Genomic DNA, 56,712 nt, shown 5'->3' with positions numbered 1-56,712 from the left:
GCACCGCGCCCAAGCCCGGGCCCGGTCCGCGGACACCGCCGAGCGGCGCCCACGGGCCCGGGACCCGCGGCCTCAGGGACCCGCGCCTCAGGGAACCGGGTTGTTGGCGATGGGCTCGCTGTCCACCCGCAGGCCGCTGGTGTGGGTCAGCGCCATCTCCAGCAGCGGGTAGATCTCGAAGACCCGGCCCATGTCGAGCGCGGTCAGGACGCGTTCGGCGATGGGCGAGGGCTCGGCGAGCACCGTGTGCCGCTCCTGTGCCCACAGGATCCTGGCCACGGAGACCAGGGCGCGCACGCCGCTCGCGTCGAAGAACTCCAGCCCGGACATGTCCACCACCAGACAGTCGCACCGTGAGTCGTACGCCGCTCGCAGGAGCCGATCGCGCATCCGGTCGGCCGTGGCGAGGTCGACCTCGCCGTGGACGGGTACCACGGTGACACCTGTACAGGGGGAACGCTCCTCGGCAGAGAACCGGGCATCGCGTGCCACTCGGGACCACCTCTCACCGGACGTAACCTGTCCACTACGCAACCGCGTACGAGATCGTAACCTCTCCAGGGAGGTTCCGGGGAGGCTTTCGGTGCGAAAACCGCGCGAAATCTCGCCGTACACCGACATCGCGTTCGTGGCCGCCCGCCCGGGCCGTACCCCTGGCGGTCACCACTCCTCTCGGACACTCGGATCCGCCCCTCGCCCCCGCACCGTGCGTAGCGTCCCGGTGTGCGGTAGAAGCAGTAGGGCACCGTGCGCTCCCGTCCGCCACGGGCGGGAGACTGGTCCCGCAGGGACGCCGACCGATCGAAGGGAGGGAGCGGTGGCCGCATCCCGGCCGCGCCAGGGGCGCGCGCCGCTGGACGCACCGCCGCGCACCCCATGACCGACACCGCAGACACCCAGCCCGGCTGGTTCTCCTCCGAGGAACTGGAGAACATCCGCGGCCGCATGCCGGTGCTCTACGTCCAGGCCGTGCCCGTGCGGGTGGACGAAACCGGGGAGGCGACCCATTTCGGCCTGTTGATGCGGGCCGCGCCCGACGGCAGCTTCAACCGGTCCGTGGTCTCCGGGAGGGTGCTCTACCACGAGCGTGTGCGCGACGCCCTCCTGCGGCACCTGGAGAAGGACCTGGGGCCGGTGGCGCTGCCGCGCATCCCGACCGCCCCGCAGCCGTTCACGGTCGCGGAGTACTTCCCGACCCCCGGCGTCACGCCCTTCCACGACCCGCGCCAGCACGCGGTGGCGATGGCCTACATCGTGCCGGTCTCGGGTGACTGCCAGCCGCGCCAGGACGCCCTGGACCTGATCTGGTTCACGCCGGAGGAGGCGGCCAGTCCGAAGGTGATCGAGGAGATGACCGGCGGCCAGGGCGTGCTGCTGCGTCAGGCCCTGGCCCACGTGGGCCACGCGCCCTGAACCCCGTAGGGCTCGGGGCGGGGCCCGCGGGAGAGCGCGGGCCCCGCCCCGGCCCCGGACCGCCGCAGCATTGACGAACCAGCCCGGCCGCGGGCGCGTCCAGGCCGTGGGATGCCGCGCAGCACGAGCGGCCCCGCCCCGGCCGCGGCTCCCCTCATGGCCGTGGACGGTCACGGGACGAGCGACCCCACCTGGGCGTCCCGTTCCCGCAGGGGGCTCCCGCCGCGCGGGGCGCAGCGCGTAGGCTCGGGCGCATGTCCGACTCGCTCGTCGCCGAAGCCCTGCGGATCGCACGCCAGGCCGCGGCCCGCCCGGGGCGGCGCGCCGTCCTCGGCCTGACCGGCGCCCCGGGCGCGGGGAAGTCGACGCTCGCCCGCCACCTGGTCGCGCGGGTGAACGACCATCTGGGGGCGGGTACGGCCGGATACCTGCCGATGGACGGCTTCCACCTGTCGAACGCCCAACTCGACCGGCTGGACCGGCGCGACCGCAAGGGCGCGCCCGACACCTTCGACGCGCACGGCTACGTGGCGCTCGTCCGGCGCCTGCTCGCCGAGGCGGACCATCCCGTGTACGTCCCGGACTACGACCGCCGGCTGCACGAGCCGGTGGCCGCCCGGCACGTGGTGGATCCGCACACCGTGCTGGTGGTGACAGAGGGCAACTACCTCGCGAGCGACGACGAGCCCTGGCGGCGGCTTCGGGGGCTGTTCGAGCAGCTGTGGTACGTGGAGGCCGACGACCGGGTGCGCGAGGAGCGGCTGCGCCTGCGGCAGGTCTCGGGTGGGGCGAGCGAGGAGGCCGCCCGGGAGTGGGTCGAGCGCAGCGACCGCCCCAACGGCGAACTGGTCAAGCGGTTCCGGGACAACTGCACCCGTGTGGTGCGCCCGGGTGCCCTGGGCTCGGGCGACTCCGACACGGGAGCCCCCGACCCCGGCTGATCCAGGCATCCGGGACGTGCCCCTCGGTTCCCACGGGCACCGCCCCCGCTCCCACCGGCCGCGCCACGCCCGTCCCCTGCACCCGCTTGCGCCCCCGCCCGTCCCCCGCACCGGCTCCTGCCTCGTTTCTGGCCCTACCCCACCCCCTCGCCAACCGCGCGTTCACCGCCGTCCCCTGCACCCGGTCTCCTCCCGCTGTGGGCTTGCCTTCGGCTCCGCCCGCCCGTAGTTTGGTCATATGCCCAAGGCAAATGACCAAACCCCAACGTCCTCCGCGGAGCGGGGACGCTCCAGCCGCGCCAAGCTGCTGGCCGCGGCCGTCGAACTCATCCCGGAGGTGGGGTGGAACGCGGTCACCACACGACTCGTCGCCGCCCGCGCACAGGTGCGCCCCGGGCTCGTCCACTACCACTTCGACTCGCTGCCCGCCCTGCTGCGCGCCGCCGTGGTGACCGTCCTGGAGGAGGTCCTCTCCGACCCGCTCGCGGCCATGACCGCGATACCCGACCCGGCCGAGGGGGTGATGGCGGCTCTCCGGGAGATGGACGATTTCCAGGGCGACGACCCCGCCTCCGTCCTGGTCACCGAGGCCTACCTGGCCGCGACCCGCGACCCCGAGCTGCACGCGGTCATGGCGCGGATCGTGACCGAGACCCGCGACGCCATCACCGCGTGGCTGCGCGAGCACGGCACCCCGCAGCCGGAGGCCGCCGCCGAGCTGGTGTGCGCGTTCTTCGACGGCGTGGTCCTGCACCGGGCGCTGGGCCCGGTACCTCCCGCCGACGCCTACCTCGAACCCCTACGCCGCCTGCTCGCGGCGCCCGTACCCGAAGGAGACACCAGGTGAGAGCGATCATCATCGGCGGCGGCATCGCCGGTCTATCCACGGCGTGGTGGCTGCGCCGCGAAGGCTGGGACACCACCGTCGTCGAACGGGGTCCGGCCCCCTCCGCCTCCGTCGGCCTCGCGGCCGTGGACGCGCCGGAATCCGCCGACGGCACGCTGGACCGCGGCTACGTCATCGACTACTTCGGTCCCGGCTACGACACCCTGGAGCGGATGGGGCTGCGCGAGCGGGTGCACGAGTACGCGCTGGACCTGAACGCCGTGCGCTACCGCAGGGCCGACGGCCGCCACTCCGCGAGCATCGACGCGTCGGTGCCCGCGCGGCTCACCGGCGGTCGCTTCCTGACCCTGTTGCGCGGCGACCTGGAGGGCGTGCTGCGCGAGGCCCTGGGGCCCGGGGCCGACGTGCGGTACGGGACCGGGATCGCGGAGGCGCACCAGGACGACGGGGGCGTCACGGCGGTCCTCACCGATGGTTCGGCCGAGCGCGCCGACGTGCTCGTGGGAGCCGACGGGATCCATTCGAGCACGCGGCGGCTCGTCTTCGGGCCGGAGTCGCGCTACCGCCGCTATCTGGGGGCGCACGCCGCGGCCTACGTGTTCAGCGACCCGGAGCTGATGGACGTCCTGGCGAACGAGTTCCAGGTGGTGGAGGCCCCCGGCGTCCAGGCCGGGATGTACCGCCTGTCCGACACGACCGGGGCCGCGTTCCTGTGCCACCTGTCCCCGGACGGCTCGCTGCCGGAGGATCCGCGCGCACGGCTGCGGGAGGTCCACGGGCACCTGGGGTGGCTGGTGCCCCGCCTGCTGGCGGCCTGCCCGCCCCGGCCGTACTACGACGAGGTCGAGCAGATCATCATGCCGGGCTGGTCCGACGCGCGCGTGGTCCTGGTCGGGGACGCGTGCCAGGCGGTCTCGCTCATGGCCGGGCAGGGGGCGAGCATGGCGGTGGCCGCCGCCGAGGTCCTGGCCCAGGAGCTGGGCCGGGTGGGCCCGGGGGGACGGGCGGTACGCACGGGGGCGGGCTCGGGAGGGCCGGGCGGTGGGGCCCCGAACGCCGGAGTCGCGAACGCCGGAGTCGCGAACGCCGGAGTCGCGAACGGCGGGATCGCGGGAGGCGGGGCCTCCGGAAACGGGGCCGCCACCGAGGAGATCGCGGCGGCGCTGCGGCGCTACGAGAGCCGGGTCAAGCCGGTCATCGACGCCAAGCAGAAGGCGGGCCGCACCCTGGCGCGGTGGTTCGTACCGGCCACCCCCGCCCGCCTGTTCGTCCGCCGTCAGGCCCTGCGGCTGTCGTCGACACCGCTGGCCGAGCGCGTCATGCGCCCCTTCCTGGCGTCGCCGCGGGACACCCCTCTGGAGGCTCCCGCGGAGGGCTCGCGCCGCTGAACAGCACCCGCCCGGGCACGCTCCCGGCGCAGGTGCCGCCGCGCCACCCCGCGGACCAGGCGCAGGTACGCCGCGGCCTGGCCGCCGGTGCGCGCGTTGTCGTAGGCCGCGGCCACGATGTACTCCTTGACGAGGGCGGCCGGGCGTCCGGTGAGCACGAACGGGCGCGGGCTGTCGTCGGCACGCGCGAACTGGACGAGGGCGTCGCGTCGGCCCAGGCTCACGCACTGGCCCAGGTACCCGAACGGAGCGGTGTCGGGTGTGCGCCCGGTGAGGCCGCCGAGGACGGTCTCGGCGGCGTTCCAACCCATCGGCAGACCCATCGCGCAGGACATGCGCAGGGGCTCGCCCGCGGCGCCCGCGGTGCGGGCGGCATCGCCCGCGACGAGCACGTCGGGGTGCGAGACCGAGCGCTGGGAGGCGTCGACCACCGCGCGCCCGTCGTCGTCGACGGCCAGCCCGATCGCGGCGGGCAGACCGGAGGGGCTGAACCCGCCGTTCCACACCACGAGGTCGGCCGGAAGGCGTCCGCCGTCGGCCAAGACCAGGCCCCGGGCATCGACCGCGTCCACGCGCGCGCGTTCGCGCACGGCGACGCCGAGCCGGTGCAGCACGCGGCGCACGTGGGCCCGCCCGCGCGCACCCGCACTCGGGACGATCTCGCCGCCGGTGACGAGTTCGACGGCGATGCCGGGGTGGGACTCGGCGATCTCCGTGGCGGCTTCGACGCCGGTGAGTCCGCCGCCGACCACCGCCACGCGCTCGGGCCGGTCGGCGGCGATCCGCTCGGCGACGGTGCGCGCGCCCTCCAGGTCGGCGATGGCCAGGGCGTGGTCGTCGGCGCCGGGGACGCCTCCGGCGCGGGCCGAGCTGCCCAGGGAGAGGATGAGCGAGTCGTAGCCGAGCGTGCGCGGCCCCTGCCCACCGCGCACGGTGACCGAGCGGGCGTCGGGGTCCACGTCCTCGACCACGCCGACCACCAGGCCGATGCCGGTGCCGTCCAGGGCGTCGGCCAGGGAGTGCACGCCGACGTCCTGGCCCGCGGCGACCTGGTGCAGGCGGACGCGTTCGACGAAGTCCGGTGTGGCGTTGACGAGCGTGACGGTGACGTCGGCGCGCTCGCGCCGGGCGAGGCCGTGGGCGCGGCGGGCGGCCGCGAGGCCGGAGTAGCCGGCCCCGAGGACGAGAAGTCGGTGGGTCATGGGAATCCTGGTCCCTTCCGGGTGGCGGCGGCCCTCGTGGCCGCCCTTCGCACCACAGGACGAGACGGGCCGAGCCGGTCGTGACACGGCCGGCGGGTGAAGCGCCTCACACCGTGCCGATGGGCCGGGGCCCGCGAGAGCCCCGCCGCGCCGGAATCGCCGTTCCCGTGGGCCGATCGGACGAAAGGCCACGATCACCCCGGATGTCCATTTTCTGAGACAGACATCCCACATGGTGCACAACCGGGCTAGGATCCTGCCAGCCATCAAGTCCCGAGCTGGGAAGAAGAACGCCTATGACCGCGCAGGACGTCGCCTCGGCCGCGCCGGAACCCGATCGGCCGCGCGCCGAACCGGCGGAGCCGCCGACCAACCCCAAGCGCAAGGTCCTCACGGCGAGCCTCGTGGGCACGTCCATCGAGTTCTACGACTTCTACATCTACGCCACCGCCGCGGTCCTGGTCTTCCCGCTCCTGTTCTTCCCCGAGGGCGACGCGATGGCCGCGCGGCTGCAGTCGCTGGCCACGTTCGCGATCGCGTTCGTCGCACGGCCGGTCGGCTCGTGGGTCTTCGGCCACTTCGGTGACCGCGTCGGACGCAAGGCCACTCTGGTGGCCTCCCTCCTGACGATGGGGATCGCGACGGTGGGCATCGGCCTGCTGCCCACCTACGCCCAGGTGGGAGTCGTCGCGCCGGTGCTGCTGGCGGTGTGCCGGTTCGGGCAGGGGCTGGGACTGGGCGGCGAGTGGGGCGGTGCCGCGCTGCTGGCCACGGAGAACGCCCCGCCCGCCAAGCGCGCGTTCTACGGCACGTTCCCGCAGCTGGGCGCACCGATCGGCTTCTTCCTCGCCAACGGGGTGTTCCTGACGATCACCCAGACGATGAGCGAGGAGACCTTCCTGGCCTGGGGATGGCGGGTGCCGTTCCTGCTCTCGACGCTCCTCATCGCGATCGGCCTGTGGGTGCGCCTGACGCTGCACGAGACACCGGCCTTCGCCAAGGTGGTCGCCTCGGGCGAGCGGGTCAAGACCCCGATCGTGGCGGTCTTCCGTACCAGCGGGGTCGCCGTCGTTCTGGGCACGCTGATCATGCTCGCCACGTACGTGCTCTTCTACCTGATGACCGTGTTCTCGCTGGGATTCGGCACCGACCCCGAGGGCGGTCTGGGCTACGACCGGTCGCAGTTCCTGGTGTTCCTGCTCGTCGGCGTGCTGTTCTTCGCGCTGTTCACGCCGATCTCCGGCCTGATCGCCGACCGCTTCGGCCGCCGCCCCACGCTCATCACGGTGACCGTCGCCATCATCGTGTTCGGCTTCGCCATGGGTCCGCTGCTGGGCAGCGGGAGCACGGTCGGCGTGCTGGCCTTCCTCATCATCGGGTTGTCGCTGATGGGCCTGACCTTCGGCCCGATGGCCGCCCAGCTGCCGGAGCTCTTCCCGACCAACGTGCGCTACACGGGCGCGTCGGTGGCGTACAACGTCGCGGGCCTGCTGGGGGCGTCGTTCGCTCCCTACATCGCGACGTGGCTGGCCGGCCGGTTCGGTCTGAACTGGGTCGGCGGCTACCTGGTGCTGGTCGGCGCGATCACGCTGGTGGCGCTGCTGCTCAGCCGTGAGACCAAGGACGACTCCCTGGACGCGATCCCGTCACGGGCCGCATGATAGGAGAAACACCCCCTGCGGGAGGGCCCCGTCGGACGCGTCCGGCGGGGCCCTCCCGATGCGGGGCACCGGCGCGCTCGGGTCAGCGCGCGGCCGTCGCCACCAGCGCGGCCCACTCGACGGCCGAGAAGGACAGGTGACCGGCGTTCCGGTTCTGCGTGTCACGCACATCGGCACCGGCCCCGTGCTCACGCGCCTCCAGGCACTGGCCGCCGGTCTCGCTGTACGAACTCTTGTGCCAACCGTTGGCCACTAGATCATCTCCTTCAGCATCCGAACCGACTGGTCCACCGGCAGCGCCGCGCCCATGGCACGCTTGACCAGTTCGGAAAGCCGCTCGAACCCGTTGGGCTCGCCATCGTCTTCGTGCATGACGATACCGGTGTTCATGTCGCTCGAAGCCGCCCGGGATCCGTCGAAAAGCCGCACCATGAACAGCGGAGCGATGACGCCCACCAGGAGGGAACCCTCCGGAACGATGTGCACGCGGACCTTTCCGCCTTCGAGGAGCGAGAGCAGGTGTTCCGCCTGCTCAACCCGGATCTCCTCGGCCACACACGTCAGCGCTGTTTGCGGAAAGACCGCCGTCACATCGGGATCGTTCTTTCGGCGAAGCCTGTCATATCGCTGGCACCTGGCCGCGACCAGGCGGGAGATCTCCTCCCCCGTCATGAGCGGTTGCCCGTGCCGGAAGACGAAGCGCGCATAACTCTCCGACTGCAACAAACCGTTGACGAGCCCGGGACTGATCGACTCGATGAGTGTTGCTTCCTCCTGGAGGCGTTGCAGATCCTGCATCCACGGAGGCAGTGTGCCGCCCGCCGTATCCCGCTGCCACGTCTGAATGAGCCGGCCCTCGGCGCCCAGGACCCGGTCCAGGGTCTCCACATGCCCTCGTCTGGGAGCGACCTCGCCTTTCTCCCAGCGGCAGCACGCGGAGGGGGACACCCTCGCTCGGGAGGCGAGTTGCCGCTGCGACAATCCGGACAAAGTCCGCAGTTTGGTGAGGTGCTGGGGAAAGCGTTGCGCCATGATGAAAAGCGTAATCCGAACTTGAGTTGCGCACCCTTGCTTTGGGGATAGATGCTCGTTCCTCGCGCAATGGTGGGAGCGCGTCGGATGCTGGCTCCATGGACGAACGAGAAATCCGATTCCTGGAAGAGACCCACCCGGACATGTACTTCACCAACGGAGAGGCGGCGGCCGTCATCGGCGTCTGCCCGTCGACGCTGCGGACGTGGGCACGCGGCGGACGCCTCGACGACGTGAAGTCCTTCCGCAGCAAGTACGGCTGGCGCTATTTCCGGGCAGGGGACGTCTTCGCCCTTCGGGACGACCGAAAGGCGGCCGGGCGGCCACCCGGACACGGATTCGCGTAGAGTGCACGAGCGTGACCCCACCCGACTTCCTGACCCGGGCGCGCACGTTCTACGACGCCCTCGCCGCCGACTACACCGACCGGCTCCGTGACGCGCTCGACGCGATGCCGGTGGACCGGGCGATGCTGGGAGTGTTCGCCGAGCACGTCCGCGCGTCGGACGCGGGGCCCGTCGCCGACCTGGGGTGCGGATCCGGCCGCGTGACGGCGTACCTGCGCGACCTGGGCCTGCCGGTGTTCGGTGTCGACCTGTCCCCGACGATGGTGGAGCTGGCCCGGCGGGACCATCCCGGCCTGCGCTTCGAGGTGGGCTCGATCCTGGACCTGGACCTGCCCGACGGCTCGGTGGGCGGCGCCCTGGCCTACTACTCGATCATCCACATGCCGCCGGAACGCCTGCCCGAGGCGTTCGCGGAGTTCCACCGGGTGCTGGCCCCGGGCGGACACCTGATGCTCGCCTTCCAGGTCGGGGACGAACCCCGGTACGTCGACCGGCCGCTGGGCCATGAGGTCTCCCTCGACTTCCAGCGGCTCCGGCCGGACCACGTCGCCGCACTGCTCACGACCGCCGGATTCTCCGTGCGCGTCCGGGCGGTCCGCGAGCCCGAGCCGGACGAGCACGTGCCCCAGGCCTTCCTCCTGGCCCGCCGCACGTGACCGGAACCGGCCATCTCCGGGTCGACCGCACCTCGCAGCGGCCTTCCCTGAGACGGCCGGACCGAGGCGACCGCGTGGACCCGTCCGGCCCCGCGCCGTAGGCTCGGGACGCCCCTGTCGCCCCCACCGGAAAGCCCCCCGTGTACGACGTCGCCCTGAAGCTGGGCGTGGCCGTGGTCAAGGCCGCGTGCGGAATGTGGATCGGCAACCCGATCGCCCAGAGTGCCACCACGACGGTGGTCGACCTCGTTCAGCAGAAGGTGACCGGCAGGCGCGACCAGCGCAGGCTGGAACGCCGGTTCGCCGAGATCGAGGAGAGCATCGCCGACCGGATCGTGTCCTACCTCGACCACGAGTTCCGCGGACTGCCGGAGAACGAGCGCGAGGCCGCCGTCCTCGCCGTCGCCGACGCCTTCGAGCGAGCCGGGCTCACCGACCGCACGCTGTTCGAGCAGGATCTGGACCCGCTGTACCTGGAGCGGTACATCCGCGACCGGAATCCGCACGCCACGCGCGATCTCAGCGGCGCGGCTGTCGCCCTCTACGACCGGGTCCTGCCCGAGTCCTGCGCCTACGTGCTGGCCACGGTGTCCACGCTGCCGAACTTGCAGACCGGGGCGTTCACCGAGCTGCTGCGCCGTGAGGCCCTCATCCTGGAGCACCTGGAGGAGGTCCTGGACCGGATCCCCCGGCGGCCGGAGGGACTGGACGAGGATCCCGAGGCGGCGTTCGAGACCGCCTACCGCCGCAAGGCGGCCGAGCGGTGGGACGTCCTGGAACTCTTCGGCACCGACGCCCACACCCGGCCGTACCGCCTGAGTGTCGCCTACCTGAGCCTGTGCGTCCGCGGCTGGCCGGAGCAGGGCTCGTCCGGCGGGCCGGACGAGCCAGGCGACCGCCAGGTGGAGCAGGTCCTAGCCACGCGATCGCGCACCTTCTTGCGCGGTCCGGCGGGCGCTGGCAAGACGACCCTGTTGCGGTGGGCCGCAGTCCGTGCCAGCCGCAGCGACTTCCCCGACGAGATGTCGGCATGGAACGGATTGATCCCGTTCCTCATCCCCCTCAGGCAGTACGTCGGTCAACGCCTCCCCGAACCCGAGGACTTCCTCAGGCAGACCGGTCGCCACCTCGCCTACCAGGCGCCCAGCGGATGGGTGACTAGTGTGCTCGCCGACGGCCGCGCAATCGTTCTGATAGACGGCATCGACGAGCTCCCGCCCGGCGAACGTGAGGACGCCCGGCGCTGGCTGCGCGACCTGCTCGCCGACTTTCCCGACTGCCGATACATCGTGACCACACGTCCTGGAGCCGCGAGCGAGACCTGGCTCGACGCGGACGGCTTCGCGAGCGCGGAACTCCAGTCCTTACGGGAAGGCGATGTCCGGGCATTCATCCACCACTGGCACGAGGCCGTACGCGGTGACATCGCGGATCAGGACGAACGCGACCGGCTGACCGGATTCGAGCATGAGCTGATCCAGAAGGTACTCAACCAGCGCCATTTGCGCGCGATCGCCTCCACTCCCCTGCTCTGTGCCCTGTTGTGCGCCCTGTACCGCGACCGGAACACATCGCTCCCCCGCGACCGTATGGAGGTCTACGAGGCGGCTCTGGCCATGTTGCTCAAGGACCGCGACCAGCAGCGCGGGATCGAGGGGATCGATCTCTCCCGCCGCGAGCTTGTACTTCTGCTCCAGGAGTTGGCGAAGTGGCTGATTCTCAACGGCAGTTCTGACGCCCCGATCCCAACTGTCCGACGCCAGGTCGCACGGTTGCTCGCCGCTATGCATGGGGTCAGGGAGGACCCGGAGGAGGTCTTCGCCCACCTGGTGGTACGCAGCGGCCTCCTCCAGTGCCCGACTGTAGACAGGGTGGGCTTCCTACACCGAACCTTCGAGGAGTACCTGGCCGCCAGAGCGCTGGTAGAGGAGGACAGCTTCCCATTGCTGATCCGTCACGCGCACGACGACCAGTGGCACGAAGTCGTGGTGATGGCCGCCGGGCACTGCACCCCTGCGCAGCGCGAGGAGCTGGTGACCGGGCTACTCGAGCGCTCCGGCCAGGTGAAGCGACACCGGGATCGGTTGCTCCTGGTGGCCTTCGCCTGTTTGGAGACGTCACCGGCGCTGTCTCAGGACCTCAGTGAGGATATCCGTGCACGTGTGCGGAGCATTCTGCCGCCTCGAACCAAGGACCACGTGCACGCGCTAAGCATGGTCGGGGAGTACGCGCTGCCCCTCCTGGCAACCGTCCCTCCGCAGAACGCGCGTCAGGCAGCGAAGTCCATCGAGGCCGCGAGCACGATCGGGGGACCCAGCGCGGTCCCAGTCATAGAGCGGGCGCTCGCCTTCGGCTCCGAGTCAGTCATGCTCGCAGCGCAAAGGGCTTGGTTGAATGAGCCGAGCGAGGAGCTGGCCCGGGTCCTCTTCCCCCGGTTCGAGGAACGCCGCCCGCACTACTACATTCCGGTCGCCGCCGACCGCGCAGGGTGGCAGGCCCGATACATGCCCGGGAACCGCAGGGCCTCTGTTGAGGGCGCCAATGGTGACGACCTGGATGGGCTGTCCGGGTTGACGGCCCTCACCTTCGTCGATCTGAGAAACCGCTCCGGCACGCAATGGCATGGCATCGACCTGGCGCCACTTGCCTCTCTGCCCTCACTCATCCAACTAGACATTGACGGCGACGCCTCGGCCGAGCGCATCGCACCGCTAGCCGCGTGCCCGATCACTTTTCTCGAGCTAAGCCACCCTGAACACACCCGCGACCTGACCTATGTCCGAGAGCTCGAGACGCTTCGGCATCTCTGTTTCACCCGTGCTCTACCGTCGATCCCACTCGGCGAGCTCGTACCGGACCGAGGACTGGAGTCCTTCGGTCTGAGGCGCGTACGGCTGCGGGATCTGCGGTATCTGGCCGGTGCACCTAACACCGTTCATTCGTTGGACGTGATGATGTGCCCAGCTCTCATGAGCTTTGCCGGACTGGAGAGCCAGACCGCTTCGCTCTCGAAGCTGAGCCTGCGGCAGTTCGACTCCCGTCACGCCTCGTTGGAGCCCCTTGCCTCCCTGGAATCGCTTAGCGCGCTGCGGGTCGACCGGTGGACGTGGGAACTCGTGGGCAACGCACACTGGATCACCCGCGTCCCACACCTGCGGAAGCTCTACTTGGACTTCGGTCTCCGTACGCCGGCCACGGTTCCCGACTGGGTCAGGGAACTCCCCTACCTTGTAGAGCTGTGTCTCGAGGCCGAGAATCCGCTCTCCCTCCAAGCGCTGGCCGGGGCGGAAAACCTCACCGTGCACGTTCGGCAGCGGACCAAGGTCCTCGGTGCCGACCGGCTCGGCACGGGCTCCTCCCTCCTGAGGGCACCGGGCAACAGCCTGCCGCCGTGGTGAGCACCACCCCCGGGGCCATTGGCCAATCCGGCGCGGCGCCATGTAGGTCGGCATCGTGGCATAGAAGACTTTCAGCGACCAGTCGGGGGCGAGATCGTGTTGGCTCTGGAAGAGTTCGGCGAGAAGCGAATGGTCGAAAGTGCCCCGAGCGACAGGCGACGCATGGTCACGAGCGATCAGTACCGCGTTCGCGCAAGGGGTTCCGGGGGCCTTTCGGCGGCCATGGATCGGTGGCGCGAGACGAGGGGGTGGAAGAGTCATAGGCTCGGGACAAGGAGTCGAGACACCTGCCGGAGATGAGCCCCCATGAGCCAGACGGGCGACGAGCCGTACGAACACGACGAGCGCTACCGGCTGTCCCTGCCCCGCGCCGGGCTGGACGACCTCCTGGACGAGGTCAGGGCGCGCATGTCCGACATCTACGCGACCCAGGACCGGATCCGCACGCTGTTGGAGGCGGTCGTCTCCATCGGTGAGGGCCTGCACCTGGACCCGCTGCTGCTGCGCATCACCGAGACCGCCGCCCGGCTGGTCAACGCCCGCTACGGCGCCCTGGGAGTGATCGGCGCCGACGGCGAACTCGCGCGGTTCATCCCGGTCGGGCTCCAGCCGCAGGAGATCGCCGCGATCGAGCACTGGCCCGAGGGCAAGGGCATCCTCGGCCTGCTCATCAAGGAGCCCCACGCCCTACGGCTGAGCGACGTACGCGACCACCCGGAGTCGCGCGGCTTCCCCGAGGGCCACCCGCCGATGCGCTCCTTCCTCGGTGTGCCCATCCGCATCCGCGACCAGGTGTTCGGCAACCTCTACATGACCGACAAGCGCGACGGCGCCCGGTTCACCGAGGACGACGAGCTGCTGCTGCGGGCCCTGGCCACCGCCGCGGGCACCGCCATCGAGAACGCACAACTGTACTCACAGTCACAGAGCCGGGAGACCTGGCTCGACGCCTCCGGGCAGATCACCACCCAGCTGCTCACCGGCGCGGCGCCCGAACAGGTACTGCGCCTGGTCGCCCGGCGGGCCCGCGTGATGGCGCACGCGGACCTCGCGGTGATAGCCATGCCCGGAGCCGAAGCCCGCACGCTCACCGTGCGGGTCTGGGACGGGGCCGAGGACGACGACGGCCGGGACTGGTCGAGTGTGGAGGGGGCCTCCCTGTCCTGCGCCGACGACACCCTGTTGGGGCGCGTCTACCTCGGCGGCGACCCAGTGATGACCGACGTCTCCGAGCCCGGGTTCCGGGAAGCCGAATTCCTGAGCGACCTGGGCGCCGGACCCGTCCTCGTGCTGCCGTTCGGGCCGCCCGAGGGCGCCCGGGGCATCCTGTTCCTGGCCCGCTCCCGGGACAGGGACGCCTTCCAGGAGACCTGGCTGGGGATGCTGTCCTCCTTCGCCGACCAGGCGGCCGTCGCCCTGGAGCTGGCGGAGACCCGGCTGGACTCCGAGCGCCTGACCGTGTTGGAGGACCGCGACCGCATCGCCCGCGACCTGCACGACACCGTCATCCAACGGCTCTACGCCACGGCCATCACGCTGATGGGCACCGTGCGGCGGATCGACGACCCCGGCACCGCCACGCGCGTGCAGAGCGCGGTCACCGAACTGGACGACACCATCCGCCAGATCCGCTCCACGATCTTCGCGCTGCAGAGCACCGGTTCGGACCCCTCATGGCTGCGCTCCCGGGTGCTGGACCTCGTCAACAGTGCCGGAGACATCCTCGGGTTCGCGCCGCGCCTGCTCACGCAGGGGCCCATCGACAACGAGGTCGACGAGACCGTCGGCGAGCACCTCGCGGCGGTCCTGCGTGAGCTGCTGTCCAACGTCGCCCGGCACTCCGGGGCGACCCGGGTGGACGTGGAACTGTCGGTCGGGGACGACCTGCGCCTGAGGGTCGTGGACGACGGGTGCGGCGTCCCCGACGGCGTCGACCGCAGCGGGCTGCGCAACGTCGAGTCCCGCGCCCGGGAACTGGGCGGGCGCCTCACCATCACCACGGCGGAGGAGCAGGGCACCACGGTCGAGTGGCGAGTCCCCTGCCGTGCCCCCGCGCCCGCCCCGCGACAGAAGGGCTGAACCGGGCCGCACGATGACCGGGCCGCACGCTAGCCGTGGGCCCGGTCCTCGCCCATGGACAGCCTGGTGGCGTAGGCGGCGGCCTGGGTGCGCCGCGCCATGCCGAGTTTGGCGAGCACGCGCGAGACGTAGTTCTTCACCGTCTTCTCGGCCAGGTACATCCTGGTGCCGATCTCCCGGTTGGTCAGGCCCTCCCCGATGAGTTCCAGGACGCGCCGCTCCTGCTCGGTGAGCTCGCTGAGGGGGTCCTGGCGTACGGCGTCCTCGCGCAGCCTGCGGAGCATCCGGGTCGTGGACTCGGGGTCGAGCAGGGAGCGGCCCTCGGCGACCGTGCGCACCGCGCCGACCAGGTCGGTGCCGTGGATCTGCTTGAGGATGTACCCCGACGCCCCGGCCATGACTGCGCCGTAGAGCGCCTCGTCGTCGGAGTAGGACGTCAGCATGAGAATGCGCGTCCGCGGCAGGAGCGAGCGGATCTCCCGGCACAGCGTGACGCCGTCGCCGTCGGGCAGGCGCACGTCCAGCACGACCACGTCCGGGGCGAGCGCCGGGATCCGGGCCCTGGCGCGTGCGGCGGTACCGGCCTCGCCCACCACCTCGATGTCGGCCTCGTCGGCCAGGAGGGAGCCCACACCGCGCCGCACCACCTCGTGGTCGTCCACGAGGAACACCCGGATCGTGCCGTCACCGCTCATGGGCTGACACCCTTTCGCCACCGCCACCACTGGAAGTCCGGATCCCCGGCCACCGCGGACGGGCGGGACCACGGCTCTAGGGGAACAGCCTAGCCACTGGGCCGGGCCGACGTCGTGAGCCGAACGTCCCGCCCTGTTTGAGCCGCAGGTCACCGGGGGTAGGCGAAGAGCGAGGACCTTCGCCGCGGTCGAACGGGACCAGCGGTCCGCGTCAGGGGCACGACCGACGGTGATGATCTGGACGGGCAGAGCAGTCGATCCGGCGAGTGACCATGGGGGCGCGTGATGACTTCTTCAGGCGGTACGGACGAGTCGGCACGGGGGCACGGGAACGTCATGGGGGCGCCTTCGCCCCCGGCTCCGCGCGGGTCCTCCTCCGAGGACCTGGCGGGCACCCGACAGCTGAGCGAGGACGCGGAACTGCTGGTGGGCGCGGACATCGCCGAGAGCACGGATTCGAGCTTCACCGTGCTGGAGCGGGAGACCTGCCTCAACCTGCTGTCCACGCGCGGTATCGGGCGGGTGGCCTTCACCATCGAGGGCGACGCCGCGCCCACGGTGCTGCCGGTGAACTACGCGCTGGTCAACGACACGATCGTGTTCCGGTCGAACCTGGCGGGGACCATCATGCGCCACGGACGCGGGTACGCCGCCTTCGAGGTGGACCACTTCGACCACGAGCACCTCGAGGGGTGGAGCGTGCTCGTCTCGGGACGGTGCCGGTGGATCCGCGACACCGGTGAGCTGAGCCGCATCCCGCAGGGGCGGCTCGCCAAGCCGTGGGCCGCGGGCACGCGCGACCAGGTGCTGAAGATCGTGCCGAGCCGGATCTCCGGACGGCGGATCGCCAGGTCCTGACCCGGGGTCGGCGCCCCGGGGACGGCCCACCGCGCCCCGGGTTCGGTTCGTCCCGGTTCGGGGTACCGCTTCCCTTATGGGAGCGCTGAGTCCGCGGAGCCGACGGTGCCCGCCCGGTGTCCGGGACGTCGCCGAACCCGTGACCGCCGCCCCGCGCGCGGTGGGTCGCTCCCGCCCGGCGAGCCGGCACACGATCGACCCCTCCCCCGTTCCGGGCCGCCCGTGCTGAGCCGTCGCGGCGCGCGGGTCCTGCTCGGCGCCGGTACGGCCGCGCTGGCCGCCCTCTTCACGGTCTCCGGTGCGCCCCTGGCCGGTCTGCCCACCGTCATCGCCTCCGCCCTGCCGCCCTCTGCCGCGCCCGGGAGCCCGTGGTCAACGGCTGTACCGGCGCGGTCGAGGGGGAGCGCCCCTACAGCTCCGTCAAGGTCTCCGCGACGGCGCTGGCCGTGGTCACCGCCATGCTCGCCGTGATCCTGTTCGCGCTCTGGGTCCTGTGAGGCTCATTCGGCGGGGCGGTGCAGGAGGAAGGCCCCGCCGTACAGGGGCTGGTCCCGGCGCTGGTGGTCGGTGGACACGAACTCGTCCAGGACCGCGACGATGCGGCGGTCGAGTTCGGCGACGTCGTCGTCGGACAGGTGCAGCGCGAAGCGCGCGAACGTGCGCACGGACTCGGGTCCGGCCTCGTCCAGCTCCTGCTGGAAGGCGCTGACCGGGGCGACGGCGCCGGTACCGGGGTCGGACTGGGACCCGTCCAGCCACCAGGACTCGCCCGTGGCGCGGTAGGGCTTCTCCAGCGCCCCGCCGGCGCCGGTGCGCACGGGCTCGGCCGCCAGCAGGCCCGCGGCCACGAGCTGCCGTACGTGGTACAGGACGGTGCCGGGAGCGGTGTCGAGGCGGTCGGCGAGTTCCCGGTTGGTCAGCTCGCGGTGCAGGCACAGGCGCAGGATGCGCACGCGCAGCGGGTGCGCCAGGGCCTTGGCCTCGCGGACCGTGGCCGGGCGCCGACGGCGCGGCCCCGGGGCGGCGGCGCCGTGCTCTTCGTCGTCGCTCATGGCCGCCAGCGTAACAACCATCGGGTTGGGACAGATCGATTGAGAAAACTCAATCGATCTGTCATTGTCGATCCATGGCCACTCCCTCCTCTCCCCCGTCCGATGACAGCCCCGGCACCGGAACGACCACGCCCCTGGGCGGCCGCTTCTGGCGGCTGTGGAGCGCCTCCGCGCTGTCCAACCTGGCCGACGGCGTGCTCAGGGTCGCGCTGCCGCTGGCCGCGCTGCGGTTCACCGACTCCCCGCCCCTGGTCGCGGGCGTGACCTTCGCGCTCACCGTTCCGTGGCTGCTGTTCGCCCTGCCCGCCGGAGCCCTGGCGGACCGGGTCGACCGGCGCTCGGCGATGCTGGGCGCCAACATCGCCCGCGGCCTCGCGCTCACCGTGCTGGCGCTGGTCCTGGCCTCGGGAACGGCGTCGATCTGGACGCTGTACGCGGCGGCCCTGTGCGTGGGCGTGGCCGAGACCGTCTACGACACGGCCTCGCAGTCGATCCTGCCGCAGGTGGTGCCGCGACGCCGGCTCTCGGCCGCCAACGGCCGCCTGCACGCCGTGGAGCTGACCGCGCAGCAGTTCGTCGGCCCGCCGCTGGGCGGCCTGCTGGTGGCGCTCGGCCTGGTCGCCGCGTTCGCCGCGCCCGCCGGGCTGTGGCTGGCGGCGCTGGGCGTGCTGGTGACCGTGGGCGGCCGCTACCGCGTCGAGCGGGCCGCGCCCGCGCCGCTGCGGTCCGACATCGCCGAGGGTCTGCGGTTCCTGTGGCGGGACCGCCTGCTGCGGACGCTCGCGGCCATGGTGGGCGTGTCCAACTTCGCGACCAACGCGGCGTTCGCCGTGCTGGTGCTGTACGCGGTCGGCCCGGACTCGGCCCTGGGCCTGACCGAGCCCGGCTACGGGCTGCTGATGACCGCCGCGGCCGCGGGCAGCCTGCTCGGCGCGCTGGGCGCCGACCGGGTCGAGCGCCTCCTCGGCCGGGCGCGGTCGCTGTGGCTGACCGTCCTGACCTTCGCCCTGCTGGTGGGCGCGCCCGCGCTGAGCACGAACCCGTTCGCGGTGGCGGCCTGTTTCCTGGTGGGCGGGGTCGGGATCGCGGTGTGGAACGTGATCACGGTGTCGCTGCGCCAGCGGACCACGCCCGACGCCCTGCTGGGCCGGGTCAACAGCGCCTACCGGCTGCTGGCCTGGGGCACCATGCCGCTGGGCGCGGCCGCGGGCGGGCTCCTCGCCCAGTTCGTGGGCGTGCGGGCGGTGTTCGCGGTGATGGCGCTGCTGGTCCTGACGCTGCTCGTACCGATGGCGCGGATCGACCGCGCGGCGCTGGGCTCCGGCGAAGCGGAGCACGGGGCCGGATAGTCGCGAGGCGGGGCCGGGGTCCGCACTTCGCCGGATGGCCCGGGGGCGGGCCCGTGGTGCGCGGCAGGGGCACGGGGACACCTCCGGTCCGGTGCCGGGCCCCGTGCGAAAACCGGTGGACGGACCCGCCCGCCCGGTCCGAGCATGGGGCCATGACGGACCTGTGGCCCTCGGGGCCGGATGAGACACCGCTGACGGGCGGCAACGTGGCCGCGGAGGTCGTCCGGGCGGGCGCGACGGTGCGCAAGCCCTGGCTGGGGTCCTCCCGGTCGGTGCTGGACCTGCTGCGGTACCTGGAGCGCCGGGGCTTCGAGTGCGCCCCGGCCGGGCTCGGCCGGGACGACCGCGGTCGGCAGGTGCTGGAGTACGTGCCCGGGAGGACGGCCGACCGGTCGGCGCCGATGACCGCGGCCGAGCTGGGCCGGGTCGGCGCGATGATCCGGCGCCTGCACGACCTGACCGCCGAGTACCGCCCGCCGGACGACGCCGCGTGGGAGGCGTGGCTGCGACCGCTGCGGGAGGAGGTCGTGTGCCACAACGATCTCGCGCCCTGGAACCTGGTGAGGGACGGGGACCACTGGGTCTTCGTGGACTGGGACGGCGCCGCCCCGGGCTCGCGGATGGAGGACCTGGGCTACGCCGCGCACGGATTCGTCCCCCTGCACGTCGGCGGGGACCCGCGGGCCGACGCCCGCCGCCTGCGCGCGCTGGCCGACGGGTACGGCTGCGACGGCGCCCAGCGACGGGAGCTGCCCGACGCGATCCTGTACCGGGTGCGCGGGATGTTCCGCACCCTGGAGGAGGGGGCGCGCACCGGCGCGCCGCCGTGGGCCCGGCTGCACGCGGAGGGCCACGCCGAGCACTGGGGCCCGGCGGCCGACTACGTCGAGCGGCACCGCGACGTGTGGCTGGCGGCCCTGACCGCCTCCCGAGACGCGGGCCGCGCGGGCGGGGCCGGACGCGGGCCCGTCAGGCCGGAAGCTCCCACACCAGGGCCGCGGAGATGGGATGGCCGCGGAAGCGTTCCCACCTGGGCTTGGCCGCGATCCAGTCGTCGTCCACGGTGGCCTCCGTCAGCTCCGCCAGCCGCCACCCGGCGGCCATCGCGGCGCGCACGTGGTCGCTGAGCAGGTGCACGTGGGTGGTGATGGCCACGTCCTCCCCGGATTCGTCGGTGAAGTGCGTGGGCATGCCCGAGACCATCATGAACTGCGGGTGGTAGGCGACCAGGGCGAAGGTCGCGCCCGGAGCGGCCAGGCGCCGGGCCTCGGCGTAGAGCGGGCCGAGGTCGGGCAGGTGCTCGTCGATGAGTGAGGCGATCACCAGGTCGTAGGCGGCCTCGGACAGGCCGCTCGCGCGCACGTCGCCCTGGGTGAGGGTGTCGTGCGCGCCGCGCCGCCCGGCCAGTTCGAGCATGCCCGCGCTCAGATCGACGCCGTCCACGTGCGCCACACCCCGTCCGCGCAGCCAGGCGCCCGTGCGCCCGGTGCCGCAGCCCAGGTCGGCGGCGCGCCGGACGGCCGCCCAGTCGGGGCGGGTGAGGCCGTCGAGCAGCGCGAGGTCCATGGCGTCCAGGACGGAGTCCTCGTAGGTGCTCGACCAGCCGTCGTAGCCGGTGGCCACGTCGACGGTGCGGTAGTGGCGGGTGTCGAAGTCCGCGAAGTTCGGCATGAGCGCGAGTATGGCGTGGTCAGGCCCGTGGACGCGAGTCGTTTTCGACCACCGTCCCCCGGTGACGACCCCGATCGCCGCCCGGGCGTCGAATCCCGATGCCGCGGCCCGAACGCCGCCCCTGGGGGTCGACCCGGTCGTCCGGCCGCCACCCATGGGCGGGACACCGCACACCAGGGCCGGAGACCGAACGCCGCTCCTGGCCGCCGTGTCCGCCCGGCGACCGGAAAATCCGTTGCCCGACCGTCGCTGGCCTTCTACGGTGGGCCGCATGTGCTGCTTCTGCGCGATCGAGGGCCGGGCTCTGACCTGGTCCCTGAGCGCCCCCGAACTCGTCGTCCGGCCCCGGTCCGCCTCCCTGGACCGATAGCCGACGCCCGAGGCCTCCGTTCGGCGCGTGTGCGCGCCCGGAGGCGTCGGTTCCGCCGCCCGCACCCCACGATGCCCGACCGCGCCACTCGCGCGCTCGGGCGCGGTTGCGCGCGGCTCCTCGCTCTGTGCTCCGGTCCAGGTCCCGCCTGTCCACCTTCCTCCAGGACGGGCCGCCCGGACCTCCCTCGGCGTGCGCACAGCGCCGCCCCGATCGCGGCGCCCGTCCCTGTCGGCCACCCCCGTGGCTGGAACGGACCGCACCGTGGCACGTACCGCACGCCCGCGACGCACCTCCGCCGGAGACACCCGGCGCCGCCTGTCCCAGAACTTCCTCACCGATCCCGCCGCCGCCCGCCGTGTGGTGCGCCTGGCCGGGATCGGACCCGGCGACCTGGTGGTCGAGGTCGGCACCGGCGAGGGCGCGATCACCCGCTTCCTCGTCCCCGCCGCCGGGCGGGTGATCGCCTACGAGCTCGACCCCCGCCTCGCCGACCGCCTGGCCGCGCGCCACCGCGACCGTCCGCTGCGGGTGGTGTGCGCCGACTTCACCCGGGCTCGCCCGCCCCGCGAGCCCTTCGCCGTGGTCGGCAACATCCCCTACGCCCGCACCGCCGGCATCGTGCGGTGGTGCCTGGCGGCCCCGGGCCTGACCCGGGCCACCCTGGTGACACAGCTGGAGTACGCGCGCAAGCGCGCCGGCGCCTACGGTCGTTGGAGCCGGTTGACCGTGCTGACCTGGCCGGAGTGGTCGTGGTCGCTGGCGGGGCGGATCGGCCGCGACCGGTTCCGGCCGGTGCCCCGTGTGGACGCGGGGATCCTCGTGCTCCACCGGCGCGCACGCCCCCTCGTGGCCCCGGAGCGCCGCGCCGCCTACCGCCGCCTGGTGGAGCTGGGCTTCGGCGGGGTCGGCGGATCGTTGGGCGCGTCGCTGCGCCGGGCGCACCCCGCCCGCCGGGTGGCGTCGGCGCTGCGTGCGGCGCGGGTCGCGCCGGACGCCCCCGTGGGGGCGGTCTCCCCCGACCAGTGGCTGACCGTCTTCCACGCGCTGGACGGGTGAGCGGAACGGCGGGCCGCCCGCTCACAGCCGCAGGACGGCGAAGCACTCCCCCGGCAGGTCGACCCTGGTGCCGCGGACCCGCGGGCGCCCGTTGGCGAACACGAGTTCGCGGGGCGGGGCGTCGAGTTCGATCTCGGCGTCGACCGGGTCCAGGTTGCAGACCACCCGCAGCCCGCCGCGGACCAGGACGAGCCGGCGGCCGTCCCCGCTCACCACGACCTCGAACCGGTCCAGGCGCGGGTCGGCCAGTTCGGGTTCGTCGCGGCGCAGGGCGATGAGGGAGCGGTAGGTCTCCAGGAGCAGGGCGTGGTGCTTGTGGTCGCGCTCGTCCCAGTCCAGGACGGCGGAGTCGCGGGTGGCGGGGTCCATCGGGTCGGGGATGTCCTCCTCGGCCCACCCCAGGGCGGCGAACTCGCGGCGGCGGCCCCGTCGCACCCCCTCCACCAGGTCGGCGTCAGTGAAGGAGGCGAAGAACGGCCAGGGGGTCGTGGCCCCCCACTCCTCCCCCATGAACAGCATCGGGGTGAAGGGCGAGCACAGGACCAGCGCCGCCCCGCACGCCAGCAGGGTGGGCGAGAGGTGCTCGCCCATGCGGTCGCCGCGCGCGCGGTTGCCGATCTGGTCGTGGTTGCTCAGGTAGCCGAGGAAGCGGTGGCCCGGGACGCGCGCCGTGTCCACGGGCGCGCCGTGGGTGCGGCGGCGGAAGGCGGAGTAGGTGCCCGCGTGCCAGAACGCGCGGGTCAGCGTGGTGGGCAGCGCCTCGGGGTCGGCGAAGTCGGCGTAGTAGCCGTGGGTCTCGCCGGTGAGCGCCACGTGCAGGGCGTGGTGGAGGTCGTCGGACCACTGCGCGGCCATGCCCAGGCCGCCCGCCTCGCGGGGCAGGACGGTGCGGGGGTCGTTGCGGTCGGACTCGGCGATCAGCGTCAGCGGTCGGCCCAGAGCGGTGGAGAGCGCGTCGACCTCGTCGGAGAGCGCGGCGAGCAGCGGTGTGGCCCGGTCGTCGCGCAGCGCGTGGACGGCGTCCAGGCGCAGGCCGTCCAGGTGGAAGTGCCGCAGCCAGTCCAGCGCGCCGTCCAGGACGTGGCGGCGCACGGGGTCGGAGTCGGGGCCGTCGAGGTTGAGCGAGGGCCCCCAGGCGTTCTCTCCGGAGAAGTAGGGGCCGAAGCGGGGCAGGTAGGCGCCGGAGGGTCCCAGGTGGTTGTACACGGCGTCGAGCAGGACGGCCAGGCCGCGCGCGTGGGCGGCGTCGACGAAGGCCTTGAGGGCGTCGGGGCCGCCGTAGGGCTCGTGCACGGCCGACCACAGCACGCCGTCGTAGCCCCAGCCGTGGGTGCCCTCGAAGGCGTTGAGCGGCAGGAGCTCGACGTGGGTGACGCCGAGGCCGACCAGGTGGTCCAGCCGTTCGGCGGCGGCCCACAGGGTTCCTTCGGAGGTGAAGGTGCCCACGTGCAGCTCGTAGACCACGCCGCCGGGCAGTGCGCGGCCGGTCCAGGCGGTGTCGGTCCAGGTGTGCGCGGCGTGGTCGTAGACGCGGCTGGCCGCGTGGACGCCCTGCGGCTGCCAGAGCGAGCGGGGGTCGGGCAGCGGCTTGGGGTCCTCGTCCAGGAGGTAGGCGTAGTCGGTCCCGGGTCCGGCGGTGTCGACGGTGGCGCGCCACCAGCCGTCGTCGCCGCGCCGCATGGGGTGGTCGGCGCCGTCCGCGCGCAGGGTGACGCGGGCGGTGTGGGGCGCCCAGACGGCGAAGTCGCCGTCCACCCCCCGTCCGGGCGTCGCGGCGGCCGTGGTGGAAAGGGTCTCCTGTTCGCTCACGGAGGGTGATCTACCCCGGCACGGAGGCCTTCACGCCGGGCCGCCGCGACCCGCGACCACACCCGCCGCGCGGTCAGCGGAGGCCCTGGCCCCGGTCGGAGGTCACCGCGAGCGTGACGGCCGCGGAGACGACCGTCATCGCGGCCCCGGCACGAGACCGCGGTCCGCGCGCGGCGGTGCCGCCCGGGCAGCGGTGGCGAAGCCGTGTGGCCGCGGGCTGCGTTGCACGCGGGGCGAGGGAGCCGGAAGGTGGACACGGGAACCCAGGGGGTGAGGGCGCCCGCGCGGGTCAGCGGGGCCGGTAGGTGTGCAGGCGGACCGAGGCGGTGACCGTGACGGGCTCGGGCAGCGCGGCGATCCGCTGGCGCAGGTCCGCGGGGGTGATGTGGCGGGCGCTGGGGCCCATCCCGACGACGGTGGCCGCGTCGTCGTGGGTGAGTTCCATGGCGAAGCGCAGCGGCCGGGCCCCCTCCGGGGTGACGTCGCCGTGCAGGGACTCGGCGAGGCGCTCGTCCTTGCGCGGGTCCACCTCCAACAGGCCCAGGGGCGTCCGGAGTTCGGCGAGGTGGTCGGTGTCGGGGGTGACGACGACCAGGAGGCCGTCCGGGCGCAGGACGCGCCCGAACTCGGCGGCGTTGCGGGGCGCGAACACGTTGAGCAGGGCGTCGACAGATCCGGTGCGCAGCGGCAGCGGCCGCCAGGTGTCGGCGGTGACGGCTCCGCCGCGCTCGTGGGCGCGGGCGGCCTTGCGGACGGCGAACTTGGACACGTCGAGGGTGAGCCCGACGGCGTCGGGCCGGGCGTCGAGCACCTGGGTGAGGTAGTGGCCGGTGCCTCCGCCGACGTCGGCGACCAGGGGCGCCGGGCCCGCCCCCGCGAGGGCCTCGGCCAGCGCACGGCCGAGGGGGTCGTAGTGGCCCGCGTCCTGGAAGCGCACGCGGTCGGCGACCATCTCCCTGCTGTCGCCGGTCCCCGGCGGCGTGGCGCCGGTGAGCAGTCCCGCGTAGCCCTCCCGGGCGATGTCGAAGGCGTGCCCCCGGTCGCAGGCCAGCCCGCGCGCCCCGCGGTCGAGCCCGTCGCCGCAGACCGGGCAGGCCAGGACCGCCGCGACACGGTCGGGCATGCGCAGTCGGGGGCCGGTGTGGTGTGTGGTGTTCTCTCGCGCCATGATCGCGCCCAGCGTAGCCGGGTCGGTGCGGATCCGGGTCACTCCCGGACCAGCACGCGCTCCCTCCGGGACCAGGACGGCTCACCCCGGCGACCGGCGCGGGTCCCGGTCACTCCGGACCGACACGACCCGACCCCCCGACCAGCGCGACACTCCCCACCAGCACGGCGCTCACTCCCCGACCGACCCGACCCCGGCCAGCACAGCACTCCCACGGGTCACTCCGCTACCAACACGACCCACCGCCCGACCAACGCGGGTCACTCCCGGACCAGCACGGCGCTCGCTCCCGACCGACCCCGGCCAGCGCAGCGCTCACACGGGTCACTTCGACCCAGCACGACCCACCGCCCGACCAACGCGGGTCACTCCCGGACCAGCACGGCCACCGGGTAGCGGTCGAGCAGGTCGGCGAGGTCGACCTGGGTGAGGCCGTCGGCGGTGGCCGGTGCCAGGGCGCGCCCGGTCAGCCGGTCGGTCCAGGCACCCGGGCCCGAGGGCAGGGCGAGTGACGTCTCCCCCCACCCGCCGCCCTCGGACAGCGCGATCGGCAGCCGGGTGGCGACTACCGCCACGTCGGGCCGGGCGGCGCCCCGCGAGGTGCGCGCGAAGGCCAGCGCGTGGCGGGCGGCCGTTCCGGTGGCACCGAGCGGCAGGTAGCCCTCCGGATCGAGGTCGCGGCGCACGCCCAGACAGGTGCGCACGAGGTGGAGCTTGGCGGCGCCGGTGGCGTCCACGGGCGGGCGCCATCCCGCCTCGATCCGTTCGAGCAGCGTGGTGCGGGCCGCCCAGTCGACGGGGCGGCGGTTGTCGGGGTCCACCAGGGACAGGTCCCACAGTTCGGTCCCCTGGTAGACGTCGGGGACGCCGGGGCCCAGCAGCTGGACGGCCTTCTGCCCCAGGGAGTTGCTCCACCCGGGCCGCAGCAACGACTCGGCCATCGCGGCCACCTCGGCGCGCAGGTCGGTGTCGGCCAGCACCTGGCCGGGCCAGTCCCGCACGCGCTCCTCGAAGCCGGTGTCGGGCTCGGTCCAGGAGGTGCCCAGACGCGCCTCCCGGGCCGCCTTGAGCAGGTACTCGGCGAGCCGGTCGGGGCCGATGGGCCAGGCGCCGACGAGGGTCTGCCACCCGAGCAGGTTGAGCGCGGGTTCGGGCAGGGGGCGGCGCTCGGTCCAGCGGCGGACGGCGTCGGCGAAGTCCTCGGCGACCTCGGACAGGGCGGCCAGCCGGGCCCGCACGTCCTCCGAGCGCTTGGTGTCGTGGGTGGACAGCGTGGTCATGGTGCGCGGGCGGGCCGCGGCGCGCCGGGCCGCGGCCGTGTGCAGGTCGGCGGGGTCCACGGCGAAGCGGCCGGGGTCGCCGCCGACCTCGTTGAGGGCGACGAAGCGGGTGGCGCGGTAGAACGCGGTGTTCTCCGTGCCCATGGCCACGACCATGCCGCTGGTCTGCTGGACGCGCCGCGCGGCCTCGCCCCGGGGGTCGGCGCGCACGCGGCGGTCGATGACCTCCAGGTCGAAGGCGAGGTCGGGCCTGCGGTCGATGGCGCGCCGCACGGCCCGCGTCCAGGCCTCGTCCTGTTCGGGCAGGTAGGAGCGGTAGACGTCGAAGGCGCACAGCAGTTCGGCGACGGCGTCCTCGCGCTGGCGGTCGGCCATGGCCGAGGGCCGCGGAGTGGTGGCGGGCGGCTGTGCGGGAAGCAGGGCGGCGATGCGGCGGACCTCGGCGCGCAGCAGTTCGGCCGCGGCCTGGTGGCGGGCGCGGTCGTCGGCGGCCCCGGTGTCGGTCTCGACCCCCTGCTCGCGGGCCAGCGCGGTCAGGGCGGGTTCGCCGCCGGGGTCGGTGAACGCCCCGCAGACCTCGCGCAGGGCGTCGTAGCCGGTGGTGCCCGCGACGGGCCAGGACGGGGGAAGGTCCTCCTCGGGGGCGAGGATCTTCTCCACCACGATCCACCCGGGGAAGCGCTCGGCGAGGCGGCGCAGGTAGCCGCCGGGGTCGGTGAGTCCGTCGACGTGGTCCACGCGCAGGCCGTCGAGCTGGCCGAGCCCGGCCCAGCGCAGGATCTCGGCGTGGGTGGCGTCGAACACACCCGGTTCCTCCACGCGGACGGCCGCCAGCTCGTTGACGTCGAAGAAGCGGCGGTAGGTCAGCTCGGAGTCCCCGCGCCGCCAGGACACCAGCCGGTAGTGCTGGCGCTCGTGCGCCCGCTGGGCGGGCGCGCCGGGCTCGTGGGTGCCGGGCGCGAGCGGGTAGCGCTTGTCGTGGTAGACCAGGCAGCCGTCGGTGACGGTGAGGTCGTCCAGCGCGGCCCGGCCGCCGTCGCCGTCGTCGGCCAGGACGGGCACCAGGATCGGCCCCCGGTCGAAGTCGATGTCGAAGCAGCGCGCGAAGACCGAGGCCCGGCCGTGTTCGAGGACGTCCCACCACCACGGGTTGGCGGCGGGCTGGGCCACCGACACGTGGTTGGGCACGATGTCGGCGACCACACCGAGTCCGAGCCCGTGCGCCTTGTCGGCCAGGGCCGCGCGGGCGGTGTCGCCGCCCAGGACGGGCGCGACCCGGGTGGGGTCGACCACGTCGTAGCCGTGCGAGGACCCGGGCGCCGCGGCGAGCACCGGGGAGAGGTAGACGGCCCCCACACCGAGCCGGTGCAGGTAGTCGAGCTGGTCAGTGGCGTCGGACAGGGTGAACCCGGGGCCCAGCTGGAGGCGGTAGGTTGACGTCGGAGCGGTGTCCGCGGACGTGTCGTCGGTGCTCTTCACGGAGGATCCGTGCCCGTCCCGCCCGCGTGTCATGCATGCCACCGCGGGGTCGGCCGATCCGGGGCGCGCGGGACCCGTGTCGGGGCCGCCGCACGCCAATGGTTAAATTCTCGGCGGTGTTCCATCACCTGCGGCGACGCGTCCCCGAGGGGCCGCGCGCGGTGAACACACTGGAGGACCACCGACACCGATGAAGGGGACAGATCCAGTCGTGCCGTCCAAGAAGCGTTCGCGCACCCAGACCCGAGCCCAGCGCACGCTCGGCGCCCACCGGGGTGCGGCCTCGGCCGCGCTGGCCGGCCTGCTGCTGGCGACCACCGCCTGCGGCAGCGACGACGCCGTGCCCGGTGCGCAGGAGCTGCCGGTACCCGACGACCTGGAGTGCTTCTCCGGCAGCCTGTCCGGCGCGGGGTCGAGTGCCCAGGAGAACGCGATGACCACCTGGATCGCGGGCTACCAGTCGGCGTGCGAGGACTCGCGCGTGTACTACGACTCGATCGGTTCGGGCGGCGGCCGCAGCCAGTTCATCGACGGCGCGGTCGACTTCGCCGGGACCGACGCGGCCTTCACCCCTGAGGAGAACTCCGACGCGACGGAGCGGTGCAACGGGTCGAACGTCCTCAACCTGCCCGCCTACGTCGTGGCGATCGCCGTGGTGTTCAACCTGGAGGGCATCGACTCGCTGAATTTGCGGCCGGACACGATCGCGAAGATCTTCGACCAGGAGATCACCCGCTGGGACGACCCGGAGATCGCCGAGACCAACCCGGACGCGGACCTGCCCGACATGCCGATCACCCCGGTCAACCGCGCCGACGACTCCGGGACCACGGAGAACTTCACGCGCTACCTGGCCGAGGCCGCGCCGGACGCCTGGCCGTACGAGCCGGGCGGAACGTGGCCGATCACACCGCGCGAGTCCGCGCAGGGCAACAGCGGCATCGCCGACACGGTCGGCCGGGCCGAGGGGGCGATCGGCTACGTGGAGATGTCCCACGTGCACGACATGTCCACGGTCGCGGTGGGTGTCGGCGGGGAGTTCGTGGAGATCTCCCCGGAGGCCGCGGCGCAGGTGGTCGCCGGCTCCCCCCGCCATGAGGACAACGCGAGCGAGTACGACCTGGCGCTGGCCCTGGACTACGGCACGACCGAGCCCGGCAGCTACCCGCTGGTGCTGGTGAGCTACGAGGCCGTGTGCAAGGAGTACGACGACGCCCGGATCACCGAGCGCGTCCAGGCCTTCATGCGGTACGTGGTCAGCCCCGAGGGCCAGGAGCTGGTCTCGGGGGAGACGGGTTCCACGCCGGTGAACGACACGCTGCGCGAGCAGCTGCTGGAGTCCATCGACTCCCTCGGCACGGCGGACTGACCCGCGTCGGGCAGGACGGCCGGGCCGGATCGCGGGCACCGGTGAGGTGAGGAGTGCGCCTCACCCGCGCGTTGCCGAGTGGTCGCACGGGTCGAGGCTCCCCGCGACACGGGGAGGCCCACTCCCTGGGCCCGGCGCCAGCCGGCGTGGGTCGGCGGACTCGTGGGCGCCCGGCGTCACGCCCGGGTGGGCCCGCGCCCCCGGCGGCGGGTGCGGTGCCACGCGGCGGCGAGCCAGTCGCGGAGGCGGCCCGGCCGCCCGTCGGCGGTCGCGCCCGCCCCGGACGCCGACCGCTCCGACCGCACCGGACGCCCCTGCCCGCTCGCCCGTCCGCCGCGCGCCTCCGTCGCTCCGGGCACCCCGGCCGCGCGCGGCGCCGCCGGACCGGTGTGCCGGGGCAGGGCGATCGCGGGCCCGCGCGCGGGCCCGTCCGGATCTGTGCGCGGGGGCGGCGGGACGGACCGGTACAGCGACAGGTCGGCCAGGGTCTCCTCCCCCGCGTGGATGCGGTAGCGCCCGTGCAGGGCGGCGACCACGTCGGCGATGTCCTCCCCGTCCTCGCGGACCCGCAGCGCCCGCGCCAGGGCCCTGGTACGCCACAGGCGCACTCCGGCGTCGTGCGAGGGCGAGGCCGCGGGGAAGAGTTCGGTGAGTCCGGTCCGGTGGCGCTCGGCGCTGGCCAGGAGCCGGGACAGGGCCACCTGGCCCAGCCCCCAGGCGACGGGCACCTGGAGCAGGAAGGGCGAGGGGAAGCCGGTGAGCGGGGCGGCCCCGGCGAAGGTGATCCGCGGCTCGCGCAGGTAGTTGGCCTGGACCAGGCGCAGATCCAGGTGCGGGCCGCCGGCCGCCGCGGGGCCGTACCCGGCGCCCTCCCAGTCGGCGACCAGGGTGAGCACCAGGTCGGTCTCGGCGCTGTCGAGCAGGCGGTCGACGCAGCCGCGGACGAGGTCGTAGGAGGCGCCCCGCACGTCCACCACGGCGTGCACGAGCGGGACGCGGCGCCGGTGCGCGGGGACCCGCTCGCGGTAGGCGTGCGGGTGGGGCATGAGTTCGGCCAGGACCTCGGTGCGGAAGCGCTCGGAGGGCAGGCGGGTGCGCGCGGTGGTGGCACGGCCGACGTGCCAGGCGGTCGCGGCGGGTTCGGGCAGCAGGACGGCGCCGGCCTGCCACAGGCGGTAGCCGAACTCGGTGTCCTGGCCCAGGTCCAGGTCGGGGTCCACGCCCCCGGCCGCCTCGTACAGGCTGCGGCGCAGCGCGGCGGCGGCGCCCATGTAGGCGTGGAAGCCCAGGTGGTCGGCGTCGCGCAGGTCCTCGCTGGTCGCGAGCAGGTGGGTGATCCACTCGTGGTGGCGTCCGGTGTCGAGCGCGTCGTGGAGCCGTCCGGCCCGGGCCAGGGACAGGACCTCGGCCGGATGGGACGGGCCGGTGTCGGCGAAGCGGACCCGGCCGAGGGTGACGCACTCGGCGTGGGTGTGCTGCCAGCGGGCCTGCGCCTCGACGAAGCCGGGGGCGGCGATCATGTCGGCGTCCATCCAGAGCAGGATGTCGCCGGTGCTGGCGTGGGCGCCGTAGGAGCGTCCGAACCCGGCGCCCCAGCCGCCGTCCGGGGCGGCCAGGATCCGGCAGTGCTCGGGGCGCAGGGCGGGCAGGCGCAGGGGCGGTGAGGAGTGGTCGTCCACGACCACGACCTCGATCAGGTCACCGGGGTAGGTCTGGGCGGCCAGGGAGGCCAGCGCGAGGTCGAGGCGGCGCTGGCCGCCGCGGGCCGGAATGACCACGCTGACCCGCATCTCCGGTGTCCAGTGCCCGGTCGCGGGCGGTGTCAGCGCACCCCAGTCGTTACGGAAGACGCGGGTCGGGACACGTTCGACCCGGCCTCGATGGGAGACACCATCGCACCCTACGTACTTATTCAGTGACACAGAGTCACTATAGCCCTGTTTGGCGGCCCCATGTGGCGCTGATCACCCCGGTGTCCCGTGTCGGCACGGACTCGGCGCGCAGAGGGGCACGCACACGAGGGACGCGCCGCGCTCCCCCTGGAGCACGACGCGTCCCTCCCGGCGACGGCGGGTCAGCGCCTGGCCCCGGCGTCGGACCTGAGCATCTTCACGCCCAGCCAGACCACACCGACGACGGCCGCGATCATGACGATCCACACCAGCAGTCCGATCACGATGGACAGGAGCCAGAACAGGACCAGCACCGCCGCGACGCCCATGGCGATCTTGATCAGGAGTCGTCCCATGCGCCGAAGGATACGCGGCGGGGGCGGCGCGGACCACCCCGGCGCCGGCCCCGTCCCGCGCTCCGCGAGCCCGCGGCCTGCGCCGACGGGGCCCGCACCGACGGGCCCGCACCGACCGCGCGGATCAGCCCACGCGCACCGCACCGGTGAAGACGCTGTCCCAGTAGGAGGCCAGGTCGACCTCCTCCAGCGGCTTGGCCGGGTTGGAGCCGTGGATCATCATCCCGTTGCCGGAGTAGATCCCCACGTGGCTGGGCGCCGACTCGCTGTAGAAGAACAGCAGGTCGCCCGGCTGCAGGTCGTCGCGTGAGACCGGCGTACCCGCGTTGACCTGGTCGTAGGTGGTACGCGGCAGGCTGACGCCGGCCTGGGCCCAGGCGGCCTGCACCAGGCCGGAGCAGTCGTAGGAGTCCGGGCCGGTGCCGCCCCACACGTAGGGCTTGCCGATCTGGGCGCGGGCGAAGTCCAGGACGGTCTGGACGTCCCCCGAGGCCGCGGCGGCCTCCGCGGTCTCCCCGGCTCCGCCGGTGGAGGCGGCGGGCTCCGGGGCGAGTTCGGCGACGAGCTCCTCCTGTTCCTCCAGCGCGGTCTCGCCCTCCTCCTGGGCCGACTCCGCGGTCTCCAGCGCCTCGGCGGCGGCGGCCTCGGCCTCCTCCGCCTGTTCCTTGAGCCCCTCGAAGCGCTCGACCGCCCCGACGTAGTCCTCCAGGACGACCTCCTGCCCCACGGACAGGAAGTCCAGGTCGGCGATGTTCTGCAGGGCGTCGTCGGGCGAGACGCCGAAGAGCACGCCGAAGGTGCTGTAGCTGGCGCCGACGTAGGCGGACTGGGCGATGGTGGCGGCCTGCCCGGACACGGCGTCCAGCTCCTCCTCGGCCGTCTCCAACTGGGCCTCGACCTCCTCGACCTCGGTCTCGGCCGCCGCGTGGTCCTCCTGGGCCTGGTTGTAGGCCTCGTTGAGTTCGGACAGCTCCTGCTGGAGCTCCTCGTAGCGCTCCTGGGCCTCCTCCTGGGTGGGCTCGGCCACGGCCAGGCCCGAGGACAGGACGATGGCGCCCAGGGTGGCGGTGCCGACCGTGGCGCCACGGCGCAGGGCACGCGAACGGGGTGTGCGAGTCACTGGACCGACTGCCTTCCTCCCACTCCCGTCTACCGGCGCAGGGCATCCCGAAGGCACACCTGTGGCAGGTGCGTGGGGATGTGTGGGAAGGGGGCCGGCGGCGGCGTGTGGACCACGGGGGGCGGGCCGGCTGTCTGCGACGGCCTCTGCTCCTGGGACAAGGACGGATGAGCAGAGTGCGACGGAGACCGGACGCCGTCACCCAGGTGGTGACAGATCGGGGCGTTCCGGTCTGGGGGAACACTAATTCATCCCCGACCCGAACGCGACCTTTTCGTTACCTTGCCTTGGGCAACCCCCTGACCTGCGCGTACCGTGCGGCCAGTCGGCATCGCCCGCCCCGCCGGAGAATCGGTCACGTCTTCTCCCCGATGGCGGCACGTCAAAACAAGGTCATGTCCGCTGTTTCTGTGACATGAACCACAGAACCGGGAGGTGCGGGCCGGGATCGCTCGGACCCCGGCCCGGCGGCTCACAGGTGGCGGCCCCACCACTCCAGAACGGCCTCGAACCTGGCCACCCGGTGGCTGGGCAGACCCGAGCGCGACATCTCGTGCCCCTCCCCCGGGAACAGCAGCATCTCCGTGTCCTGCCCGCGCGTGCGCAACGCCACGAACAGCCGCTGCGCCTGCTCCACCGGGCACCGCCAGTCCTGTTCGGAGTGGATGATCAGGAACGGCAGGTCGATCCGGTCGGCGTAGGTCAGCGGGCTCTCCCTGGCCCACGCCTCCGGCGGACCGTAGAGCGGGCCGGGGAAGAACGCGCCGATGTCGGAGGAGCCGTGGAAGCTGTCCAGGGCGTTGACGGCGCGCTCACTGATGGCCGCACGGAACCGCTCACCGTGGTGGGCGGCGATCCACGTCGTCATGAAACCGCCGTGCGAGCCGCCCATGACGCCCACGCGCGCGGCGTCGAGCCGCTCGTCCTTGAGCGCCTCGTCCAGGAAGGCCAGGACGTCGGTCGCGGTGGTCGCGCCCACCGAGCCGATGATCGCCCGGCCGTGCTCGTGCCCGTAGCCCGCCGAACCGCGCGGGTTGCACATCACGACCGCGTACCCGGCGGCGGCGTAGACCTGGGTCTCGTCGAAGAGCTGGTGTCCGTACTGCGCGAAGGGTCCGCCGTGGATCATCAGCACCACGGGATGCGGGCCCTCGCCCTCCGGGTGGGTCACCCATCCGTGCACGGGATGGCCGTCGGCGGTGTGCGCGGTCAGCTCCGTCATCGACAGCGGGTCGATCTCGCCGAAGCCGGTGAGCCGGTGCTCGCCGTCCGCGGTGATCCGGACCAGTTCACCACTGCTGCGCCCGTCGGCCACGACCGCGACGGTGACACCGCCGCCGGCCCCGTCCACGTGGTCGAAGGACTGCGTCTCCGCCTCTCCGGCGCACAGCTGTCGCACGCCGCCCCCGAAGGGCACCAGGACCAGGTCGACGGCGCCCCGGTTCTGGGCCAGGGTGAGCAGGCCCTCGCCGGTCACCAGCAGACCCGGCTGCAGCCGGGGGCCCTCGCCAGGGGTCAACCGCGTGGGCGCGGCCGAGGCGTCGGCCGGGACGGACCACGCGCCCGTGGTCTGCCCGACGAAGTCGGTCAGGTCCGGGCCGAGTTCGTCGGCGAGGAAGTACACCGTGGCCCCGTCCGGGGAGAAGCGGGCCGTGTGCACGTCCAGGTCCCCGGAGCTCACCCGGCGCGGTTCGGCGCCCGCCTCCGGTGCGCACGCCCAGGCGTCCACCACCAGGTCGGTGTCGCGGGTGGCGTGCCGCGCGGCGCAGAACACCAGTTCGGCGCCGTCGGGGCGCCACCGCGGAGCGGAGTGGTCGGTGTCGCCCTCGGTGACCCGGACGGGCTCGCCCACGGCTCCGGAGGGGTCGATCGATGCGGTGACGAACACGTGCGCGCGCCGGTCGTTGGTGAAGCCGAGGTCGTCGAGGCGGTACTTGAGCCGGGTGATGCGGCGCGGGGGCTCCTTGCCCGGATCCGTGCCGGCGTAGCGCCCGGGCTCGGGCACACGGGCGGTGTAGGCGATCCGCGTGGAGTCGGGGCTCCAGGCGATCTCGCCCGCGCCCAGGGGGTGGTCGGTCACCTTCCACGGCTCGCCGCCGTCGGCGGGCAGGACGTGGATCTGGGGGCGCCTGTCGTCGTCGGCGCGCAGGAAGGCGATCCAGCGGCCGTCGGGCGAGTAGGCGGGGGCGCTGTCCCGGTCCCCCCGGGTGAGGCGGGCGGGCGGCGCGGAGCCGTCGGTGGGGACCGTCCACAGCGCGCTGGTGTAGGTGTCCGCCTCCAGGTCGGGGCGGGTGAGGGCGAAGACGGCGCGATGGCCGCCGGGGGCCAGGGCGGGTGAGCCGAGACTGTGCAGGCGGGCGATGTCAACGGGTCTCATGCATCGTCGGCGGCCCGGGTCGGATGGAACCGGGCCGCCTCCTCCTTCTGTGGGCCGTGGTGCCCCCGGCCGGTGGGCCGGGGTCGGTGTCCGGTGGACCCTATCCGCGCAGATGAGGGGAAATCCAGAGGTTTCCCCCCACCACGGGGACGGCCCCGGGCCGCGGGCCGGGAGGGCTCACCGCGCGCGCCGGGAGGTGTCGGTCTCCAGGCTCGTGCACACCCACCGGTCGTCCTCGCGGCGCGCCCGGAAGGCGAAGACGCGGGTGCGGTGGTCGCACATGATCACGGCGTTGGCCTCCACCGTGCGGCCGGGCAGGGCCTGGTGGAACACCCGGGTGAGCCGGGGCGCCAGCGCGCACGGCACCGACCCGCGCAGGCGGCGCAGCTCCTCGCGCACGGGCACGGCCAGCTGGTCGCGCAGGGCCTCGGGTGTGCGTCGGCCCACCAGCACCTCCGCCACGCGCTGCGCCAGCAGGTGCACCTCTCCGGGGGTGCGGTGGCCGCGCAGCGGTGCGCCGCAGCGGGCCGTGGCCGGGCGTCCCGCCGGGGTGCGGGCGGGCGTGGCGGCGGGGCGGTGGGCGAGGGAGTCGCGGTGGCAGAGGGGCCGGGGGCAGGGGTGACGGCGCCGGGAGTGCGACATGAACAGGTTCCTTCCGTGGGGAGGACATCCGCCTTCACCCCTGCAAGGAGTCGCCCGCGCGCCCGTGTGCCACCTGGAATTCCAGCTTTTCGCGTGAGCGTCCGGCCAGGGGAGCCCCGTCGGCCGCGACGCGCGACCGGCATACTGGCCTCGTGACACACGCCTACCTCTCCTCATCCCCTCCCCTGGCGCTCGCCCACCGCGGCGGGTGGTTCACCGACGAGCGGGGAGTACGCCGGACCGAGCTGGAGAACACCGCGGTCGCCTTCCAGCACGCCGTGGACCTGGGCTACACGTACCTGGAGACGGACGTGCACGCCACCAGCGACGGCGTCCTGATGGCCTTCCACGACCACACCCTGGACCGCGCCACCGACATGAGCGGCGCCATCGGCGCCCTGCCCTACCACCGGGTCGCGCAGGCCCGCGTGGCCGGGAGCGAGCCCGTCCCCGTCCTGGAGGACCTGCTCAACACCTGGCCCGAGGCCCGGTTCAACATCGACCTGAAGTCGGACGCGGCGGTGGAGCCCCTGCTCGACGTCCTGCGCCGCACCGAGGCCTGGGACCGGGTGTGCGTGGGCTCCTTCGACCAGCGGCGGCTCGACCGCGCCCGCCGCCTGTTCGACCGCCCGGTCGCCACCTCCTGCGGCCCCCGCGACGTGGTGCGCCTGCGCGTGACGTCGCTGTGCCGACCGCTGTGGCCGCTGGCCGGCCGGGTCCCGGCCTGCGCGCAGATCCCCCTGCGCCACGGGAGCTTCCCCGTCCTGAGCCGCGACCTCATCCGCACCGCGCACCGGCGGGGCCTGCAGGTCCATGTGTGGACCGTCAACGAACCCGCGGTGATGGAGCGCCTGATCGACGCGGGCGTGGACGGCATCGTCACCGACAACACGCTCGCGCTCAGGGAGATCCTGGTCCGCCGCGGCCTGTGGCCGGGCTCCGTCCCCGGCGCCGACAGCACCCTCCAGAACGGATAGCCCCCCATGGCCGACGCCCCTCCCGCCGTACCGAGCGCGGACAACTCACCCTCCCCCGACCCGCGGCAGCGCAGACGCGAGCAGCGCGGCTGGTACCTGTACGACTGGGCCAACTCCGTGTTCATCACCTCCGTGGTGACGGTGCTCATCGGCCCCTACATGAGCACCCTGGCGTGCGCCTCGGCGGGAGCCGCCGACGCGGCGGCGTGCCAGGACCCGTCCCTGGCCCTGGCCCCGCTGGGCGTGGACTGGTTCACCCTGCACCCCAACGCGCTCTACCCGGCGCTGACCACCCTGGCGATCCTGCTCCAGATCGTGCTGCTGCCGTCGGTCGGCGCCATGGTCGACCGCTCGCGCCACAAGAGGCGCTGGCTGTTCTTCCTGGCCCTGGGCGGTTCGGCGTGCACCGCCGCCCTGTACGCGGCCACCGACGGCTACCACGCGGCGTCCGTCCTCTTCGTGCTGGCCAACGTCCTGTACGGGCTCTCGATCGTGGTCTACAACGCGTTCCTGCCCGAGATCGCCACGGCGGACGAGCGCGACCGGGTCTCGGTCACCGGGTGGGGCATCGGCTACCTCGGCGGGGCCCTGCTGCTCGCCGTCCACCTGGGCCTGGTGCTCTCCGCGGACTCGCTGGGCATCGACACCGGCCACGCCGTGCGGATCGCGTTCGTGTCGGTGGGCCTGTGGTGGGCGGGCTTCACCGTGCTGTCGATCCGGCCGCTGCGCGACCGCTACGGCGTCCTGGCCGCCGGGAGGGAGAAGGGGGCGCGACGGGTCGTCGGCGGGTCCCTGCGCCAGTTCTGGCACACCCTGCGCGACATGCGCCGCTACCCCAACACCATCCTGTTCCTGCTCGCGTTCATCCTCTTCAACGACGGCGTGCAGGCGGCCATCCGCTACGCGGCGCCGTTCGCGACCCAGGACCTGGGCCTGGAGGAGGACGCGCTGATCATGACCATCCTGGTCATCCAGTTCGTCGCCTTCGCCGGGGCCTTCCTGGCCGGGCGGGTGGCGAGAGTCGTGGGCAGCAAGGCCACGGTCCTGGGCAGCCTGGCGGTGTGGTGCCTGCTGGTCGCCCTGGCCTACTTCCTGCCCGCGGGCAACGTCACGCTGTTCGTGGCGATGGGCGTGGGCATCGGCCTGGTCCTGGGCGGCACCCAGTCGCTGGCCCGGTCACTGTTCTCGCAGCTGATCCCGCCGGGCCGCGAGGCGGAGTACTTCAGCCTGTACCAGATCTCCGACCGGGGGTCGACGTTCCTGGGGTCGCTCGCCGTCACGATCGCGGTGAGCCTCACCGGCGGCTACCGGTTCGCGATCCTCTCGCTCATCGTGTTCTTCGTCATCGGCGGCGCCCTGCTGTGGCGGACCCGGATGCGCGAGGGCATCATCGCGGCCGGGAACGAGGTGCCCGAACGGCTGTGACGGCGTCCCGGCCTGTCGTCGGCCGCGGCCATACTGGGGCCGGTGGAAGCGATGACGGGAGGCCGCGTGCGGGTCGTGCACGGCGCGTGGGTCAGGGACACGCTGGTGCTGTGGGGCGAGACGGACGGCGCATCGGCCGCGGAACCCGGGGCCTTCATGGCGCCCGGGCCCGCCGGGGCACCCGGGTCCGCTGGATCCGTCGAAGCGCCTGGGGCGTCCGGGTCGATCGGGACCCTCGATGTGCCCGGGACATCTGAGTCCGCCGGGGCGGCGGCGCGTCCGGGGGGCGCCGCGCCGCACCCCCGCGCGGCCGGGGCCGCCGCCCTGCGCGCCCTGCTCGCGTCGGCGGGGGCGGGCCCGGTGGCGGAACGCGCCCGGGCGTCCGAGCTGGTCCTGGACCTGCCCGGCGACGGGACCGCACCCCTTCCGTCCTGGGCCGGCCACGGGCCCGGGGACGCCGTCCGGTCCCCCTGGCGGGTCCCGGGGCTGTCCCTGGGCGCCGCCGACGCCGACCTCGTCCTGCCCGCCCTCGGCCGCGCCACCGCTCCGGCCCCCGGGCCGTCGCTGCGCCACCTGTCGGCGGTGCACGACTTCGCCGAACGGCTCGTGACCGCCGGGGCCGTGCTGCCCGACCTCGTGGGCGACCCGACCCGGGCACGCTGGCGGCCCGCACCGGTGGACACAGCCGAGGAGCACCTGGCCGCGCTCACCGCCGCCCTGCCGCCGAGCGCGCACGCCCACCTGACCGGGCACGACTCCCCCGCGCCCGCCCGGGCGTGCGTCCTGGCGCCCCTCGAACTGCTCACCGACGCCGCCGCCCGGCGCCTGGCACCCGCGCCGTCCCGGCCCGCCCCCGACCGCACGGGCGAGGCCGCCCCCGCCGCGCGGCTGGCGGCGGCGCTGACGGGCGGGCGCACCGAGGTGGACGCCGCCACCGCCCAGGAGCTGCGCGGGCCGCTGCGCCAGTGGCGTGAGCGCGTGCGCGGCGCGGGCCGGGCACGGCTGCTGTTCCTGCTGCGTGAACCCGACCGGGACGGCCCCTGGCAGGTGGAGTTCTGGGTGCGTTCGGACAGCGACCCCGGCCTGCGCCTGCCGCTGGAACAGGTGTGGCTGGGCGAGGGCGCGGCGTGGCTGCCCGGCGACGTCGGCACCACCGCGCTGGCGGACCTGCGCCGGGCCGCCCGGCACTATCCCGCCCTGCACCGCGCCCTGTCCGACCTCGCCCCCGCGCGGCTGCCGCTGAACACCGCCGGCGCCGAGGAGTTCGTGGGCCGGGCGGCGGCGCGGTTGGGCGCCGCCGGGTTCGCGGTCGTGCTGCCCGAGTGGAGCGGTCGGGGTCCGCTCGCCCTGCGCATGGCGGTCGAGGACGAGCCGCGCAAGCGGCGGCGCGGCGGGGTCGGCCCCAACGACCTGGTCGACGTCTCCTTCGAGGCTCTGCTGCGCGGCGCGGACTCCGACGTGCCGCTGGAGGAGTCCGAGCTGGCGGAGCTGGCCGAGCTGGCCCGGCTCAAGCGCTCGCTGGTGCGGGTGCGGGGCCGGTGGATGGAGATGGACCCCGAGCGGGTCGGCGCCGCCCTGGACCTGCTCCGCGGGCGCGGCTCCATGCGCCGGGACCAGGCGCTGCGGATGGCGGTCGGGGCCGATCCCGCGGTTCCGCTGCCCGTGGCCGACGTGGTGGCCGACGGCCCGCTGGGCGCGCTGCTGGACGGCGGGGCCAAGGCCGAGCCGCGGCCGATGGGCACTCCCCCGGGCTTCACCGGGACGCTGCGCCCCTACCAGGACCGGGGCGCGGCCTGGCTGCGCTTCCTGGGCGAGCTGGGACTGGGCGCGGTCCTGGCCGACGACATGGGCCTGGGCAAGACCGTCCAGCTGTTGGCGCTGCTCACCGACGAGCGGGCCGCGGGCCCCGCTCCGGACCCCACGCTGCTGGTGTGCCCGGTCTCCCTGGTGGGCAACTGGCGGCGCGAGGCCGCCCGGTTCGCCCCGGGACTGCGGGTGCACGTCCAGCACGGGCCGGACCGGCCGGGCGGGAACGCCCTGGCGCGGCTGGTGGGCGCCTGCGACCTGGTGGTGACCACCTACGGTGTCGTGGCGCGCGACGAGGAGTTGGCGGCGCTGCCCTGGCACCGGGTGGTGTGCGACGAGGCCCAGGCGCTGAAGAACCACGCCACCCGGCAGGCCCGCGCGGTGCGGTCCCTGCCCGCCGCCACCCGGATCGCGCTGACCGGGACGCCGGTGGAGAACAACCTGGGCGAGCTGTGGTCGGTGATGGAGTTCGCCAACCCGGGGCTGCTGGGCTCGGCCCAGGACTTCCAGCGCGCGGTCGCCGATCCGGCCGAGGCGGCGGCCCGCGGCGACGATGACGGCACAGGCACGGGCACGGGGGGCAGCGCGGCGACCGACCTGGTGCGCCGCCTGACCGGGCCGTTCGTGCTGCGACGGCTCAAGACCGACCGCTCCATCATCGCCGACCTGCCGGAGAAGCAGGAGATGCGCACCTGGTGCACGCTCACCCCGGAACAGGCCTCCCTGTACAAGGCGGTCGTGGACGAGATGGCCCAGCGCATGTCCGAGGCCGACGAGAGGGAACGCAAGGGCCTCGTGCTGGCGACGATGTCGCGCCTCAAACAGATCTGCAACCACCCGGCGCAGTTCCTGGGCGACGGTTCGGCGCTGTTGGGCCGCTCGGGCAAGCTCGACCGGCTGGAGTCGATCCTGGGCGAGGCGGTGGCCGAGGGCGACAAGGCGCTGTGCTTCACGCAGTACGCGCGGTTCGGTGAGCGCCTGGCGCCCTACCTGGCGGCGCGGACCGGCGTTCCGGTGCTCTGGCTGCACGGCGGGACGCCGCGGGCCGAGCGCGAGCGGATGACCGAGCACTTCCAGAGCGCCCCGGGGCCGATGGTGTTCCTGCTCTCGCTCAAGGCGGCGGGCACCGGGCTGAACCTGACCGCGGCCAACCACGTCGTGCACGTGGACCGGTGGTGGAATCCGGCGGTGGAGAACCAGGCCACCGACCGGGCGTTCCGGATCGGCCAGCGGCGCGACGTGCAGGTGCGCAAGATGGTGTGCGTGGGCACCGTGGAGGAGCGGGTGGACGAGATGATCGAACGCAAGAGCGCGCTGGCCGACGGCGCGGTGGCCACCGGGGAGCAGTGGCTGGCGGGGCTGTCGGTGGCGGACCTGCGCGAGGTCGTGCGCCTGGCGCCGGAGGCGGTGGCCGGATGAGCGGGACGTGGTCGGCGCTGTTGGTGCGGGCCCTGGGCGCGGGACCGTCCGCGCCGGTGGACGGGCCGCCGCCGGGCAACGGGCCCCCGGTGGACGAGCCTTCGGCGGGCGGACCGCCGACGGTCGGGCGCACGGCGGGCGGGTCCGCGGCGGGCGGGTCCCCGGTACTCGGGGCGTCGGCGGTCGAACGGCTCGCGGTGCGCGAGGGCGAGGTGGCCGCACGGGTGCGCGGCGGCTTCGAGGTGAGCCTCATCCGGCCGGTCTTCACCGAGGACGAGTGGGAGCGCGCCTGCGCGGCGCTGGCCTCGCAGCCGGTGTTCCGGGCCCGGCTGCTGGCGGGTGAGCTGCCGCCCGCGGTGGCGCGGGTGTTCTCCGTCCTGGGCCTGGACCTGGTGCCGCGCGGGTGGGCCGACCTGGTGGCCACCTGCTCGTGCGACGACTGGCGGGGGCGCTGCGCCCACCTGGCCGCGGCCGTGGCCGCGCTCGGGCGCGAGGCCGACCGCGACCCCTTCGCGCTGGCCGCCTGGTGCGGACGCGCGCGCCGGGAGGTCATCGCGCGGGTCCGGGCGCTCTCCCGAGGACCGGAAGCCGTCGAACCGGACTCCGCCCCGACGGGCACCGCCCCAACGGACTCCGCCCCGGCCGGGAACGGAGGCCCGGAGGACGAGGCGGGAACCCGCGCTCCCGGCACCGGCGCGGCGGCCGGATTCTGGTCCGCTCCCCCGCTGCCCCCGCCCTTCTCCGCGCCCTCCGGCGTCGGCGCGCGCGTGCGGACCGCGGCGCCGGGAGCGCTCGCCGACGAGATCCCCGCATTCACGTCCGCCCGCACCTGAGAATGGCCGTCGAAATACTGCCCCCGGAGTTCCCGAAAAGCCCATGGGAACGGCGCGACACGGTTACGATTCGGCTGGAGATCATCTCCGCCCGACCGACCGGATTGGTGCCCCTCGATGGCTGACCGCTTCCCCCCCAACATCGACATGGAAACCCCCAGCATCGCACGCATGTACGATTTCCTGCTCGGCGGAAAGGACAACTTCGAGGCGGATCGCAAAGCGTGCGAGGCCCTCGCGAACGGTATTCCCGAACTCGTCACCTTCGCCAATGACAACCGCGCCTATCTCGCGCGTGCGGTGGAATACGTCGCCGCCCAGGGCGTCGACCAGTTCCTCGACCTGGGCGCCGGCCTGCCCACCGCCGACAACACCCACCACGCGGCCCAGCGGCACAACCCCGAGGCCAGGGTCGTCTACGTCGACCACGACCCCATCGTGCTCTCGCACGGCCGGGCGCTGATCGACGACAGCGTCCGGACCGCCTTCCTGCTGGCCGACATCCGTGACACCGACGGGATCCTCGGCGCTCCCGAGACCACCCGGCTCCTCGACCTCGACCGGCCGCTGTGCGTGATGCTGGTGTCGCTCCTGCACTGCCTGCCCGATGACAGCGACCCGTTCGGCATGGTGCGGCGGCTGATGGGCCGGCTGGCGCCGGGCTCGTGCATCATCTTCTCGCACATCGTCTCCGACGATCCGGCCGCCGCGGTCTGGATGACGGACAAGATCCTGTCCTTCGGCACCCCGTGGGGCCGGGTGCGCAGCCCCGAGGAGGCCTCCGTGGTCTTCGAGGGCCTGGAGCTGGCCAGCCCGTGGCTCGACGGGCGCGACCAGGGTCCCTTCGCCGTGGACTGCGCCACCTGGCGCATGCCGGACGCCGAGCCCCGGTTCCGGCCCGCGTCGGCCGAGAGCAAGCTGTGGGAGCTGGCGGGCGTCGCCTTCCGGAACTGATCCGCCGCTCCGGGGCCGGTCCGGGCGTTCCCGGTCCGGCCCCGGCGGTGGTCAGTCCTGCTCGGCGAAGACCTCCTGGGCGACGGCGAACGCCTTGTTGGCGGCCGGGACCCCGCAGTAGATCGCGGCCTGCAGGAACACCTCGCCGACCTCGTCCCTGGTCAGACCATTGCGCAGGGCCGCGCGCACGTGCATCGCCAACTCGGCCCAGTGGCCGTGGGCGACCAGCGCGGTCAGCACCATGCAGCTGCGCGTGCGGCGGTCCAGCCCCGGCCGGGTCCAGATCTCACCCCAGGCGTAGCGGGTGATGAGGTCCTGGAACGGCTCGGTGAAGGGCGTCTTGCGCGCCTCGGCCCGGTCCACGTGCGCGTCCCCCAGGACGGCGCGGCGTACCCGCATGCCCGCCGAGGCGCGGTCGCCGGCGGTGAAGTGCGCGGTGAGCAGGGTGTTGACCCTGGCGCTCTGCTCCCAGGACAGCAGGTGGGCCGCCCCCTCCAGCACCTCCAGGCGCGCGCCCGGGACGCGCTCGGCGATCAGCGCGCCGTGCTCCGACGCCGGGGTGGCGGGGTCCTCGGCGCCGGAGACGACCAGCGTGGGCGCCTGGATCCGGTCCAGGTCCTCGCGCACGTCCCAGTGCTCGATGGCGCCGCAGCAGCCCGCGTAGCCCTCGGCGGCGGTCGCGGCGATCCCGTCGCGCAGTGCGGCGACCTCGGCGGCGTGCCGCTTGGCGAAGTCGGGGGTGAACCAGCGTTCGACCACGGAGTCGGCCACGGCCCCGGTGCCCTCGCGGCGGACCAGCTCGGCGCGGTCCCGCCAGTTCCGGGGCGGGCCCATGTGCGGGGAGGTGGCCAGCAGGGCGAGGCGGTCCACGCGCTCGGGCTCGTGCAGGGCGAGCCACTGGCCGACCATGCCGCCGATGGACAGTCCAGCGAAGTGGGCGCGCTCGATCCCCAGCCGGTCGAGCAGCCGCACGACGTCCCCGCCCAGGTCGGCCATGGAGTAGGGGCCCTCGGGCACGGGCGATCCGCCGTGGCCGCGGTGGTCGATCCGGATCACGCGGAAGACCGCCGAGAGGGCTCGTACCTGGGGCTCCCACATGTCCAGGGTGGCGCCCAGCGATCCCGCCAGGACCAGGGGCGGGGCGTCGGCGGGTCCGCTGTCGGTGTAGTGCAGGTCTACGCTCATGCTCATCCTTCGTCGGTGCTCGTCCGGCCCCGGCGGCCCCCGGCCGCGGTGACCCGGTCGGTGAACTCCGCGGCGGCGCCCAGGTAGCCCGCCGGGTCCAGCAGTGTCTCGATCCTCTCGCGGGTGCGGGTGCCCTCCAGGCGCTCGGCCAGGACCGCGGCCAGGGGGCGCCCGGTGGCCGCGGTCTCCTCGCAGGCCGCCGTGACGAGCCGGTGGGCGTCGAGCCGGCCCAGTTCCGGGGCCAGGTCGGTGGTGACGCGTTCGCTCAGTGCCAGTCCCGCGGTGGCGTCGAGGTTGGCGCGCATGCGCTCGGGGTGCACGCGCAGCCGTGTCACTCCGGTGCGCAGCCAGGACACCGCGCTGCCGGTGCGGCGCAGCAGGTCGGTCAGGGGCAGCCACTCGGCGTGCCAGGCGCCGGCGGCGCGCTGGTGCTCCTGGATCTGGGCGGCGAGGAGCGTGGCGACCAGCCCGGGCGCCTGGCGGGCGGCGGCGAGGGCGCCCACGGCCGCGACGGGGTTGCGCTTGTGCGGCAGGGTGGAGGATCCGCCGACGCCGGGGCCGCCCTCCTCGGTCACCTCGCCGACCTCGGTCTGGGCGAGCAGGACGATGTCCTGCGCGCTGGTGCCGACGGCGCCGCAGACCCGGCCCAGGGCGGCGGCCAGGTCGGCGACGCGGCCGCGCTCGGTGTGCCAGGGCAGGACGGGTTCGGGCAGGTCCAGGCGGGCGGCCAGGGCGGCGGTGACGGCGGGCCCGCCGGGGCCCAGGGACGCCAGGGTGCCCACGGCGCCGCCGAGTTGGACGGCCAGTCCGGTGCGCAGCACGGTGTCGAGCCGGTCGGCGGCCTCGGACAGGCCGTGGGCCCAGCCGGCGGCGACCGCGCCGAAGGTCGTGGGCAGGGCCTGTTGGAGCAGGGTGCGCCCGGGCATGGGCGTGGTGCGGTGGCGGGCGGCCAGGTCGCGCAGGCCGGCGGTGAGGTCGGCCAGGTCCACCAGGACGGCCCGCCCGGCGCGGCGGGCCACCAGCATGGCGGCGGTGTCCATGACGTCCTGGCTGGTGGCCCCCTGGTGGACGTGGCCTGCGGCTTCGGGGTCGGCCTCGCGCACGGCCGCGGTCAGCTCCCTGACCAGGGGGATGACCGGATTGCCTCCGCCCGCGGCCGCCCGCCCAAGCGCGTCGGGGTCGTAGCGGTCCGCGGTGCAGGCGGAGGCGATCGACTCGGCCCGGTCGTGCTCGATCGCCCCGGTGTCGGCCAGGGCGCGCGCGAGCGCGGCCTCGGTGTCGAGCAGGGCCTGGAGCCAGGCGGTGTCGTCGGTCAGCGGCCCCACGGGGCCGTGGTTGAGGACACCGTCGAACAGGCCGGGCATGCGGGTTCCTCGCTAGGTCGCATATTCTGCATCATTTCGTACTCGCGGCCGCCAGGCTGCCTCTCGCGGCGTCTCTGCGCTCGTGCAGCACGACCAGGCTGAACTTCGCACATCGTCTCGCGGGAGATGGCCTGGCGACCGCTCGCTCACCCGAAAGCCCTCAAAGAACACTCCCTAGATGTCGAAGAAGGCGGTCTCTCCGTCGCCCTGGAGGCGGACGTCGAAGCGGTAGCCGTCCGGGGCGGGCCGGGCCACCAGGGTGGCACGGACCTCGGGGTCGGTGATGCCGTTGAGGACGGGGTCGGCGGCGTTGGCCGCCTCCTCCTCCGGAAAGTACACCCGCGTGACGACGCGGTTCAGCATGCCGCGCGCGAACACCGACACGTCGATGTGCGGCGCCTGGACGCCCTCGGGGCCCGGCACGGAACCGGGTTTGAGGGTGAGGACGCCGTACTCGCCGGCGGCGTCGGTGGGGCAGCGGCCGAAGCCGCGGAAGCCGGGGCGGGACACGGCGCCGCGCGGGTCGTCGGGGTGGTCGAAGCGGCCCTCGGGGTCGGCCTGCCAGGTCTCGATGAGGGCGTCGGTGACGACCTCCCCGGCGCCGTCGTAGACGGTGCCGCGGATCCACACCGCCCCGGGCGTGCCCTCGGCGACGGCGTAGGGGCCGTCGGGCCAGGGCAGCCCGATGTGGAGGTAGGGGCCGACGGTCTGGGAGGGCGTGGTGGGGTACGTGCTCATTCGTCGTCCTCCATGATCTCCTCGTCGGACTCGAACGGGGTCTGTTCACGTCCGCGCAGCACGATGTCCCAGCGGTAGGCCAGGGCCCACTCGGGTTCGGTGGTGTCGTAGTCGAACCGGGCGAGCATGCGCTCGCGCGCCTTGGGGTCGGGCACCGAGTTCCACATGGGGTCCTGGAAGAACAGCGGGTCGTCGGGGAAGTACATCTGCGTGACGAGCCGCTGGGTGAAGGCCCGGCCGAACAGCGAGAAGTGGATGTGCGCGGGCCGCCAGGCGTTGCGGTGGTTCTTCCAGGGGTAGGCGCCCGGGCGGATGGTGACGAACCGGTAGCGGCCCTGGGCGTCGGTGAGGACGCGTCCGACGCCGGTGAAGTGCGGGTCCAGGGGGGCGGGCCAGTTGTCCGCGGCGTGGCGGTAGCGCCCGGCGGCGTTGGCCTGCCAGATCTCGACCAGGGTGTGCGGGACGGGGGTGCCGTCGCTGTCGCGCACCTGGCCGTGCAGGATGATCCGCTGGCCCTGCGGCTCCTCCTCGTGCTGGCGGGTCAGGTCGTGGTCGAGCTCGCCGAGCCGGTCCTGGCCCAGGACCGGCGAGGTGGTCTCGGTGAGCGTGTGCGGCAGGAGGGTGAGCGGGCGCTTGGGGTGGCGCAGCGCGGTGCTCTTGTAGCCGGAGTGGTCCAGCGGCGGGTGGGTGTCGTGGTCGCGGATGTAGCCGGGCACGATGAGCCCGGGCGGGGTCCCGTCCGGTGTGGTGGGCATGGCGGTCATTCTTTCCCTCGGTGCGGTGCCCGGTCCCGGGGCGTGTTCCGCGTGCTGGTCTTCTCAGTCTGCTCGTGGGTGGCGGGTCAGGCCTCCAGGACGACGGCGATCCCCTGGCCGACGCCGATGCACAGGGCGGCCAGCCCCCAGCCGCCGCCGCGGCGGCGCAGCTCGTGGGCGAGCTGGCCCACCACGCGCGCGCCGGAGGCGCCCAGGGGGTGGCCGATGGCGATGGCGCCGCCGTGGGGGTTGACGATGGCGGGGTCCAGGTCGGGCCAGCCGCGCAGGCAGGCCAGGGACTGGGCGGCGAAGGCCTCGTTGAGTTCGACCACCGACAGGTCGCCCCAGCCGATCCCGGCGCGGCGCAGCGCGGTCTCGGCGGCCTGGACGGGGCCGATGCCGAACACGTCGGGGTCGACGCCGGCCGTGCCGCGTCCGGCGATCCGCGCCATGGGCTCCAGCCCGGCGGCCTCGGCGCCCCGGCGGTCGCCGATGACCAGGCCGGCGGCGCCGTCGTTGAGCGGGGAGGCGTTGCCCGCGGTGACGGTGCCCTGGGCGCGGAAGGAGGTCTTGAGTCCGGCGAGCTTGTCGGCGGTGGTGGCCCGGATGCACTCGTCGCGCTCCAGTTCGGCGCCGGGGACCTGGACGATCTGGTCGTCGAAGATCCCCTCGGCCCAGGCGCGGGCGGCCTTGGTGTGGCTGGCCAGCGCGAAGGCGTCCTGTTCGGCGCGGTCGATGCCGAACTTCCCGGCCAGGCGCTCGGTGCTCTCGCCGAGCGAGATCGTCCACTGGTCGGGCATCGCCGGGTTGACCATGCGCCAGCCCAGGGTGGTGGAGTGCAGGGTGGCGTCGGTGGCGGGGAAGCCCTTGGCGGGCTTGGGCAGGACCCACGGCGCCCGGCTCATGGACTCCACGCCCCCGGCCAGGGTGAGGCTCGCGTCGCCGGTCTCGACGGTGCGGGCGGCCTGGACGACCGCTTCGAGGCCGGAGCCGCACAGCCGGTTGACGGTGGCGCCGGGCAGGCCGGTGGGCAGCCCGGCCAGGAGCGCGGCCATCCGGGCGACGTTGCGGTTCTCCTCGCCGGCCCCGTTGGCGTTGCCGAGGTAGACCTCGTCGTAGGCGGCGGGGTCGGCGCCGTTGCGTGCGGTCAGCGACGAGAGCACGTGGGCGGCGAGGTCGTCGGGGCGCACGCCGGACAGGGCGCCGCCGAACTTGCCGAAGGGGGTGCGGACGGCGTCGAGGATGTAGGCGTCGGTCACCGTGGGCCTCCAGGGTGTGGCGCGGCCGGCGCGGGGCCGGTCGCGGGCGATGTTGAACCTAACAGTGTTAGGTATAGTAGTCGGGCGCTCCCGGCTCAGGCCGACCCGGTCAGCTCCCGCAGCACCGCGAGCTCCTCCGTGGTCGGCTCGGGGGTGAGCGCGAGGTCCTCGGAGACCGCCAGGTCCCACCCGGTCGCCGCCCGGACCGCCGCCACGTCCACACCCGGGTGCACGCCGGTCAGGACGAGCTCCCTGGTCTCGGGATGGGGCTCCATGACGCCGAGGTCGGTGATGACGCGCATCGGCCCCGCCCCGGTCAGCCCGAGGCGCTCGCGGTCGCCCGGACCGGCGCCGTGGCCGACCGAGGTCACGAAGTCGACGCGCTCGACGAAGGCGCGCGTGCTCTGGCGCATGATGACCACGACCTCACGGCAGGACGCGGCGATCTCCGGAGCGCCGCCGGCCCCGGGCAGCCGGACCTTGGGGGCGTCGTAGTCGCCGATCACCGTGGTGTTGATGTTGGCGTACCGGTCGATCTGGGCGGCGCCGAGGAAGCCGACGTCGATCCGCCCGGGCTGGAGCCAGTAGTTGAACACCTCGGGCACGGACACCACCGTGTCGGCGGTCTCGGCCAGGATCCCGTCGCCGATGGACAGCGGCAGGTGGTCGGGCACGGCGCCCAGGGTCCCGGACTCGTAGATCATCCACAGTCCGGGTGCGTGCGTGCGCCGGGCGACGTTCGCGGCGGTGCTGGGCAGGCCGATGCCTACGAAGCAGGCCATCCGGTCGCGCAGCGAGCGCGCCGCGGTGACCGTCATGATCTCGTCGGCGGTCCAGGTCACGGTGGTCACAGGGCCCTCCCTGCGGGCTGCGGGCGGGTGCGGGGGGCCTCGCCGGCCAGCTCCTCCAGCCAGGCGGTGAAGGCGGCGCGGTCGCGGCCGATCGCGTCCCAGGCCTTGTAGGCGTCGTTGTCGCGCTCGTAGTACCCGTGGGCGTAGGAGGGCGCGGCCCCGCCGGGCACCGGGCTGACGGCGGTGACGACCCGCGCGGGCAGGATCACCTGGCCCGGGACGGGGTCGAGGGTGTCCACGACCTCCTCGACGGTGACCAGGACCCGCTCGGCCGCCAGGGCGGCCTCCTTCTGGATGCCGGTGATGCCCCAGAGCTGGACGTTGCCGTCGGTGTCGGCGCGCTGGGCGTGCACGATGGTGACGTCGGGGTTGAGGGCGGGGACCGCGGCCAGTTCCTGCCCGGTGAAGGGGCAGGTGATCGACTTGATGTGGGGGTTGTGCGCCACCAGGTCGGTGCCGCTGTAGCCGCGCAGGACGGCGAAGGGCAGGCCGGAGGCGCCGGCGACGTAGCGGTTGGCCATGCCGGCGTGGCTGTGCTCCTCGATCTCCAGCGGGACCGGCCAGGAGGAGGTCACGGCGTCGCGGAACCGGTGCAGGGAGCCCACTCCGGGGTTGCCGCCCCAGGAGAAGACCAGCTTGGCGGCGCATCCCGCGCCGATCAGCTGGTCGTAGACGATGTCGGGGGTCATCCGGACCAGCGTGAGGCCGCGCCGGCCCTGGCGGATGATCTCGTGCCCGGCGGCGACGGGGATGAGGTGGGTGAACCCCTCCAGAGCGACCGTGTCGCCGTCGTGGACGAGCTCTCGGACCGCCTCGTCCAGGGGGACGATCATGTGATCTCCCGTTCGTATAGCGAATGCATGTTCACACAGCGAACATCTTGGGTACGACAGTAGCGCCGACCATGGTCGGGGTCAAGGCGCCCGCCGGTGCCGTCCCCGCTGTGCGACATGAGAACATCGCGAAGGGCCACGCGCCTCCGCACGACACCCGACCCAGGAAGGGCCCCATGCCCACCGACGACGACACCGCTCGCGGCTCCCACTTCGTCCAGTCCCTGGAACGGGGGCTGATGGTGATCCGCGCCTTCTCCGCGGAGCGGCCCTCCATGACGCTGAGCGAGGTCGCCCGCGAGACCGACCTGACCCGCGCGGCGGCCCGCCGCTTCCTGCTCACCCTGGGCGACCTCGGCTACGTGCGCACCGACGGCCGGCTGTTCTCCCTCACCCCGCGCGTGCTGGAGCTGGGCTACGCCTACGTCGCCTCCGCGGGCCTGCCCGACGTGGCCCAGCCGCACCTGGAGGACCTGTCCGCCCGCGTGCACGAGTCGGCCTCGGTCTCGGTCCTGGAGGGCGACGACGTCCTCTACGTCGCACGCGTGGCGACCTCGCGCATCATGGCGGTCGCGATCACGGTGGGCACCCGCTTCCCCGCCTCGGCCACCTCGATGGGGCGCGTCCTGCTCGCCGGGCTCGACGACGCCGAACTCGACGCCTACCTCGACCGCGTGAAGCTCGAACCGCTCACCCGCTTCACCATCACCGACCCCTCCGAGCTGCGGGCCGAGGTCCTGCGGGTGCGCGAGCGCGGCTACTGCGTCGTCGACCAGGAGCTGGAGGAGGGCCTGCGGTCCCTGGCCGCCCCCGTCCGCGACGCATCGGGCAGGGTCATCGCCGCCACCAACGTCTCCGCCCACGCCAACCGCTCCTCGAACGAGGACATCCGGCGCGACCTGCTGCCCGTGCTGCTGGAGACCACCGCCCGCATCGAGTCCGACCTGGCCTCGGTCGCCCGCCGCGACGCCGGCGGCTGAGGGGCTCCGGGCACCCGGACCCGGAGGCCCGGACAACCGGTCCCGGGGACGGGAGCGGCCGCATCCGGAGGCCCGGGCGACGGGACCCGGAAGGCGGGAGCGGCCGGACCCGAAGGGCGGGGGCGAGCGGATCCGGGCCGTCCGGCCCTTCGTGGCGGCTTGCCAGCCCACCCCGCCTGCTGAGATCCTGCCCGTCGGGAGGACCATGTGATCGACGTAGACAGCAATGCCGCGCAGGCGGGGACCTTCGCGCTGGGCGGCGACCTGCCCGTGCACCGGCTCGGCTTCGGCGCGATGCGGATCGTGGGCGAGGGGGTCTGGGGCCCGCCCCGCGACCGCGACGAGGCCCTGGCCGTCCTGCGCCGCGCCGTCGAGCTGGGCGTCTCCTTCATCGACACCGCCGACTCCTACGGCCCCGCGATCAGCGAGGAGCTCATCCGCGAGGCGCTGCACCCCTATCCCGACGACCTCGTCATCGCCACCAAGGCCGGGCTGGCGCGCACCGGCCCGTCCCAGTGGCACCGCCTGGGCCGCCCGGAGTACCTCAAGCAGCAGGCCGAGCTCAGCCTGCGCCACCTGGGCCTGGAGCGCCTGGACCTGTTCCAGCTGCACCGGATCGACCCCGAGGTGCCGCTGGCCGACCAGCTCGGCGCGCTGATGGAGCTGCGCGCGGAGGGCAAGATCCGGCACATCGGGCTGAGCGAGGTGACCGTGGACGAGCTCTCGGCCGCGCGCGCCATCGCGCCCGTCGCCTCGGTCCAGAACCGCTACGACGCCGCCTTCCGCGAGCACGAGGAGGTGCTGGAGCAGTGTGAGCGCGACGGGATCGCCTTCCTGCCCTGGGCGCCGGTCGCGCGCGGGGAGCTGGCGGGCCCGGACTCGCCGCTGGCCGCGATCGCCGCCGAGCACGGTGTGAGCCCGGTCCAGCTGTCCCTGGCCTGGCTGCTGCACCGCTCCCCGGTGATGGTGCCCATTCCCGGCACCTCGCGCGTGGCCCACCTGGAGGAGAACACGGCGGCGGCCGGCGTGCGCCTGACGGAGGACGAGACCGAGCGCATCGGCCGCTTCCTGGGCGCGTAGGGCGTCGCCGCGTCCTGGACCCCCGGGAGCCCGGGCGTCGACGCGGATCCCTCGGGACCGGCCGGCGTCCCGGCAGCGGGCCCGGGCCCCGCATCCGGGGCCGTCCGCGCCCTGACCTCCGCGCGCCCGGGACGCGGAGCCGGGGACCGGTCGGCGCACGCGTCCCTCCCGGGTGCGTTCGCGCCCGGGTGTCTCGGAGCCCCCGTGATCCGCGCCGGGTGCTGGGACGCGCCGCCGGGCCTCACCCGGACACGAAGACACCCGCCCGGGCCGCCTCGGCCGCGGCCCGGGCGCAGCGCAGCGCGGCGGCCTCGTCCAGCGGATCGCCGCTGGCCAGGAGGCGGTAGTACAGCGGCGCGGAGACCGCGCGGACCACCTCGGCGGCGTCGGTGCCGGGCGGGACCTCGCCGCGTTGGACCGCCTGGTCCACGCACGGCGCCCACTCGGCGATCCGGGCGGCGTAGAACCGGTGCAGCGCGGCGGCGGTGCGCTCGTCGCAGGCCGCGGCCGCGATCATCGCCTTGAACAGCGCCCCCTGGCGGGGATCGACCAGCGTGCGGCGCACGAGGCGAGCGTTGGCCAGCAGGTCCTCCAGCAGCGAACCGGTCTCCACCCGCGGCAGGGACTGCTCGGCCATGTCCTCCAGCAGGTCCGCGACCAGCGCGGGCACACTCCCCCACCGGCGGTAGACCGTGGTCCTGCCGACGTCGGCGCGCCGTGCCACGTCGGCCAGGTCGAGGCCGGCCATCCCGTGCTCGGCCAGGGCGTCGCCCGCCGCGGCCAGGACCGCGGCGCGCACCCGCGCGGTGCGCCCTCCGGGGCGGACGCTTCCCGGTTCAGCAGGCATAAAGGGACTCCAGTTCCATTAATGCGTTCGGCGTGCTAGCGTACGAGTCATCTTAACGGAACAACAGACCCGTTAGTGGTCTCCACCGGAGGGCTCCATGCGATACCGCACCCTGGGCGCCAGCGGCCTGCGCGTCCCCGAGCTCAGCCTGGGCACCGGCACCTTCGCCGGACGCGGCCCCCTGTTCAGCGAGTGGGGCGGCACCGACGCCGAGCAGGCACGGCGCCTGGTCGACATGAGCCTCGACGCGGGCCTGACCCTCTTCGACAGCGCCGACGTCTACTCGGACGGGGCCGCCGAGGAGGTCCTGGGCGCGGCGGTCAAGGGCCGCCGCGACCGGGTCCTGCTCTCCACCAAGTTCGGCCTGCCCACAGGCGAGGGCCCACAGGACGCGGGCACCTCCCGGTCACGGATCATCCGTGGCACCGAGGACGCGCTGCGCCGCCTGGGCACCGACCACGTCGACCTGCTCCAGCTGCACGGATTCGACGCCGCGACCCCGGTCGAGGAGAGCCTGTCCGCGCTCGACACCCTGGTCCGCGACGGCAAGGTCCGCTACGTGGGGGCGTCGAACTTCGCCGGCTGGCAGCTGATGAAGTCGCTGGCCGCCGCCGACCGCCTGCACCTGCCCCGCCACGTCGTGCACCAGGTCTACTACTCCCTCGTCGGCCGCGACTACGAGTGGGAGCTCATGCCACTGGGCCTGGACCAGGGGGTGGGCGCGATGGTGTGGAGCCCGCTGGGCTGGGGGCGGCTGACCGGCCGGATCCGCCGGGGGCGGCCCCTGCCCGAGCGCAGCCGTCTGCACCGGACCGCCGAACTGGGCCCGCCGGTGGCCGACGGCCTGCTCCACGACGTGGTCGAGGTCCTGGACGAGATCGCCGGGGAGGTCGGCCGCAGCGTCCCCCAGGTCGCGATCAACTGGCTCCTGCGCCGCCCCACGGTGTCCTCGGTCATCATCGGCGCACGCGACGAGGAACAGCTGCGCGAGAACCTGGGCGCGGTCGGGTGGGAGCTCACACCCGCCCAGGTGGAGCGCCTGGACGCGGTGAGCCACCGGCCCGCCCCCTACCCGCGCTTCCCCTACGAGCGCCAGGAGGGGTTCGCCCGGATCGACCCCCCGCTCTTCGCCCGCCCGTGACCGCGCGGGGCCACGACGGCGGTCTCAGGCGGGACGCATGCGGAAGACCTGCAACCGCATGCCGTAGTACTTCTCCGTCTCGCCCACCCACTCCATGCCGAGCCTGCGCGCCACCGCGATCGCCCGGGTGTTGTGTGGGCGCGCGACGGCGAAGACCTCCTCGATCCCCTGCTTGAACGCCCAGCTCATGAGCGCTTGGCTCGCCTCGGTGGCGTAGCCCTGGCCCCACACGTCCGGGCGCAGGGCCCAGGTGAGCTCGAAGTCCTCCTCGAACGGTGGCAGGAGCTTGAGCGAGAGTCCGCCCACGAGCTCCCCGTCGGATTCCCGGACGATCGCCCAGCGGCCCGCCGGCGGGACCAGGTTCGGCCCGGCCTCGATCCATGCGTGCAGTACCGAGCGCATCGCGTCGACGTCGTTCACCGGTTGCCATTCCGGCGTCAGCCAGTGAGCGACTTCCTCGGCCCCGTAGACCTTCAGGGCGGCTTCGGCGTCGCTCAGCTCCCACTCCCGGATACGGAGTCGGTCGGTCGGCAGCTCAAGTCCCATACCACAACGGTAACCCGGTTCGAACCACCCGGACAGGGGGGTGTCGCTTGCGGAGGCGCCCCTGGGCCGGTCGGCGGGGGCGCCTCGCCCGCGGGAACCGCCTCGGTGCCCCGGGATCACACGGGCGGGACGCGCCGTCGCGTTCGCCCGGGTCCACGGGACGGGCCGGTACCGCGGTGACGGCAGGCAACCGCAGGGGGCCGACTCGGCCGCGCGACCGGTCAGACCGACACGGGCTCGGCCGCGCGGACGTCCTCGGTCACGCGCGCGGCGACCTCGCGCAGGCGGCCGACGAAGTAGAAGTGGCCGCCGGGCAGGATGTGCGTCCGGACGGGGCCCTCGGTGCGGCCGTGCCAGGCGGCCAGCCGGGACGGGGGCATCCCGCGGTCGTCCTCGCCGCCCAGCACCGTCACGGGATGGCGGAGCAGGGGCGTGCCGGGCTCGGGGCGCCAGGTGTCGACGACGGCGAGGTCGGCGCGGACGAGGGGCTCGGCGTCCCTCCACCGGTCGTGGTCGTCCAGGACGGAGGCTGGTGTACCGCCCATGCGGGCGACCGACGCGCGCAGGCGCTCGTCGGTGAGCCGGTGGCGGGGCCGGTCCCACTCGACGCCGGGTGCGGGGCTCCAGGCCGAGACGCCGAGCCAGGAGGGCGCGGGACCCTCGGCCAGGCGCAGCGCCATCTCGTAGCCCACCAGGGCGCCCATGCTGTGCCCGAACAGGCCGTAGGGCCGGTCCAGGTAGGGCTGGAGGCGGTCGCACAGGTGGCGGGCCAGGTCCCGGGCGTCGGTGAAGGGCGCGCTGTCCGACGAGCGGCCGCGTCCGGGCGCCTCGACCAGGCACACGTCCCAGTCCGCGGGGAAGTGGCGGACCCAGGCCCGGTAGCCCTGCGGGGAGCCGCCCGCGTGGTGCAGGAGGAAGAGCCGGAACCGGCTGTGCGGAACGGGTCTGATCCGCGTCAGGACACCTTCGTGCACTGTTCCTCCCATCGCTCTCCGATCCGGCACCGGAGCAAAGCTACCAGCCAGTAGAACCAGCGGGTAACCAGAGTCCGCACCGGTGGGGCGTGCCACCCGACACGGAGCGCCCGCTCGACCCGCCCCCGGCCCTCCCGAACCGCCGCGCGGCGAAACCGCCGCCACCGGAGCGCGTCGGCCCGCTACTCCCACCTGGAGGCTTCACCTCTCCTTGGGGTCCTTGGGGGCCGGGCCGGACGCCCATCGCCGGCGCTCCGACACGCCTCCGGCACGCGAGCGCCCGCCGCGTTCGGGGCGTCCCCGTGTCGTGCCCTCATCGGCGCGCCCCCATGCACTGTGGCCGAGGCGGATCGCCACGGGCCCACGCGCCCACGCTCCGCACGCGGCACCGGCGGCCGCGCTCCGCCCGGCCGCGACGTTCCGGACGCCCGGCCACCGGTCGACGATGCGCGCACGCCGAACGCCCGCCCCTCCCAGAGCCGGGGCGCGCACCGCGTCACACGCCGGTTCGCGGACCGGAGCGGCGACCGCCCGCGCCGCCCGGGAGGGGCGGGTCCGATGGTCCTTCGGCACCGGAGTTCCGAGCCGACGTGCGCGGGACCCGCGGTCGCTCGTGCGGGGTGCGTCCCGGGGACGCGTCCGCTACGGCGCCGTGTACGACGTGGGATGGGGATGCCGCACGTCCGTCGTGGACGGGTCTCCGGCGTGCCGTCGTTGGCGCGTCCGCTACTCCGAGGGCGTGGACGGGTCTCCGGCGTGCCGTCGTTGGCGCGTCCGCTACTCCGAGGGCTCGGGCAGGGGCGGGCACTCCACGCTCGGGTTCACCCCCAGGTAGTTCAGCGGACCCACGAAGATGGTGCCGAACGTGTGCCCAACGGTCGAGCACGAGGCCTCGTCGCGAAAGAACAGGCCCCGCTGGAAGGCGGCGACCAGTCCGATCAGCAGCCACAGGACGACCAGGGTCGACAGGACGATCCGTAAACGCACTCTCTGCCTCCGGGGGGAAGTGGGGGATGGGGGGTGGCTGGGGGGCGTGGGTGTCGACCAAGACCTACCCGCGCCGCGTGGATCCCCAACCAGGCGGCGGCCTCCGAGACACGCGAACACGCGCCTGCGCTGACAAGGGAGGGTTGACGCGCCCCGGAGGGCACCTTACGATGACCGGACCATTACGAAGCGTGTTCGTTCTGGTGAACGACCACGGTCGATCCGACCCCGCCCCCCCCCCCGCCAAC

48 protein-coding genes are annotated in these 56,712 nt (G+C 73.8%); 22 read left to right on the top strand and 26 right to left on the bottom strand.

What is annotated here, in order from left to right:
* Positions 1–87 precede the first annotated feature (87 nt).
* Positions 88–492, bottom strand: a complete 405-nt coding sequence (locus tag ADL05_RS27890) for an STAS domain-containing protein (protein WP_053619997.1) — start codon at positions 490–492, stop codon at positions 88–90.
* A gap of 384 nt (positions 493–876) precedes the next feature.
* Here ADL05_RS27890 and ADL05_RS27885 point away from each other — a divergent pair, with 384 nt between their 5' ends.
* The 4 genes from ADL05_RS27885 to ADL05_RS27870 all read left to right on the top strand — a co-directional run bounded on the left by ADL05_RS27885 (position 877) and on the right by ADL05_RS27870 (position 4,589).
* Positions 877–1,413, top strand: coding sequence for an NUDIX hydrolase family protein (locus tag ADL05_RS27885; RefSeq protein WP_053619996.1), 537 nt, complete (start codon positions 877–879; stop codon positions 1,411–1,413).
* Between the two features lie 254 nt (positions 1,414–1,667).
* Complete coding sequence (locus ADL05_RS27880; RefSeq protein ID WP_053619995.1) at positions 1,668–2,354, top strand: nucleoside/nucleotide kinase family protein; 687 nt, start codon at positions 1,668–1,670, stop codon at positions 2,352–2,354.
* 238 nt (positions 2,355–2,592) lie between these two features.
* Positions 2,593–3,201: a TetR/AcrR family transcriptional regulator gene (locus ADL05_RS27875; protein ID WP_053619994.1), complete on the top strand. Its 609-nt coding sequence runs from the start codon at positions 2,593–2,595 to the stop codon at positions 3,199–3,201.
* Positions 3,198–4,589, top strand: a complete 1,392-nt coding sequence (locus ADL05_RS27870) for an FAD-dependent oxidoreductase (protein WP_053619993.1) — start codon at positions 3,198–3,200, stop codon at positions 4,587–4,589. The genes ADL05_RS27875 and ADL05_RS27870 overlap by 4 nt, the downstream gene beginning before the upstream one ends.
* Here the strand turns inward: ADL05_RS27870 and ADL05_RS27865 are convergent.
* Positions 4,478–5,791, bottom strand: a complete 1,314-nt coding sequence (locus ADL05_RS27865) for an NAD(P)/FAD-dependent oxidoreductase (RefSeq protein ID WP_082376945.1) — start codon at positions 5,789–5,791, stop codon at positions 4,478–4,480. The genes ADL05_RS27870 and ADL05_RS27865 overlap by 112 nt on opposite strands.
* Positions 5,792–6,087: 296 nt before the next feature.
* Between ADL05_RS27865 and ADL05_RS27860 the strand changes: the two genes are divergently transcribed.
* Positions 6,088–7,452, top strand: a complete 1,365-nt coding sequence (locus ADL05_RS27860; protein ID WP_197285958.1) for an MFS transporter — start codon at positions 6,088–6,090, stop codon at positions 7,450–7,452.
* Positions 7,453–7,534: 82 nt separating this feature from the next.
* On the opposite strand, the gene ADL05_RS30170 is transcribed toward ADL05_RS27860, so the two are convergent.
* Both ADL05_RS30170 and ADL05_RS27855 read right to left on the bottom strand, forming a co-directional pair.
* Positions 7,535–7,705, bottom strand: a complete 171-nt coding sequence (locus tag ADL05_RS30170) for a DUF397 domain-containing protein (protein WP_082376944.1) — start codon at positions 7,703–7,705, stop codon at positions 7,535–7,537.
* A complete protein-coding gene (locus ADL05_RS27855) occupies positions 7,705–8,484 on the bottom strand; it encodes a helix-turn-helix transcriptional regulator (protein WP_082376943.1) in 780 nt (259 codons plus the stop codon). The genes ADL05_RS30170 and ADL05_RS27855 overlap by 1 nt, the downstream gene beginning before the upstream one ends.
* 98 nt (positions 8,485–8,582) lie before the next feature.
* On the opposite strand from ADL05_RS27855, the gene ADL05_RS27850 reads away from it, so the two are divergent.
* The 4 genes from ADL05_RS27850 (at position 8,583) to ADL05_RS27835 (ending at position 14,964) form a co-directional block, all read left to right on the top strand.
* Entirely contained in the window at positions 8,583–8,831 is a 249-nt protein-coding gene (locus tag ADL05_RS27850) for a MerR family transcriptional regulator (RefSeq protein ID WP_156366087.1), read from the top strand.
* 11 nt (positions 8,832–8,842) lie between these two features.
* Positions 8,843–9,487, top strand: coding sequence for a class I SAM-dependent methyltransferase (locus tag ADL05_RS27845; protein WP_053619991.1), 645 nt, complete (start codon positions 8,843–8,845; stop codon positions 9,485–9,487).
* Between the two features lie 140 nt (positions 9,488–9,627).
* Positions 9,628–12,885, top strand: coding sequence for an NACHT domain-containing NTPase (locus ADL05_RS27840; RefSeq protein ID WP_053619990.1), 3,258 nt, complete (start codon positions 9,628–9,630; stop codon positions 12,883–12,885).
* Positions 12,886–13,191: 306 nt separating this feature from the next.
* Complete coding sequence (locus tag ADL05_RS27835) at positions 13,192–14,964, top strand: GAF domain-containing protein (RefSeq protein ID WP_053619989.1); 1,773 nt, start codon at positions 13,192–13,194, stop codon at positions 14,962–14,964.
* Between the two features lie 29 nt (positions 14,965–14,993).
* Here the strand turns inward: ADL05_RS27835 and ADL05_RS27830 are convergent, their stop codons facing one another.
* Positions 14,994–15,659 carry a response regulator transcription factor gene (locus ADL05_RS27830; RefSeq protein ID WP_053619988.1) on the bottom strand — a complete coding sequence of 222 codons (666 nt, stop codon included), beginning with the start codon at positions 15,657–15,659 and terminating at the stop codon, positions 14,994–14,996.
* A 285-nt stretch (positions 15,660–15,944) separates the two neighbouring features.
* Between ADL05_RS27830 and ADL05_RS27825 the strand changes: the two genes are divergently transcribed.
* Both ADL05_RS27825 and ADL05_RS32220 read left to right on the top strand, forming a co-directional pair.
* A complete protein-coding gene (locus ADL05_RS27825; protein WP_053619987.1) occupies positions 15,945–16,517 on the top strand; it encodes a pyridoxamine 5'-phosphate oxidase family protein in 573 nt (190 codons plus the stop codon).
* Positions 16,518–16,885: 368 nt separating this feature from the next.
* Positions 16,886–17,014 (top strand): hypothetical protein, encoded by a 129-nt coding sequence (locus tag ADL05_RS32220; protein WP_255351872.1) that lies wholly within the window; start codon positions 16,886–16,888, stop codon positions 17,012–17,014.
* 3 nt (positions 17,015–17,017) lie between these two features.
* On the opposite strand, the gene ADL05_RS27820 is transcribed toward ADL05_RS32220, so the two are convergent.
* Positions 17,018–17,569, bottom strand: coding sequence for a transcriptional regulator (locus ADL05_RS27820; protein WP_053619986.1), 552 nt, complete (start codon positions 17,567–17,569; stop codon positions 17,018–17,020).
* A gap of 74 nt (positions 17,570–17,643) precedes the next feature.
* Between ADL05_RS27820 and ADL05_RS27815 the strand changes: the two genes are divergently transcribed.
* Positions 17,644–18,918 (top strand): MFS transporter, encoded by a 1,275-nt coding sequence (locus ADL05_RS27815; RefSeq protein WP_053619985.1) that lies wholly within the window; start codon positions 17,644–17,646, stop codon positions 18,916–18,918.
* 969 nt (positions 18,919–19,887) lie between these two features.
* On the opposite strand, the gene ADL05_RS27805 is transcribed toward ADL05_RS27815, so the two are convergent.
* Positions 19,888–20,589: a class I SAM-dependent methyltransferase gene (locus ADL05_RS27805; protein WP_053619984.1), complete on the bottom strand. Its 702-nt coding sequence runs from the start codon at positions 20,587–20,589 to the stop codon at positions 19,888–19,890.
* 634 nt (positions 20,590–21,223) lie between these two features.
* Between ADL05_RS27805 and erm the strand changes: the two genes are divergently transcribed.
* Complete coding sequence (gene erm, locus ADL05_RS27800; RefSeq protein WP_053619983.1) at positions 21,224–22,018, top strand: ErmE/ErmH/ErmO/ErmR family 23S rRNA (adenine(2058)-N(6))-methyltransferase; 795 nt, start codon at positions 21,224–21,226, stop codon at positions 22,016–22,018.
* Between the two features lie 21 nt (positions 22,019–22,039).
* On the opposite strand, the gene treZ is transcribed toward erm, so the two are convergent.
* From treZ to treY, 3 genes are all read right to left on the bottom strand, one after another.
* On the bottom strand, positions 22,040–23,827 hold the full coding sequence (treZ, locus tag ADL05_RS27795; protein WP_053619982.1) for a malto-oligosyltrehalose trehalohydrolase: 1,788 nt from the start codon (positions 23,825–23,827) through the stop codon (positions 22,040–22,042).
* Between the two features lie 289 nt (positions 23,828–24,116).
* The gene (locus ADL05_RS27790; protein ID WP_053620084.1) at positions 24,117–24,995 is read right to left on the bottom strand and encodes a putative RNA methyltransferase; all 879 of its coding nucleotides are present in this window, start codon (positions 24,993–24,995) and stop codon (positions 24,117–24,119) included.
* 365 nt (positions 24,996–25,360) lie between these two features.
* A complete protein-coding gene (treY, locus tag ADL05_RS27785; protein WP_082376958.1) occupies positions 25,361–27,787 on the bottom strand; it encodes a malto-oligosyltrehalose synthase in 2,427 nt (808 codons plus the stop codon).
* A gap of 157 nt (positions 27,788–27,944) precedes the next feature.
* Between treY and pstS the strand changes: the two genes are divergently transcribed.
* Positions 27,945–29,123, top strand: coding sequence for a phosphate ABC transporter substrate-binding protein PstS (gene pstS, locus ADL05_RS27780; protein WP_053619980.1), 1,179 nt, complete (start codon positions 27,945–27,947; stop codon positions 29,121–29,123).
* Between the two features lie 176 nt (positions 29,124–29,299).
* On the opposite strand, the gene ADL05_RS27775 is transcribed toward pstS, so the two are convergent.
* The 5 genes from ADL05_RS27775 to ADL05_RS27760 all read right to left on the bottom strand — a co-directional run bounded on the left by ADL05_RS27775 (position 29,300) and on the right by ADL05_RS27760 (position 35,510).
* A complete protein-coding gene (locus ADL05_RS27775) occupies positions 29,300–30,913 on the bottom strand; it encodes a glycosyltransferase (RefSeq protein ID WP_231640932.1) in 1,614 nt (537 codons plus the stop codon).
* Positions 30,914–31,197: 284 nt separating this feature from the next.
* On the bottom strand, positions 31,198–31,371 hold the full coding sequence (locus ADL05_RS31400; RefSeq protein WP_197285957.1) for a hypothetical protein: 174 nt from the start codon (positions 31,369–31,371) through the stop codon (positions 31,198–31,200).
* Positions 31,372–31,495: 124 nt separating this feature from the next.
* Complete coding sequence (locus tag ADL05_RS27770) at positions 31,496–32,491, bottom strand: C40 family peptidase (RefSeq protein WP_053619979.1); 996 nt, start codon at positions 32,489–32,491, stop codon at positions 31,496–31,498.
* Between the two features lie 472 nt (positions 32,492–32,963).
* The gene (locus ADL05_RS27765) at positions 32,964–34,868 is read right to left on the bottom strand and encodes a S9 family peptidase (protein WP_053619978.1); all 1,905 of its coding nucleotides are present in this window, start codon (positions 34,866–34,868) and stop codon (positions 32,964–32,966) included.
* A gap of 177 nt (positions 34,869–35,045) precedes the next feature.
* A complete protein-coding gene (locus ADL05_RS27760) occupies positions 35,046–35,510 on the bottom strand; it encodes an Rv3235 family protein (RefSeq protein ID WP_053619977.1) in 465 nt (154 codons plus the stop codon).
* A 152-nt stretch (positions 35,511–35,662) separates the two neighbouring features.
* On the opposite strand from ADL05_RS27760, the gene ADL05_RS27755 reads away from it, so the two are divergent.
* From ADL05_RS27755 to ADL05_RS27735, 5 genes are all read left to right on the top strand, one after another.
* On the top strand, positions 35,663–36,487 hold the full coding sequence (locus ADL05_RS27755) for a glycerophosphodiester phosphodiesterase (RefSeq protein WP_053619976.1): 825 nt from the start codon (positions 35,663–35,665) through the stop codon (positions 36,485–36,487).
* 6 nt (positions 36,488–36,493) lie between these two features.
* Positions 36,494–37,912, top strand: a complete 1,419-nt coding sequence (locus tag ADL05_RS27750; protein ID WP_053619975.1) for an MFS transporter — start codon at positions 36,494–36,496, stop codon at positions 37,910–37,912.
* 51 nt (positions 37,913–37,963) lie between these two features.
* Entirely contained in the window at positions 37,964–41,137 is a 3,174-nt protein-coding gene (locus ADL05_RS27745; RefSeq protein ID WP_231640935.1) for a DEAD/DEAH box helicase, read from the top strand.
* Positions 41,134–41,970 (top strand): hypothetical protein, encoded by an 837-nt coding sequence (locus ADL05_RS27740; RefSeq protein ID WP_231640931.1) that lies wholly within the window; start codon positions 41,134–41,136, stop codon positions 41,968–41,970. The genes ADL05_RS27745 and ADL05_RS27740 overlap by 4 nt, the downstream gene beginning before the upstream one ends.
* 117 nt (positions 41,971–42,087) lie before the next feature.
* Positions 42,088–42,924, top strand: a complete 837-nt coding sequence (locus ADL05_RS27735) for an SAM-dependent methyltransferase (protein ID WP_053619974.1) — start codon at positions 42,088–42,090, stop codon at positions 42,922–42,924.
* 51 nt (positions 42,925–42,975) lie between these two features.
* Here the strand turns inward: ADL05_RS27735 and pcaD are convergent, their stop codons facing one another.
* The 7 genes from pcaD to ADL05_RS27700 form a co-directional block, all read right to left on the bottom strand.
* Positions 42,976–44,109, bottom strand: coding sequence for a 3-oxoadipate enol-lactonase (pcaD, locus tag ADL05_RS27730; RefSeq protein ID WP_053619973.1), 1,134 nt, complete (start codon positions 44,107–44,109; stop codon positions 42,976–42,978).
* Between the two features lie 2 nt (positions 44,110–44,111).
* The gene (gene pcaB / locus ADL05_RS27725; RefSeq protein WP_053619972.1) at positions 44,112–45,473 is read right to left on the bottom strand and encodes a 3-carboxy-cis,cis-muconate cycloisomerase; all 1,362 of its coding nucleotides are present in this window, start codon (positions 45,471–45,473) and stop codon (positions 44,112–44,114) included.
* Between the two features lie 174 nt (positions 45,474–45,647).
* Positions 45,648–46,211, bottom strand: a complete 564-nt coding sequence (gene pcaG, locus ADL05_RS27720) for a protocatechuate 3,4-dioxygenase subunit alpha (RefSeq protein ID WP_053619971.1) — start codon at positions 46,209–46,211, stop codon at positions 45,648–45,650.
* Positions 46,208–46,966, bottom strand: a complete 759-nt coding sequence (gene pcaH / locus ADL05_RS27715) for a protocatechuate 3,4-dioxygenase subunit beta (protein ID WP_053620081.1) — start codon at positions 46,964–46,966, stop codon at positions 46,208–46,210. Before pcaH ends, pcaG begins: the two co-directional genes overlap by 4 nt.
* Positions 46,967–47,052: 86 nt before the next feature.
* On the bottom strand, positions 47,053–48,225 hold the full coding sequence (locus ADL05_RS27710; RefSeq protein ID WP_053619970.1) for a thiolase family protein: 1,173 nt from the start codon (positions 48,223–48,225) through the stop codon (positions 47,053–47,055).
* Between the two features lie 95 nt (positions 48,226–48,320).
* Positions 48,321–49,076 (bottom strand): CoA-transferase subunit beta, encoded by a 756-nt coding sequence (locus tag ADL05_RS27705; protein WP_053619969.1) that lies wholly within the window; start codon positions 49,074–49,076, stop codon positions 48,321–48,323.
* Positions 49,073–49,909 carry a CoA transferase subunit A gene (locus tag ADL05_RS27700; protein ID WP_053619968.1) on the bottom strand — a complete coding sequence of 279 codons (837 nt, stop codon included), beginning with the start codon at positions 49,907–49,909 and terminating at the stop codon, positions 49,073–49,075. Before ADL05_RS27700 ends, ADL05_RS27705 begins: the two co-directional genes overlap by 4 nt.
* Positions 49,910–50,085: 176 nt before the next feature.
* Between ADL05_RS27700 and ADL05_RS27695 the strand changes: the two genes are divergently transcribed.
* Positions 50,086–50,889: an IclR family transcriptional regulator gene (locus ADL05_RS27695; protein ID WP_053619967.1), complete on the top strand. Its 804-nt coding sequence runs from the start codon at positions 50,086–50,088 to the stop codon at positions 50,887–50,889.
* Between the two features lie 207 nt (positions 50,890–51,096).
* Complete coding sequence (locus ADL05_RS27690) at positions 51,097–51,969, top strand: aldo/keto reductase (RefSeq protein WP_053619966.1); 873 nt, start codon at positions 51,097–51,099, stop codon at positions 51,967–51,969.
* A 241-nt stretch (positions 51,970–52,210) separates the two neighbouring features.
* Here the strand turns inward: ADL05_RS27690 and ADL05_RS27685 are convergent, their stop codons facing one another.
* Positions 52,211–52,816: a TetR/AcrR family transcriptional regulator gene (locus ADL05_RS27685; RefSeq protein ID WP_053619965.1), complete on the bottom strand. Its 606-nt coding sequence runs from the start codon at positions 52,814–52,816 to the stop codon at positions 52,211–52,213.
* A gap of 97 nt (positions 52,817–52,913) precedes the next feature.
* Between ADL05_RS27685 and ADL05_RS27680 the strand changes: the two genes are divergently transcribed.
* Entirely contained in the window at positions 52,914–53,957 is a 1,044-nt protein-coding gene (locus ADL05_RS27680; RefSeq protein WP_053619964.1) for an aldo/keto reductase, read from the top strand.
* 24 nt (positions 53,958–53,981) lie between these two features.
* On the opposite strand, the gene ADL05_RS27675 is transcribed toward ADL05_RS27680, so the two are convergent.
* The 3 genes from ADL05_RS27675 to ADL05_RS27665 form a co-directional block, all read right to left on the bottom strand.
* Positions 53,982–54,503, bottom strand: coding sequence for a GNAT family N-acetyltransferase (locus tag ADL05_RS27675; RefSeq protein ID WP_053619963.1), 522 nt, complete (start codon positions 54,501–54,503; stop codon positions 53,982–53,984).
* 221 nt (positions 54,504–54,724) lie between these two features.
* Entirely contained in the window at positions 54,725–55,477 is a 753-nt protein-coding gene (locus tag ADL05_RS27670) for a thioesterase II family protein (protein ID WP_053619962.1), read from the bottom strand.
* A gap of 777 nt (positions 55,478–56,254) precedes the next feature.
* Positions 56,255–56,464, bottom strand: coding sequence for a hypothetical protein (locus tag ADL05_RS27665; RefSeq protein WP_053619961.1), 210 nt, complete (start codon positions 56,462–56,464; stop codon positions 56,255–56,257).
* Positions 56,465–56,712 lie beyond the last annotated feature (248 nt).

This window comes from Nocardiopsis sp. NRRL B-16309 (assembly GCF_001279585.1).
In the GTDB taxonomy this organism is placed as follows: Bacteria; Actinomycetota; Actinomycetes; order Streptosporangiales; family Streptosporangiaceae; genus Nocardiopsis.
This window is presented reverse-complemented; position numbering and strand designations above follow the sequence as displayed.

Excerpts from the sequence above, each read along its gene's own strand:
- ADL05_RS27885 (WP_053619996.1), top strand. The coding sequence starts at position 877 with ATGACCGACACCGCAGACACCCAGCCCGGCTGGTTCTCCTCCGAGGAA.
- ADL05_RS27880 (WP_053619995.1), top strand. The coding sequence starts at position 1,668 with ATGTCCGACTCGCTCGTCGCCGAAGCCCTGCGGATCGCACGCCAGGCC.
- ADL05_RS27875 (WP_053619994.1), top strand. The coding sequence starts at position 2,593 with ATGCCCAAGGCAAATGACCAAACCCCAACGTCCTCCGCGGAGCGGGGA.
- ADL05_RS27865 (WP_082376945.1), bottom strand. The coding sequence starts at position 5,791 with ATGACCCACCGACTTCTCGTCCTCGGGGCCGGCTACTCCGGCCTCGCG.
- ADL05_RS27860 (WP_197285958.1), top strand. The coding sequence starts at position 6,088 with ATGACCGCGCAGGACGTCGCCTCGGCCGCGCCGGAACCCGATCGGCCG.
- ADL05_RS27855 (WP_082376943.1), bottom strand. The coding sequence starts at position 8,484 with ATGGCGCAACGCTTTCCCCAGCACCTCACCAAACTGCGGACTTTGTCC.
- ADL05_RS27850 (WP_156366087.1), top strand. The coding sequence starts at position 8,583 with ATGGACGAACGAGAAATCCGATTCCTGGAAGAGACCCACCCGGACATG.
- ADL05_RS27835 (WP_053619989.1), top strand. The coding sequence starts at position 13,192 with ATGAGCCAGACGGGCGACGAGCCGTACGAACACGACGAGCGCTACCGG.
- ADL05_RS27830 (WP_053619988.1), bottom strand. The coding sequence starts at position 15,659 with ATGAGCGGTGACGGCACGATCCGGGTGTTCCTCGTGGACGACCACGAG.
- ADL05_RS27825 (WP_053619987.1), top strand. The coding sequence starts at position 15,945 with ATGACTTCTTCAGGCGGTACGGACGAGTCGGCACGGGGGCACGGGAAC.
- ADL05_RS27820 (WP_053619986.1), bottom strand. The coding sequence starts at position 17,569 with ATGAGCGACGACGAAGAGCACGGCGCCGCCGCCCCGGGGCCGCGCCGT.
- ADL05_RS27815 (WP_053619985.1), top strand. The coding sequence starts at position 17,644 with ATGGCCACTCCCTCCTCTCCCCCGTCCGATGACAGCCCCGGCACCGGA.
- ADL05_RS27805 (WP_053619984.1), bottom strand. The coding sequence starts at position 20,589 with ATGCCGAACTTCGCGGACTTCGACACCCGCCACTACCGCACCGTCGAC.
- ADL05_RS27790 (WP_053620084.1), bottom strand. The coding sequence starts at position 24,995 with ATGGCGCGAGAGAACACCACACACCACACCGGCCCCCGACTGCGCATG.
- treY (WP_082376958.1), bottom strand. The coding sequence starts at position 27,787 with ATGACACGCGGGCGGGACGGGCACGGATCCTCCGTGAAGAGCACCGAC.
- pstS (WP_053619980.1), top strand. The coding sequence starts at position 27,945 with ATGAAGGGGACAGATCCAGTCGTGCCGTCCAAGAAGCGTTCGCGCACC.
- ADL05_RS27775 (WP_231640932.1), bottom strand. The coding sequence starts at position 30,913 with ATGCGGGTCAGCGTGGTCATTCCGGCCCGCGGCGGCCAGCGCCGCCTC.
- ADL05_RS31400 (WP_197285957.1), bottom strand. The coding sequence starts at position 31,371 with ATGGGACGACTCCTGATCAAGATCGCCATGGGCGTCGCGGCGGTGCTG.
- ADL05_RS27765 (WP_053619978.1), bottom strand. The coding sequence starts at position 34,868 with ATGAGACCCGTTGACATCGCCCGCCTGCACAGTCTCGGCTCACCCGCC.
- ADL05_RS27760 (WP_053619977.1), bottom strand. The coding sequence starts at position 35,510 with ATGTCGCACTCCCGGCGCCGTCACCCCTGCCCCCGGCCCCTCTGCCAC.
- ADL05_RS27750 (WP_053619975.1), top strand. The coding sequence starts at position 36,494 with ATGGCCGACGCCCCTCCCGCCGTACCGAGCGCGGACAACTCACCCTCC.
- ADL05_RS27745 (WP_231640935.1), top strand. The coding sequence starts at position 37,964 with ATGACGGGAGGCCGCGTGCGGGTCGTGCACGGCGCGTGGGTCAGGGAC.
- ADL05_RS27740 (WP_231640931.1), top strand. The coding sequence starts at position 41,134 with ATGAGCGGGACGTGGTCGGCGCTGTTGGTGCGGGCCCTGGGCGCGGGA.
- ADL05_RS27735 (WP_053619974.1), top strand. The coding sequence starts at position 42,088 with ATGGCTGACCGCTTCCCCCCCAACATCGACATGGAAACCCCCAGCATC.
- pcaD (WP_053619973.1), bottom strand. The coding sequence starts at position 44,109 with ATGAGCGTAGACCTGCACTACACCGACAGCGGACCCGCCGACGCCCCG.
- pcaB (WP_053619972.1), bottom strand. The coding sequence starts at position 45,473 with ATGCCCGGCCTGTTCGACGGTGTCCTCAACCACGGCCCCGTGGGGCCG.
- pcaG (WP_053619971.1), bottom strand. The coding sequence starts at position 46,211 with ATGAGCACGTACCCCACCACGCCCTCCCAGACCGTCGGCCCCTACCTC.
- pcaH (WP_053620081.1), bottom strand. The coding sequence starts at position 46,966 with ATGCCCACCACACCGGACGGGACCCCGCCCGGGCTCATCGTGCCCGGC.
- ADL05_RS27700 (WP_053619968.1), bottom strand. The coding sequence starts at position 49,909 with ATGATCGTCCCCCTGGACGAGGCGGTCCGAGAGCTCGTCCACGACGGC.
- ADL05_RS27695 (WP_053619967.1), top strand. The coding sequence starts at position 50,086 with ATGCCCACCGACGACGACACCGCTCGCGGCTCCCACTTCGTCCAGTCC.
- ADL05_RS27685 (WP_053619965.1), bottom strand. The coding sequence starts at position 52,816 with ATGCCTGCTGAACCGGGAAGCGTCCGCCCCGGAGGGCGCACCGCGCGG.
- ADL05_RS27680 (WP_053619964.1), top strand. The coding sequence starts at position 52,914 with ATGCGATACCGCACCCTGGGCGCCAGCGGCCTGCGCGTCCCCGAGCTC.
- ADL05_RS27675 (WP_053619963.1), bottom strand. The coding sequence starts at position 54,503 with ATGGGACTTGAGCTGCCGACCGACCGACTCCGTATCCGGGAGTGGGAG.